Consider the following 55,871-nt stretch of genomic DNA (forward strand, 5'->3'; position numbering starts at 1 on the left):
ACACCGCCCCAGGCGCTGGTGATCATCTGCATGGGCGAGAAATCGAACAACGACACCAGAAACTCTTTAGCCGGTTGCGCGACTTTTCGCAGGCCGCTGAACATCGGTTCGAAGAACCTGACAACACCGCCCCACGCACTGTTGATCATCTGCATCGGCGAGAAATCGAACAGGTTTCGGAGGAACGCCATCACCGGCACACTCAAGGCCTTGAGCAGTTCCCAGATCGCCGAAAACAGCCCCGTCAGCGGCGCCCAGTTTTCCAGGATCATGCCGGCGGGCGTCCACGAGAACACCGATTTGAAGAAGTCGATTATCGGCGCAGTGACAGCTTTGACCTCGTCCCACATGCCCGAGAAGAATCCCGCGACCGGCGACCACAGCGCCGCCAGTGCATCCAGTGGTCGCCAGTCAAGAATCGAGCGCAACGTCGCCATCGCACTCGCACCGATGTTTTTCACGCCTTCCCACATGCCTTTGAAGAACGCGCTGATCGGCGTCCAGTTGGCATAGATCAAACCGGCCGCCACCGCGATGCCCATGGCGATGAGCATGATCGGATTGGTCTTGAGCACCATGCTCATGACATCGAACACTTGCGTGGCGCCGGTGACCGCGGTTTGCATCGCCGAGAAGGCGATGGCCCCCGCAGCCAGGCCTTCCACCAGTTGCGGGTTGTCGGCAAGCAGGCTGGCGACCTGAGTCAGCATTGGCTCAAGCCCGACGACCAACGCACCGACTGCCGGCACCAGCGCCGCGTCAACAGCAGCGGAAACCTTTTCCATCGACGCACTGAACACGTTCATGTTTTGTGCAGCGACTTTCGGTGCGGCAGGCAGATCCGCGGTTTTCGCCGTCTCGCTGACTTCAGTCAATTTGCCCTGAAACGCTGCCGCCGATTTGATCCCGTCCACGAACGGCGTGATCACGCTGCCGCCCTTGAACAGACCGCTGACATCCAGTTTGCCGAGGCCGGTCTGTTCGAGATTTTTCTTGAAGCTCTCGACCTTTACTCGCAGGGCGCCGAGTTTGGGCGACAGTTCATCGATGCCCGTGATCAGCACCGGTGTTTGCACTTTCTTTTCTTCGTCTGCCATCACTGCACCTGCTGCATCGCATTGATCCGTTGCGCGTGCTCCAGCGATTCGCGGAGCACATCCAGTGGCCTGGCCATCATCTGTTCGGGGTCAACCTTCCAGAACCAGGCCAGGTCATAGGCGACTGCGATCAGGTCGGTGATGGCTCCGACGCCGCACTCATGAAAAAACTCGCAACGGCCCAGCTCAGCGCGTTGAGGTCAGCCAGATCGAGCTGGTTGACCGACGACGGTGGAATACCGGCGCACACGGCGATGTATTTGGCCGCCACGTCCATGTCGAGGCTGACTTCTTCGCTCTTGTCGATCTTGTACGGCAGCGCCTTGATCGCTCGCACTTCCTGCACCGTCGGACGGCGCAGGACGAGTTCGGTCAGGGGCTCGCCGTGAGCTTCGATCGCAACCTGAAGCTTCACGGCGCCGCTCATTGCCAGGTCCCCTTGATGCCTTCGAATTTCAGTTCGATGGTGGCGTCATCGCCTTTGGATACCGGCTCTTCGACCAGATAGGCACCGGCCAGCACGTAGACTTTGCCGTTGCTGAATTCGCAGGTAACGGTGATGTCGGTGCCTTCGATCAGCTTCTTCAGCGGGAAGTCGGCGGTGTGCAGCGCGGTCACTTTGAACGACGGCGCGACGTCGGTTTCCTTGTAGAAACCCGGTACGACGGTTTCGCGTTTGACGGCCATCAGCGGGGCTTCGCAGCCGCCGTTGATAGTCAGTTGTGCACCGTCGACTTTGACGTAGCAGGTGCCTGCAATCACTTGACCCATGGTGTTACTCCCTTCAAATAAAAAAGCCCACCGGAGTGGGCTGAATGCTTACGGCCAAACGCGGCGATCAGGCCGCGTCGTCGTATTGCAGACGGAATTGGTTGAGCAGTGCGAACACGCGCAGACCGTTGATGTAATCCGGCGGGAACAGCACGTTCACGCGGCTCGGATCCTGTACGTCGCGCTCGACGATCAGGTGCTCGGCGAACAGCTCGGCGTTCTCCACGTGGCCTTCCAGTTCCAGCTTGGCGTACTGCGCAATCAGCTCGCCGCGAATGGTCGCCGGGGTGACGATCGGCTGGCCGGCGCCGAAACGGGTGCCGTCGGAAGCCAGTTTGTGCCGGCCGTACTTGCTGGTGATCACGCTTTGCAGACGACGCACGATGAACGCCGACTGATGCATGGTTTCGCTGTCCAGGTAGGAGTTGTCGGCCTGACCGTAAGCGTTCTTCTGGTAGGTGGTGATCGAACGCTGGATGCGCACGTAGCCGCCTTCGTAGTAGGCCGTGGCGATGCCGTAGTTGAGCAGCGACTGCCGCTCGGTCAGGGTGAATCGCTCGCTGGCCGGCGCCGGATCAACACCCGGCAGGCTGCCGCTTTGGGTCGGACGGCTGGCATCGGCGGAGATGAACACCGCGGTGCGCGCAGCCAGTGCGGCAGCCTGGACCCAGAAAGGTTGCGGTACGCCCGGCTCCAGCGCCTGGATGGTCATGTGCTGATCGTTACGTGCCTGGCCAGCAGCAACCAGGGTGCCGACGGTACCGCGCTTGGCGCTGTAGACGTGACCGAACAGTTGCTTGGCCCAGGACCAGCGACCGGTGCTGTCATCCATCACTGCTTGCCAGGTATTGAGGGTCGACAGATCCGACCACGGCAGTGCGATGAACTCGAAAGGTTCGTCGCCCAGTGCAGCCACAGCTGCGACCTGGTCCGGCACGCCGGCGCCGCCGGTCATGGCGGTGATCGCAGTGGTCAGGCCGGCCGGGGTTTCTTCGCCGTTGCTCTTGCCCAGGCGATTGAACTGCAGGCTGATATCGTTACCGCTGTCGCCGGTCCACTTGGCGTTCAGGGTGACCACACCTTCGGCAGCCGCAGCGCTGACCGGCAGATCGGCGGTGGCGTTGATTTTCTGTGCCAGTGCGGTAGCCGCTTGAGCAGCGGTGGCACCGTTGACCACGGTGGCCTGCACGCGCACACCAGCGACGTACAGGTTGAGCACGCCAGCCTGAGTCGCAGTGCCAGTCAGGGTCAGCACGCCTTTGGCGATCGCGCCTTCAGTGTTGTGCAGCGGCAGGCACCAGATCTCGCCGATCGGGTCGGCCTTGCGGAAGGTCTCGTACATCGAGGCGAGCATCGAGCCCTGACCACCGATGCTTTTCGCCAGCGCAACGCTGGAGACCAGCACCAGCTTGCCGACTTCAGTCGGGGCGACGTTGTCGTTGACCTGAGCGACGATCAGACGGCGCATGGCCGAAGTCGCACTATTGGCGGCCGAGTTGTCCATTTCGGCATAGAACAGCGGTACACGAATGTCCGCGGGGATGTTGCTGAATCCGATCGCCATTATTTGGCTCCCTGTGCTTTGACTTTTACAGTTTTGATAGTGATATCGCCGTCGGCCAGACGTCGGCGCCACCAGGCGCTGTCCAGCACTTCACGGCCTTCTTTGGGCAGCAGATCGCCCGCTTCCGGGTCAGGCACGGCACGGCCAGCGGCCGGCAGTACGGTGATGCGATTGCTCATGGGGTTACGTCTCCAGAGAAAGTCATTTCCACGCGCCCGTCAGGGCCCGGGTGTTTCAGATTGGGGTCGGCCGGGTCGATCGCATCGACCCGCACGGTGACCCCGATAAAGGACGACAAACCGTCCAGTTCACGTTCGTGCCAACTCTCCGCAGGCTGACTCGGCAGATTGCGGCCGAGCTGGAACTCGGTAAAAAAGCGCAGCCGATAGAAGGCCCGGCTGCTGTTGATCGAGACCATCTCGCCGCCGTCGTAGACGATGGCGCTGTAGTCATTGCCCGGTTTGAATCCCACCAGCGCGCGCCACAGTTCGACGCGCAGGTCGTGCAACAGATCCAGCGCTTTTGTGCTGTCGCTGGCGTCGAGCGCCAAGACGATTTCGAAGCGGTCGCGGATCGGTTGCGCGGTGAGGTTTTGTGCGGTGCTGGTGCTGGCGAGATCCGCCAGGGGCAGAACATGGGCCGAGGGTGTCGGCAGATCGGCGTTGCCTTGCAGCAACGCCAGATCGACACCCACCGCAATGTGGTTGGCAAGGCTTGGGCATTGCCCACGCAGCTGCGTGAGGATCGGGGTGATCTTCATGGTGGTGTTCCAGAGTTGAATGAAAAGCGGTCTGCAGAACACTGCAAAACCTGTGGGAGCTGGCTTGCCAGCGATGGCGGTGGATCAACCGGCATCTCTTTTGAACGGGCTGGCCTCTTCGCGGGCAAGCCCGCTCCCACAGGGATCTTCATCACAGTGACAAAGCGGGGAATCAGTCCTTGGCTTCAGCCTTGGGATCAAGGCCGCTGGCATCGATCACACAGCGATAGCTGTTCTCTCGATTGCCACTGGCGGTGACTTTTTCGATCGACCAGCGCCCACGCATGAAGTCCGGCCAGGTCTCATCGAGCAGCACCAGACCTTCGGCCGCCAGCAGTGGATTGCCGGGACAGGTGATCTTCACCTTGTACTTCTGCCGGAGCATCTTGCGCACTTCGCCCTCGCCGACGGCGATCGCATCGGCTTCAGTGGGTTGTTTCTGGCGCAGGGTCTTGAACGGCGCAAGCCCCGTTTCAACCCAGCGCAACACGCCGGCAGCACCATCCCAGAAACAGGTCTTGCAACCCTTGGTCTGCTCGCGGGCAGACTCCTCCAGCGTGGCGCTGACGAACGCGTGATCGCCGGGACGGTTGTTGCTGGTCACCGACAAGGTCACGTCCGCCAGCACCTGGCCCGACAACGATTTGGTCTGGCCGGGACGGGCCAGCACGTACACGTCGTTGTAGGGTTTGGTCACCGCGTTGTACTTTTTCGCCAGGCGCGTCAGAAAGCTCATGTCGGTTTCGTTGGACTGGTCGACGTGCTCGATTCTGATCATCGCCACCTCGGGCGCAACGCGCGGTGAAAAGCCATGGCTCGACACCAGTTTGCGAAACAGCGCACCCAAGGTGGTCGGGCCATGACTGGCCGTGCGACGTTGCTTGAAGCCCGTCTCATCATCCTTGCTGAACGGCGCCGCGGTGGCCACCAGCGTCAGGCGGAACGGGAACAGCGTCGGCGTCAGGCGCGTCACTTTGAACTGGCCCTTGTCGACCATTCCCGACTCCAGATAACCGACCTCAAGGCCGATTTTCCCGCCCAGATCCGGCAGCCCTTCGAGGCCTTCAAGGTCAATCGTCAACGTCAGTTGATCGGACTCGAAACCGGCTGCATCGATGTGTTCCCAACTGATCAGGCGTTGATTGAGCAGGGCCGAATGGGCCCCGTAAATGTGTATCGCCGGGGTAAAACCCAGTGCCATGCGTCCTCCTTAATCCCACGCCGTAACCGGTTTGATCGCGGCCGGTTTCGCGTCGAGTTCCGGCAGCGTGACCCAGACGCCTGCGGGCAGGATCGGGCCGTGTTCGGCCAGGGTCGGGTTGAGTGTCCACAGAGCTTCTTCGGCGGCGTCATCACTGCGCCCGGTTTCGCGGTAGAGCAGCAGATTCACTGAATCACCGGCCACGCTTCGTACCTTACGCATTGTTGAACTCCGTTAATCCGACCACCCACTTGATCACCATCGCGGTGCCGTCATCGATGACCTCGCTCTGGTTCTCGTCGATGCTGTTGATCCGCCACAGACCCCAGTTGCGCCCGATACCGTCAATCAACGGCAGCGGCACACGCTGTGCCTGAAGCGCGCGCAATTCATCGAGTCGATCCATGGCCACGGCATACATTGAGGTGCCGCTGATGGTCAGCGATTCCGCTTTCTGCCCGGTCTGACTGGACTTGGGTTTGCTGGTCAGGATCTGGATGTCGCTCCAGCCACCGTCGGACTTTCGCGCCAGCGTGCTGTAAGCAAAGTTGCGCGACAGGCCGAAGATGAAACTGCCTAGAGCCATTTGTTGTTTCATCAGGCGACTCCATCGGTCAGGGCTGCGTCACGGCGGGTGGCGAGCGGATTGTTGGTCAACAGCGGCAGGAACTGCCCGTGGAATTGCCCGCTCAGTTGTTGGCCGATGATCGTGCGAATCTGCTCGGCAGTATCTGGCGCCGGGCAGGTGACCTGGATCAGTGGGGAGAAGGTGACTTGCTGGTTTTGATTTTGGGTGGGAGCGTTGACCAGACTCTTTGCGACCTCTCCCGGCGCAGCGAGTTTATCGGCAGGCGGACTGGCAAGTTTTTCCCCCAGGTAGGATCCTGCGAGTCCACCTACGACACTCCCGATGGCCGTACCGACACCCGGAAGAATAAGCGAGCCGAGAAACGCGCCAATAGCTGTACCCGCCAGCTCACCTTTTGCGCTTCCCACCGCTTTGTCATCACCTTCACGCAAGCCTTTCAGGCCTGTGTATGCGGCATGGGCGACCATCAAAGGTGCAGCGACTTTACTCACCAAAGGCATAGCCCGAGACAGCATCGGCATGACATTCGCGCCTGCGCTGCGCACTGCGGGCAAGACCTTGGCAGCCGTGCTTTTGATGGCGGGCATGACTTTGAGCGCTGCACCGCGCAAGCGATTGCCCAGGCTTTGGCGCACAGCTGGCGTGCGGGGCTGAGCACTTTTCGCAGGTGGCTTGGCTCGTTTGCCTTGACCCGACCCGCGAGCTGATCGCTTCTTTTTTCGACCGCCACTGTCGTCATCGTCACCGTCGATCATATCGCCGATTTCGGACGGTAAACGCGCTGCAGCCAGTCGCAATAGCCTCGTGGAAATCGCATCGAACACTGAAGACACACCGGTCTTCAATGTGCCCGCTACGAACGGCGTGGCAGCCGCCCCAAGCAACGTCAGTGCAGCTGTGACGAACGGGAAGCTTTCGGCTGCGGCGCTCAGTCCATTGACCACCGCCGTGAGCGCGACGGCAAAGCCATCTGTCACCGGGGCCAATGAGTTGCCGACTGCCGTGGACAGCCTGTTGAGACTCGCATCCAGCGCATTCCAGCGCCCCTGCGATGTATTGCCATAAGCCCCAGCGGTTTCTGCCGCCGAGCCTGCATCCTCACCGCGTTTGGATGTTGCATACAGGGACTTGTCAGACACCAGCTTGAATGCAGTTTGAACATCCTCTGGCTTCTTCAACAACTCAAGGATTGCATCATTGTTGCCAAACAGCGTTTTTGTCAGCGAAGCCTGTTTCTCTTCCGGTTGTTTCTTGAGCTCTTCCAGAACCAACCTGATCGTTTGGGGTGCGTCGTCACTCATCCCACGCGCTAACGACTCGGGGTTCAGACCCATTTCGGCCCAGGCCGAGCGCTGCGCCGATGATGCGGACTCTCCCTTGCCCAGAACCGTCGTGAAACTCTTCAGCGCCGCTCCGGCATCTGCCTTGCTAGCGCCACTGTTGAGAAACGCCGCCGCAAGCGCAGCCACTTGCTCGGGTGTCATCCCTGCAGCTTTGGCGCCCTCACCGGCGCTTTGAACGACGCCACCGATGTCAGCGGTTTTGACGTTCAGCCCACTGTTGCCAAGGTAGCTGGTCGCGTCTGCCAGATCCTGGCTCTGCACCCGATCAAGCTTCAGAGCGGTGCGCCAGCCCGACAACATTTCGCCAGCAGCCTTGACATCGATCTTGAAGGCCGAGGCATTGATGGCGGCATCACGGGAGAAGTCCTGTAATGCCTCTTTTTTCTGCTCGCCCTCCAGACCATCACTGATGCCGGAACGCAGCGCCGCGAGTTGTACTTCCAACAAATCCGCGCCAGTAGCCCCACTGGGGGCAACCCGTTTATCACTGGCGATTTCCAGGTTGTTTTCCGAAAGTGCCTGAAGCGATTCGTTGCTCAGGTGCAACACCTGATTCAATTCAACCAGCGCGGTCTCGTTAGCCATCGCCGATTGCAGCTTTTTCGGTGGCGGACGCTGCTCGATTTCCGCCTTGAGTTTTGACTTCGGCTCACTGTTGGCGGCTGGCGGCGCCGCGACGACCTTGAACAACGATTGCTGGCTGACCAGCAATTCGCGCAGCTTGACCTGCTCCTGAGTCAGCAAACGAATATCCACGCTTGCCAACGCCAGTGTCAGGTTCAGATCCTGCAGCGATTTGCCGATGTTGTCGGGCAAGATTGCGCCCGTTGTGTCGCTGATCTCACCGGCGTATGCGAGCGCGTATTTGTTCTCTGCCATGCCGCTCTACTCCTGTTTCACGCCAAGGCGAGTGATCGCTATGTCGTAGCGGCGCAACGCCTTTTCGGCGTCCCATTCCAGAATCTCCGCTTCACTTACCGGGTAAATGAGCGGGACGATATCGAGGATTACTTCGATGTCGCGTTCCGAAAGTAGGCCGCCGGCTGGTTTAAAAAATCGTCGATGCGCACCTGCAATTGCGTCCAGTCAGGGACGGTCAGCTGGGCCAGATCGGGGATCATCAGGCCGGTGCAATGGGCAGTGATGAACTCGGCGCGTTCCTTGGCCGTTTTCAGTTTCTTCATCACTTTGGTGGCGCGCAGTGCGGGCATTTCCAGCGACAGCGAGGTCACGGTGCGGCCGGTGACGGCCAGCGGTTGCAGCAGCTGGATCTGGTCAGGATCATCGGACTTCTCCGCGTCCTCGACCTGCTCCAGAAAGTGCGACGCCGGACGGGTCGACATCTCGTGCACGTACTGGGCGATGCTCACGTAGTCCGGGCGTTTGAGCTGGTCGAGTTCCTTGACCGACAGGCCGGTGGCGAGCAGCGCCAGTTCGAAGAACTGATCGTCTTCATCATCGCCGGCGCGTTCCAGCGCTTCTTTCTGTGCGGCGTAGAACAGTGGCTTGAGCTGAATCTGCTCGATCTGCGCGCCGTCGTCACCGGTGATCGGCGACAGCAGGTCATGCTTGGGTGGCATCCACGACATGTATGAATTCCTTGGTGATTCTTGAGGGGGTGTTGCAGCACTTGGGAGACGGAGCCTTTGTGGCGAGGGGATTCATCCCCGATGGGCTGCGTAGCAGCCCGGGCATTGGTTAGGTGCGTATCCGCTAAATCGCCAACTCAATGTTGGGGCCGCTTCGCGACCCATCGGGGATGAATCCCCTCACCACAAAAGCACCCTTCCACAAGGTCAGGTACCTGGCTGGCTTACAGCGTTACGGCATCAGCACCGCACGACGCGCATCACCAAGGATGTCGACGCCGTTGAGCACGAATTTCTGGGTGCGCACGTCGATGTCGATCACCGGCACGCCGTTTTCCAGGCGGTTGTAGGTGCGGCAGGACAGCTCCAGATTGGTCTTGGGTTTTTCACCCATTTTCACTGCGGTTTCCTCAAGGGATTTCAGCTTGCCGCCGACGGTGTGGTAGGTGAACCAGGTGTTGCCGTCCTGATCCTGACCGGCTTCACGCACGTTCAGCAGGATGTCGTCGCCCAGCTTCACGCCCAGTGCGAGCATGACTTCGGCACCCAGACCTTGCAGGGTCAGCTTGGCGTTGAGCGCTTTGCCGCCCTTGGCCATTTCTTCGACGATGAAACGGCCGCCACGCATTTCTTCCACGTCGAATTCGATCTTCGGTGGCGTGAATTCCTCAACGGTCGCCGACAACGGCAGGCCTTGCAGGGTGGCCGCGATGGCCTGTCTTACGCGGTTGGTAAACATTAGAGAACGTCCTCCAGGAACTGCTCGATGATTTCATCGCGGGCGTTGAGTTGATAAACCATGTGTTCGTTCGGCGCGTAGCGGCCGTAGTCGATGACCACGTACCAGGTGCCGTTCTTGTACTTCTCGACGCTGTTGAGTTCCGGGTGCAGGTAAACGCTGCCGCCGGGAATGGTTTCGTCGGCGACCAGGGTCTGCAGCCAGTCGTTGATGCGCTTGACCTCCTGATCCATGAACGACTTGGTCAGGTTCTTGGCCATGGCTTTCTGGCCGGCCTTGACCAGCTTGCGGCTGATCGCATCTTCAAGACCGACGTAGCTGATGAACTTGCCGGTGATCGAACGGTTACCGAGCAGCGAGAAGCCACCGAGCACGGTGCGGGCGTAGTAGCTCACGCCGTAGCGGTTGAGCAGATCGCCTTCGGTGGAGGTATCGAGGATGTTGTACTCAACGACGCGGGACACGTCTTCGGCGTAGGTCACCTGGTTGCCCGGGCTCTCCCACTGCTTGACCTTGGCCAGCGCGGCAATCGCCAGGCTCGACGGCGCGAGGAAGACGCTTTTCTTCGCCGCTTTCGAGTACACCGCCGGCATGTTGTGCACCACCAGGCAGCGGTCGAAACCGAGATCGGCGCCGCCCAGTTCCTGGCTGTACGCCACTTGATCAGCGACCGAAGCGTCTTTGCCGTCCAGCACCACACGGGCCTTGATGCGTTTGCCGAACGAAGCGAACTCGCTGGCCACCGCTTTGGTGCCGGTGAAGCCCGGCGCGCCGATGATGGTCAGGTCTTCCGGGACACTGCCCAGTGCCGCCAGACCGAGCTTGCGGCCGGTGGTTGGATCGACACCGCCGATCACTGCGTTGACGGTGTCGGCCGGGGTCGCGCCCGCTTCGACGATTACCACGTACACCGGCACCTTGACCACTTTGAGGATCTGGTAAACCGCGTGATACAGCGTGCCCTCTTCAGCGCCGGTCGGATCGAGCAGCGCGTGGGTGGTGAAGCTGTTGATGCGAAACGGTGCGTTGCGCGGAATCAGCGGATCGGCTTTCGGCGCGGTGCCGACCAGACCGATAACGTTGTCACCCAGGCCACCCATGGCCTCGGGGGATTCAGTGGCATTGACGGTAATGCCGTTGTGCTCGAAGTTCAAAACCTCAGCCATGGTTAGTCAGCCTTCTTGGCAGCGGCCTTTTTGGCCTGGGTGGAGGGTATTTTCAGTTCCAGTCGACCGGCGCTGTGCAGGGCACTGGCCTCGACGTCGAGCAGATCCAGGTCTTGACCGACGCTCGACCAGTGCCCACCGCCGGTGGGGAATGGAACGAGCACGGTGTAGGTTTGGCGGGTTGCCATTTTTCGTTTCTCCATAAACGGGAAAGCCCCTCGTGGGGAGGGGCTTTGGCGGGTGTTGAAGGTTTCTCGAGGGATAAGAAAACGCCCGGAGGTTCGGGGCGATTATTGAAGTTGCTCAGACAGCCAATCAGGCGCTATCGGGCGATGCTCCTGAAATGGGAAAAAAGCTTCCTGCGGCCAGTTGCGTAACTGATGCCGGAAAAGCTGAAGTTCAGCGTATTGTTCGACGGTAAACGTAGTCGGTATTCCTGCCTCCAGCTCATCACGCTGACGCGACACAACTCCGTCTGTTCTTGACAATTGCCCGTCGCGCCAACTCCGCTCCAACTCAGCCGCTTGCTCAATGGAGATCGGCGGCCGCTCAATCAACGAGGGAGGAACCGTCTCAAAGTTGATTTTCATGAATTGAGACTGAGCACTGATAAGTTCAGCGTGTAATTCAAACGAGATTTCGACGGCATCGTCTGGAATTTCGCCCCCCAAATTTGAATCATAAAAAAGCTCAGTAGCCTTGCTGCAATAAATCATCTAACCCCCTAAGCTCCGAAAGCAAGCACTCGAACTGCAGATTGACTGGACGTATAGTTCGACTGTAAAACCACCTGGCCCAATCCATTCGCCATACCAGACACAAAAGGTGAGCCAGATGGCGAATAAATTGTGCTGTCCGTTTGTGAGACCGTGCAGCCAAAGTTCGCGTTAGGAAACGCAATGGGCAAATTGAACGGGATAGTCAGTGCAGCCTTTGAAAACTGGGCAGTCATCCATTGAATGATCAACCCGGAGGGGAGTTTCTGATAGCCGTTCGGAGACAGTAAGGCGGAAAACTCATTCGAGTACTTGAGTGAAGAAGCCCCCTCTTCAATGACATAGTTGTTGTCACCGCAGGTCACAACAACATTAGAAGCGCTCTGGACCGTAATACTGGTGAGTGTTTTCGCGAGCGCTACGATGGTGTCAGTCCCTTGACGATTGACGGTGACATCCCCTGTTCCGATGTTGAGGATGTAAAACTTCGACCCGACAGGACTGGCGCTTAGAGAAGGAAGAGTCAAAGCTCCCGGACCAGTTACTACAATCCTTCGTCCTGCCATAGCGGGTGTCAGTGAGGCCGGAAGAGTAACGATGTTTGTCTGGCCGCCGAAGTTTCCTAGAGCGCGCTGAACGAACTCAGTGGTAGCTAACGTCTTGCCATTATCAAACTGGGGTGCGGTTATCCAGTGCGCTCCAGACATGATCGGTGAATATTTCAGCGCTCCATCACCGCCCTCCATGGTCCACCCGAGCCCATTACTCAGACGCCGAAACGCCGAAACCGTCGATTGGGGCTGAGTAAAGGGCCCCACGGCACCGTTGATCGCGATCAACGTCTGTCCGGTTCTGGCCTTGAACGTTGCCCCATTCAATCCCGCCAAAACAGTAACGATCGATCCTTGAGGTACGGTGCCTGCGTCGGGAAGTGTGACTGTCGAACCTGATCCACCAGGAGCGATCAACCTGCCGACATCATTTGCCGTCAAATCAATGCTGCCCGGATAAGTTACCAAATCTGCATAACTACCCAGCGCCCGTTGAACAAATTCAGTGGTCGCCAACAATTTGCTGTTATCAAACTGCGCTTGGGTGGGGGCAGTCGGATTATCTAGAAGCGCAGGTGATTTCAGTGGTGCAAAACCAAAAGTAATGTTTTGGAAGTTAAGCGCGGTAATACCAAGCGCAATTTCTCCATCCGTGACCAACTGCCAGATTGTGTCGGCCAACGTCGCACCCTGCTCGACAGAAACCATCAGCCCGGAAGTAACTTTCAAATTGCTATCGGCATCTTTTGCGCGAACCCAAGCGGAGTTGGCAACTATGTAGATGCCATTATCTTTCGCCTGACTCTGGTTTTTCACCAATACCCTGTCACCAGCAACAACCGCAACACCATCAACGGATTGCGCGGAGTTCAAAACAATATTGCCCGTCGTCGCCACGCGCACAGACTGCTTGGCATCAAGCCTTGCTAGCTCATCCGCCACATACCCTGTCACCCACGCACGAGTGGCCTTGACCACCGTGTCATCAATCAGCAGCGTTACCAGCGATGCATTGCTGGTCTCGAAAATCGAGCGAATGTAGAACTCTTTGCCCGAGCCCGACGTCGCCAGCACCGGCTTGAACGACTCCGGATATTTGACGATGGCGTAGAGAATCCCGGTGTCCGTCCATAGCCCGGCTTCACGCACGTACCAACTGCCAACGTCCGGCGGAATGGTCACTTCGGCGAGCAGCCAGCTCGGGTTCTTTTCGTCCTGGAACAGCGCATTGAGCGGCCCGCGCCAGACTTCGCGCTTCAGCGCGGTGGCGGTCGCGGCCGGGTTGTAGACCGAGCCGCCGCCGTCGCCGACGGAAATCTGCGTCAGCTTGATCGGTGTGCCCGCAGCCTTGCACGCCGTTTCGTAGGCAATCCCTGCGTTGGTGAGCAGGGTGTAATAGTCAGCCATTCAGGCCCCCTGAGGATAAATAGTGGATGTTTCGACGGTGTACATCGCGGCGGCCATGAACGCCTCGCCAGAGGTTTCGAGGCCTTCGATGAACACCGGATAGATCGTCGTCAGCTCTCCGCAGAAAGTCGCAGCGGCGATGCAATGACTGCCGAACGCGCTCAAGCCAACCGTTACCGAAAGAATGTCCCGCTCGCTCTTGGCATCCGCCAGCCGCCGGTCGAGACGGGCGTCGATTTCTGCGCTGTAGGGTTGGTCGCTGAAGGCGCGCACGCTGAAGCTGTAAGGCACGCCGGGCGGCGTCTGTTCGTACCAGGCGCGGACTTCGGGGCGCAGCTGCAAACCCTTGGCCGCGTTCTCCAGCGCCTTGCGAGTACCGGCCTGGCGCGCGGTGGGCCAGGCCAGTTCGACGGTCAGGCGTTTCTCCGCTTCCGGTGCGCTGGTGCTCCATTCAGCGACGCCGCGATCCGCTGCCAGATACGGCAGGAACGCCACCGGTGTTTCGCTCGGGTTCATCAGTTCGGGGAACGGCGGCGCGATGCGATCAAGCAGCGCACCGAAGCCCAGATCCAGTCCACGTTCGAGTGCCGAGCTGTTGGCCGGCAACAAGGTCGGGCGTTGTGTCGGCTCACTCATAACGTCAGTACCTCGACCTCGACTGCCGTGCAGTACGGTGCCTGAAACGCAGTGGTCACGATCGGCTCCAGCGGTTCAAGAATCTGCAGTTGCACGGCGCCAGCGCTGTGCAGCGTGTAGTCGATCCAGCTCGGATCGACCCGCCCTTCCAGGCGATGGCAACTGTCGGCGTAGGCCTGCAATTGTTGCTGCGCGGCGACTTTGGTCAGGCCCGAATCGGGGCCGGAATTGATCTTCGCCACGACACGGATTTTGTAGCGTTGAATGTCCGCAGCCTTGACCGTGACCAGGTCGGTTTCCGGTCGCACATCAGGGCGGGCGAAGTGCTGACGCACGCCATCCAGCAGGTCTTCCGACGGTGTCCCGTCACCCTCCCGAGCGAGCACTGTGACCTGCACTTCGCCCGGCGCCGTGCGCCGACTATTGCCGTCCTTGACCTGTGCCGCCAAGCCGTCCGGGTTGAAGGTGTAGGTGACATTCACCACACCAGCATCGGTGGATTCGACCTTCACCGTTGGCCGTTCACCGAGGGTGAATACCTCGCGGCGATACTGCATTCGCGAGCCCGCTGCCGGGGCGTGCGGCGCCAGGTAATAACGCAACCGGGCGTCGTCGTCGCTTTCATAAATCGGTGGTATTGGCGGGAAGGCTGCCGGGTCACCCGCATCGAGCAACTGCCTTTCAAGGCCCATGTCTGCCAGCCGTGCGTCGAGGTTGCTGCCGGTCGCCCACCACGCCAGCATCTGCTTGATGCGGGCGTTGTATTTGCGCTCGTGGGTTTGCAGGCGCACGCAGAAAGCCTCAAGCGCCAGGGTCAGCAATTCGCTTTCGTTATCGAGGCTGGTCTTGAGTTTCGCTGCGCTGTCCGGCGCTCGGGCGCCGACGTATTCGACGACGAAGGTCTTGAACTCGGCGAGCAAGTCTTCGAAGGCGTCGACGGTGATCAGCGCCGGTTCGGCCAATTGGTTCTGGCCGGGGATCAACATGCTCATGTCACGACCTCGAATGTCTGTTGACGGTTTTTCCAGGTACCGGCGAAACGCAGCAGCAGACCGGCGCCCTGACGGCTGGCGACGATCACGCTCGGCTGAAAATCGCTGATCCCGTTCTGCGCGTTGTAGAACGCCTGAGCCGCGTGGCTCTGGGCTAGAAGCAGAACGTCGTCACCGATGTTCTGCCCCAGCAGCGTGGGGATCAGCGAGCCATAAAGGGGCCTTTTTTGCCGAGTGCCTAGCGGCGTGGTCAGGGCTCGTGTCGCGCGCTGCACAAACTGCAGCCAGTCGTCGACCGTGGCCCCGGAGTCTCTATCGATTCCGATCATGGGAAGCTCTTGATTCAGGGGCTGATGACGCGGCCCTGGTGATCCACCAACGGGCCGCTGAAGTGCACGCCCGAGGCGTCGATGCTCAGGCCGACGCCGCCCAGTTGCAGGCTGATCATCTGTGGCGTCATCGTCAGTTGCGCCGGGCCGATGCTCAGTTCAAGTGATTCGCGAGAGCCACTGAATGCGGCCGGGCCGTTCTGCCAGTGCAGGGTGTGAGAGGCGTCGTCGTAGCCGCTTTCGCTACCGTCCTGATGTACGCGGCGAGTCAACGTCGGCACATTGGAAACGGCTGGAAACCGGTCACTGTTCAAGCCGAACAACGCCACGCTTTGCGCCCCGCTTTCACCGCTGCCGTAATTGAACAGCAGACACTGCTCGCCCACGCTCGGAATCCGCGATTCACTCTGCGCCCCGGCGCTCGGGTTGAAGAACTTGATGGCTGGCGTCAGCAGTCCCCCGTGACTGACCTGGCAGGTGTTGCTCGCCGCATCGACTGTCTGACAGATGCCGATGCGACAGAAACTCTCGGCACGGCGGTGCAGGTCGTCGATCTCCGCTTCCATCTCCGCCAGCCGCTCGATGATCGGGCCCAATTGCATGCGCAGTAATGCGTCGAACATCGGTCAGGCCTCCAGCGCGGTGTATTGGTCCGGGTCGTCGATGTTGCTGACTTCCCAGGTACGGGCGAATTTCGGCGTACCGAGCGGGTCGTCGAGAAGGGTCGGGCCGAGGTAGAGGGTCTGGGTGAAAGTCAGGGTCCAAGCCTTGTATTGCTGATCGGCGCGTGTGAGCACTGACGGCAGACCATCAATGTTCATCGGCAGATCACATTGAGCGCCGGGCAGGTCCCAACGGTTGTCGGTGATCAGGTTTTTCAGTACGGCGATCAGATCGCAGGCGGCAAATGCGCTCGCAGAAAGTGCCGGAATGACTTGCAGCGACACCGTCATGACGTGGGCGATACGCCCGTCAGCGGCACGTGCGCCCGGTGCATTACGGTCGAAGTCGATCAATGCCCAGGCCTGAGCGCCGGGTGCCGTGAAGTCGTCGTGATTGCCAACTTGCAAATTAAGGCCGGCGCTGTTGCGCAGGGTCGTCGCCATCGCCGTGAACAGCTGCGAAGGCTGCTGGATCGGTGCGGGCATGCATGACCTCCTTTTCAATTGTCCACGCGCAGCCCCGCCGCATCAGTTGCAGCGAGGCAGGAAAGTGTTGAATTACTGGGAATCGCGCGGCGGGGGAACTTCGCAGACGCCGATGCGCTTGGCGGCCCAGCGTTCATACAGACCGATGGCGACGTCGGCACCGGCCATGGCGGTCAGGCAACCGAAGGCACCGGCGGCCCAGATCGAAAGCCCGGCTGCATACAGCAGCATGATCGCCGAGACGCCGCAGATCATGCAGGCGCCGGAGCGCAGGGCCAGACGCCGCAGCAATGACCAGCCGCGGGCGCCCTCCTTGTCGGCACGCCACATTTCGCCGGACACCCCTCCCACTACAGCGAGGAGGATGACCAGCCAGATCGGCATGTCCGCCAACGCTTGTTGCTCGTTTGTCATGTCACGCCTCCTGGTTCTAGTTGATGAGTGTTGTGTGTTGGGTTCAAGCGATGTCTCTTCAGGTAGGCATTCCAAAAAGCCCGGCGTTGAGGCCGGGCTTTTCAGTAATGCGCTCCAGATTTTGATAACGATGGATTTGAATCAGAAGGGGGCGACTGGCCACACGATAGTTGCGGGATAATCCGGCTGTTTATCGACGTCGCTGACGGCGATGCAATATTGTTTGTACGCCAGCAGCAGGGCTTGCTCTGTTGGAGTGGCAATGCCGGTGTCAACTTTGTAATTCAGCGAGTTGAGCAGCAGCCAGCCCGCAGCGAAATTCAGCAACTGCCATTTCTGCTCTTCAGCTTCATTGCGAAGGTCTTGCTCGGAGGGCGGCGTGAACGTCCAGACGCCATCGAATGTTGCGCCCCAGCCGACGCGAATCTGCGTATTACCTGTTACATCAACCCAAAACGAAGTTGGCGAAGCAGGTGCTTCCGGGCTGACTTCACTTTCCTTGAGCTGGGTAACTTTGCTGTACTCAACCAGTGCATAGAGATTCATTTAGTCTTCCTTTGTGTAGTGTTAGCGATGAACGTCGTGATGAAACCTGGCAGGCATTCCAAAAAGCCCGGCACTGAACACCGGGCTTTTCAGTAATGCGCTCCTTCGCCTTCCTTCAAATCCTGTATTCGAGAAGGAAGCTGACTTTTCGGCGCTACTGGCGCGGTACGAGTCCATTCAAATTGTTTTTCCGACCGCGGTCCCTGCCCGCCGGATAACTGCTCTTGGTGCTTTACGCTGCACACCCGGGTCAGTTGCCAACCCTCTGAACCGTTGAGGCCGGTTCATCGCTGCCTGTTCTTGTGGAACTAAAGAGCTGTTGTTGCCAGCCGCTTTGTTGAGCGGCTTGGTGGCAAGAATATGCATGGATGCATATACAGTCAATGCATAAATGCATTTATCTATGCGCAGCAAATGCACGAACGCATGCAGAGCGCATAAATCAAGGCGTCGAGGGTTTTGTTCAGGCGAAAAAAAACCCGCCATGAGGCGGGTTTCCTATGACCGGTGAAATCTATCGGGCGTACATGCCCCACCAGAAGACGTGACCGAGGATGACGATCTGCTCTTCCTGCATGTCCTGGAAGCTGTAGTCCTCGTCCGGATGCTCATCACGGTTGAAGCTGCGCAGACGGATGCCGGTCGGCAGGCGATAGAGCTGCTTCACGCGCAACTGACCGTTGTGATTGATCGCGTACAGGTCGCCATCAATGATGTCGCCGATCCCGCACTTGCCGGCGTTCACCCCGACCGTGGCGCCATCACGCAGCACTGGCATCATGCTGTTACCGCGCACCGTCACGCATTTGGCCTGGTCGAACTGCACACCGTTGTGGCGCAGGCTGCGCTTGCCGAAGCGCAGGCTAGAGCGTTCGCTCTCTTCGATGACGAATCTTCCTGATCCAGCAGCCAATTCAACCTCACGAAGAAAGGGCACCGACACCTCGTCGTCATCGACAGGGGTATCGTCGTCCCACAGGCTTATGTCCTTGAGTTCCGCATGCACGTCATCGCGCGCGCCGCCGGTCGCAATCGCGACGTCTGCGCGGCCGCGCAATTGATCAGTGCTCACATTGAAATATTCGGCGATCTTCGAAATGTGTTTATCCGAAGGATCGACGATCTTCCCGCTGAGAATCCGCGAGAGCGTTGATTGAGGCACGCCGGTGCGACGGTGGAGCTCCGTGGGGGAGATCCCGTGCTGGTCGAGCAGTGCTCTTAAGACGGAGGATACGTTGCGTTTTTGCATAACGCGCATAGTGCTTGAAGTTTTTTCCGAAGACAAATGCTGATTTGCATAAATAGTGCATAAATCACAATTAAACGCAGAAAGTGTCAGCCGGCCGTCATGCCTGCGTCGAGCCGACCGCCCATGGTAACCTTGCGCCCATCGCGGAAAAGCCCGGCGGTTGCCCTCGCTTTTGCCCTACATCATTTAACGAGTTACCTGACAATCCGATGAATAAAGCCGTCTCCGACCTGTCCTCCCACACCCCGATGATGCAGCAATACTGGCGCCTGAAGAATCAGCACCTGGATCAGCTGATGTTCTATCGCATGGGCGACTTCTACGAGATCTTCTATGAAGACGCGAAGAAGGCGGCCAAGTTGCTCGACATCACCCTGACCGCGCGCGGCCAATCGGCGGGGCAGGCGATTCCGATGTGCGGGATTCCTTACCACGCGGCGGAAGGTTACCTGGCTAAACTGGTCAAGCTCGGCGAGTCGGTGGTGATCTGCGAGCAGGTCGGCGATCCGGCCACCAGCAAGGGTCCGGTCGAACGTCAGGTGGTGCGCATCATCACCCCGGGCACGGTCAGCGACGAAGCGCTGCTCGATGAACGCCGCGACAACTTGATTGCCGCAGTACTCGGCGACGAGCGTCTGTTCGGTCTGGCGGTGCTGGACATCACCAGCGGCAACTTCACTGTGCTCGAGATCAAGGGCTGGGAAAACCTGCTGGCGGAGCTGGAGCGAGTCAACCCGGTGGAACTGCTGATCCCGGACGACTGGCCGAAAGACCTGCCAGCGGAAAAACGCCGTGGTGTGCGTCGTCGCGCGCCGTGGGATTTCGAGCGTGATTCGGCGCTGAAGAGTCTCTGCCAGCAGTTTTCCACACAAGACCTGAAAGGCTTCGGTTGCGAAACCCTGACCCTGGCCATCGGCGCCGCCGGTTGCCTGCTGGCATACGCCAAGGAAACCCAGCGCACCGCCCTGCCCCATCTGCGCAGCCTGCGCCATGAGCGCCTGGACGACACCGTGGTGCTCGACGGCGCGAGTCGCCGCAACCTTGAGCTCGATACCAACCTGGCTGGCGGTCGCGACAACACCCTGCAATCGGTGGTCGATCGTTGCCAGACCGCGATGGGCAGCCGCTTGCTAACCCGTTGGCTGAACCGTCCGCTGCGCGATCTGACTGTGCTGCTGGCGCGCCAGACGTCGATTACTTGCCTGCTCGACGGCTACCGCTTCGAAAAACTCCAGCCGCAGCTCAAGGAAATCGGTGACATCGAGCGGATTCTGGCGCGGATCGGCCTGCGCAATGCGCGTCCCCGTGATCTCGCTCGCCTGCGCGATGCTCTCGGAGCCCTGCCGCAACTGCAAGTGGCGATGACCGACCTCGAAGCACCGCACCTGCAACGCCTGGCGACTACCACCAGCACCTACCCGGAACTGGCGGCGCTGCTGGAAAAAGCCATCATCGACAACCCGCCAGCGGTGATCCGCGACGGCGGCGTGCTGAAAACCGGTTACGACAGCGAACTCGACGAGCTGCAGTCGCTGAGCGAAAACGCCGGCCAGTTTCTCATCGATCTGGAAGCCCGGGAAAAAGCCCGCACCGGTCTGGCCAACCTGAAAGTTGGCTATAACCGCATTCATGGCTACTTCATCGAACTGCCGAGCAAGCAAGCGGAATCGGCTCCGGCAGACTACATCCGTCGCCAGACGCTCAAGGGCGCCGAGCGTTTCATCACGCCCGAGCTGAAAGAATTTGAAGACAAGGCACTGTCGGCCAAGAGCCGTGCCCTTGCCCGCGAAAAAATGCTCTACGAGGCGCTGCTGGAAGATCTGATCAGCCAACTACCTCCGCTGCAGGACACGGCCGGCGCGCTGGCCGAACTGGACGTGCTGAGCAACCTTGCCGAGCGTGCGCTGAACCTTGACCTGAACTGCCCGCGCTTCGTCAGCGAGCCGTGCATGCGCATCACCCAGGGTCGTCACCCGGTGGTCGAGCAGGTGCTGACCACGCCGTTCGTGGCCAACGACCTGAGCCTGGATGACAACACCCGGATGCTGGTAATCACCGGCCCGAACATGGGCGGTAAATCCACCTACATGCGCCAGACCGCGTTGATCGTACTGTTGGCGCATATCGGCAGCTTCGTGCCGGCGGCCAGTTGCGAACTGTCGCTGGTGGACCGGATCTTCACCCGGATCGGTTCCAGCGATGACCTGGCCGGTGGCCGTTCGACCTTCATGGTCGAGATGAGCGAAACCGCCAACATCCTGCACAATGCCACCGAACGCAGCCTGGTGCTGATGGACGAAGTCGGTCGCGGCACCAGCACCTTCGACGGTCTGTCCCTGGCATGGGCCGCCGCCGAGCGTCTGGCGCATCTGCGTGCCTATACTCTATTTGCCACGCACTATTTCGAACTGACCGTGTTGCCGGAAGCCGAGCCTTTGGTGGCTAACGTGCACCTCAACGCCACTGAGCACAACGAGCGCATCGTGTTCCTGCACCATGTGTTGCCGGGGCCTGCCAGCCAGAGCTACGGCCTGGCGGTGGCGCAACTGGCCGGCGTGCCGAGTGAAGTGATCGTGCGGGCCCGGGAGCACCTGAGCCGACTGGAAGACACCGCTTTGCCGCATGAAGCGCCCAAGCCTGCCGTCAAAGGCAAGCCGACCACCCCGCAGCAGAGTGACATGTTCGCCAGCCTGCCGCACCCGGTGCTCGATGAGCTGGCCAAAGTGGATCTCGATGACCTGACCCCGCGTCGAGCGCTCGAATTGTTATATGCACTTAAGAACCGGATCTAAGCAGCAAAGAACCGGATATAACGCAAACGGCTTCAAGCTGTTAGAATCTCGCGCGGTTTGGGATGCTGCTGGCTAATAGCCTGGCTGGCAGACATCGCTCCCGAACCTGGCGACCCCAACCGTGAAGGGGCTACGCTGCCGCCGCCTGAGGAGAAAATTAGAAATGACCTTCGTCGTCACCGACAACTGCATCAAGTGCAAGTACACCGACTGCGTAGAAGTCTGTCCGGTGGACTGCTTTTACGAAGGCCCGAACTTCCTGGTGATTCACCCGGACGAGTGCATCGACTGTGCCCTGTGCGAACCGGAATGCCCGGCCGTCGCGATTTTCTCCGAGGACGAAGTTCCGGAGGATATGCAGGAGTTCATTCAACTGAACGTTGAATTGGCCGAAATCTGGCCGAACATCACCGAGAAGAAAGAATCGCTGCCGGATGCCGAAGAGTGGGATGGCGTCAAAGGCAAGATCAAAGATCTCGAACGCTGATCTGTCGCGCGTTACCAAAAGGCCCCTTGGGGCCTTTTTGCTTTTTCGGGTTTTACTTTTCCACAGGCAAAAAAAAGGGGCGGTTTGACCCGCCCACATTTTTTCCCTATTCCCTGTATTCCTTTTCATCGTCCTGATGAATCGCGTCCTGCGATGTCCGTTCCCCTCATCCTTGAAGGGCGTGTCTGTCCGTCGACACAGTGCTGATACTAAAGAGTTCCCTGCCCAGAGCAATCGGCCCCGGAGGGTGAAAGTCGCTGTAATAAGCACTTCATATTAAAAAATAAGCATATAAATCAATTGGTTAAACACGACTCTCGGCAGAAGTCGACGTCTACCGTCCTGCAAAAATGGGGAACGCTTACGAAAGAGTAAGCCAAGGCTTACACCGCGAGACTACAAACGATGGAAATGCTGACCATTTGTCCGGCAATGAACGTTGTGGCGAGGGAGCTTGCTCCCGCTTGAGTGCGCAGCGCTCATGATTTTTTGGGGTTGCTGCGCAACCCGGCGGGAGCAAGCTCCCTCGCCACAGAAAGTCTTCAGCCGATATCCGAGCAATAAAAAAGCCCCGAACCAGTCGGGGCTTCTTGCGGCAGGCGTGTGAGACGCTTACTGAAACAGCGACTCGCTCGACAGTCCATTCTTCTCGAGGATTTCGCGAAGGCGCTTGAGGCCCTCCACCTGGATCTGCCGCACCCGTTCCCGGGTCAGGCCGATCTCCAGGCCTACGTCCTCCAGCGTGCTGCTCTCATGGCCGCGCAAGCCGAAGCGGCGTACGACCACTTCGCGCTGCTTGTCGGTCAGTTCCGAGAGCCATTGATCAATGCTCTGCGACAGGTCGTCATCCTGCAGCAATTCGCATGGATCGGTCGGACGGTCATCCGTCAGGGTGTCCAGCAGGGTTTTATCCGAATCCGGACCCAGCGAGACATCGACCGAAGAAACCCGCTCGTTCAGGCCGAGCATGCGCTTGACCTCGCCCACCGGTTTTTCCAGCAGGTTGGCGATTTCTTCAGGTGAAGGTTCGTGATCGAGCTTTTGCGTCAGCTCCCGTGCCGCCCGCAGGTACACGTTGAGCTCCTTGACCACATGGATCGGCAACCGGATGGTCCGGGTCTGATTCATGATCGCGCGCTCGATGGTCTGACGAATCCACCAGGTCGCGTAGGTCGAGAAGCGGAAGCCGCGCTCGGGATCGAACTTTTCCACTGCGCGGATCAGGCCGAGGTTACCCTCTTCGATCAGATCCAGCAGCGACAGCCCCCGATTGACGTAACGCCGGGCGATCTTCACGACCAGCCGCAGGTTACTTTCAATCATGCGCTTGCGCCCGGCAGGGTCGCCACTTTGCGACAGACGCGCAAAATGAACTTCTTCCTCCGGGGAGAGCAGTGGTGAAAAGCCGATTTCGTTGAGATACAGCTGCGTGGCATCGAGTGCCCGAGTGTAGTCGATGTACTTGTGTTGTTTAAGTGAAGCGGATTGTCTGGATTTGGAACGAACGGAAGGTGGAGCAGCCCCTTCATCATTCGACATCGAAGATTCCGAATCGATGCCGGCCTCCATAAGGAGAACCTCATCGTCGATGTCAAACTCCGGCACTTCTTTACTGAGAGCCATTGTTATAGTCCTTTGGTGAGTTCGACCCCAAGCTCAAGCGACGCCTTTATCCTTGGCAGCGCTGGAGCCTGTCCCCTCTACGCGACGGAACAGGCTGGCCTCAAATCAACGTTTGGGCAGGAACTGCAGCGGATCTACAGGTTTACCTTGGCGGCGAATCTCAAAATGCAGTTTCACCCGGTCTGTACCCGTTGACCCCATTTCGGCAATTGTCTGTCCGACCTTGACCTGCTGCCCCTCCCGTACCAACAGCCTGCGGTTATGTCCGTAGGCACTGACGTAGGTTTCGCTGTGTTTGATGATGACTAATTCGCCGTAGCCCCTTAAGCCACTCCCGGCGTAAACCACCGTCCCATCAGACGCAGCTAAAACAGGCTGTCCCAAATCTCCGGCGATATCAATTCCTTTATTCAAACTACCGTTTGAAGAGAATTTTCCAATCAGAATGCCATTAGATGGCCATCCCCAGCCGGTCGGGGCCGGGCCGGGTGGAGGCATCGGAGCCGGAGCCGATTTGTTCGCGACGGACGGTGCGGCCCCCGCAGCAGCGGCCCCGGAGCCGGTAACGGTGGTGGTCGTCGTGCCATTCGCCTGGCGCCGGATTACCGTAGTTTTACTCGACGATGATGGCGCGGAACCGCCGTTGCTCACCACCGCTGTCGGCGTTGAACCGGTACGACCGTCAAAGCGAATTGTCTGACCCGGGTGGATCGTATACGGCGTAGGAATATTGTTGCGGGCCGCGAGGGCTTTGTAGTCCCAGCCGTAGCGAAAAGCGATGGAAAACAGCGTATCGCCCGGGCGGACTACATACTGTCCGGTCGTGACGGCCGGACGTTGGGCCGCCGCGCTGTTGCGATCGACCACCCGCACGTTGCTCGACTTGGTGCTGGAGCAACCGACCAGCAGGGTGCTCAATACAAGGCCAGTCACCAGGCGCTGAAAGCTCGTGTTACCCATACGCTGCGCAATGACTGTGAGACTCACCCGCCGCTCCCTTTGTGGTGGCTGAAATATGTGGAATGCCGAATCGCGGCAAGTAGTGTCGCAAGTATAACGGGCCGAACAGGCTTTACCGTTAAAGATGCGAAAACGCTTCACGCACACGTTTGCCCTTGGACAATTCGTAGCGTTTAAACCATCGCTGCCGATGTAAGACACAGGCCAGCGCGAGGAATTCAGCGTCCGCAAACAAATGCTCAGGCCAGCGGGCCATTGAGCAATGGCACGAAGCGCACAGCTCCCAATACGTGACGGGAAAAGCCGTGTTCTTCACGCACGATCAGCATCAGTTGCTGCACTTCCCCCGAGCCGACCGGAATCACCATTCGCCCGCCAGGTGCCAGTTGATCGAGCAAGGCCTGCGGCACGTCGGTCGCGACTGCGGTGACGATGATGCCGTTGTACGGCGCCAGCGCCGGCCAGCCTTCCCAGCCATCGCCCCAGCGGAACACCACGTTGCGCAAGTTAAGCTCGACGAGGCGTTCCTTGGCCCGATCCTGCAGGACCTTGATGCGTTCGACCGAAAATACCCGCTCAACCAGTTGCGACAGCACGGCTGTCTGATATCCCGAACCGGTGCCGATCTCCAGCACCTTGTCCAGCGGCCCCGCCTCCAGCAGCAGCTCGCTCATGCGCGCCACCATATAAGGCTGGGAGATGGTCTGGTTGTGGCCGATCGGCAGTGCGGTGTCTTCGTAGGCGCGGTGCGCCAGTGCTTCATCGACAAACAGATGACGCGGCGTACGGCGGATCACTTCCAGCACCTTGGCGTTTGACAGGCCTTCCTCATATAGACGCTGGATCAGACGTTCACGGGTGCGCTGCGACGTCATGCCGATGCCACTGCGCAGTCTGTCTTCGTGTTCACGAGCCATCAGCGCAGTTCCTCCAGCCAGCCGTCGAGACTTCTGAAGGCATCATTGAAAGTGCGATCGAGCTGCAATGGCGTGATCGACACATACCCCTGCATCACCGCATGAAAGTCAGTGCCCGGGCCGCCGTCTTCGGCATCGCCGGCCGCAGCAATCCAGTAGCCCGACTTGCCACGCGGGTCGACCACCTTCATTGGCGCCGCAGCCCGGGCGCGGTGGCCCAGACGGGTCAGTTGAATGCCACGAATATGATCGATCGGCAGATTGGGAATGTTCACGTTCAGCACCGTACGCGGCGGCAGGTCCAGCCCGGCGTGGGCTTCGACCAGTTTGCGCGCGAAATGTGCGGCTGTCGCCAGATTGTCCACCTGTCGCGAACACAGCGAGAACGCAAACGAAGGGCGCTCGAGAAAGCGTCCTTCGAGGGCTGCCGCCACAGTGCCGGAATACAGCACGTCATCGCCCAGATTGGCACCGAGATTGATCCCGGAAACCACCATGTCCGGCTCGCGCTCCAGCAGGCCGTTGAGGCCCAGGTGCACGCAGTCGGTCGGCGTACCGTTGAGGCTGATGAAACCGTTGGCCAGGTATTGCGGGTGCAACGGACGGTCGAGCGTCAGCGAACTGCTGGCGCCGCTTTTGTCCTGCTCCGGGGCGATAACCACGCATTCGGTGTAATCCGCCAGCGCAGCATAAAGCGCGGCGAGACCGGGTGCGGTTACCCCATCGTCGTTAGAAATCAGAATACGCATGGGCTGTCCGTCTGCCCCACCGGCACCAGATCAACGAGTTCGCGCACCAATACGGTGGCGAAGCATCCGGCCGGGAGGACGAATTCCAGTTGCAGAATGTCAGGCTGGGGATAATGCCACGACAACCCGCCAATGGGCAGCCGCAGGATGCGACGTTCGTGGCTCATTCCGGCATTGATCAACCAATCGCGCAGATCCGCCTCACGCTCGGCAATCCCCTGCTCCAGATCATGGACAGCGCCAGCGGCGGGTGAGTCACCTTCGCCCCACTGCGGACCGGTCGGGTGCAGATCGAGAATCGCCAGGCGCGGGTCACTGCATTCGGCAACACCCGCCGGGAAGAAACTGCGGCTGTCGGTGAACGCCAGCAGATCGCCGACCTGCGCCTGCTGCCAGGTGCCGTCGGCAACCCGCGCCGCCAGCACTTGATTAAACAGAAAACTGCGCGCCGTCGACAGCAGCCGCGAACGCACATTGCGCTGCTCGGGCAATGCCTTGCGTGCCGCCCAGGCACGCGCATCAACGACGTTGCCGCCGTCATGGCCGAAACGCTGGGCGCCAAAATAATTGGGAATGCCTTGCTTGGCGATCAGCTGCAGACGCTGTTCGATCGCGTCCCTGTCGCCGGCAAACTGGGTGAGGCGCAAAGTGAAGCCGTTGGCCGAATGCGCGCCGCGTTGCAGCTTGCGCTTGTGCCGCGTGGTCTTGAGGATCTTCAGCGTGTCGTTTTCCGCCGCCGACAGATCCGGGTCGGCCTTGCCCGGCAGTTGCACGCTGAACCACTGACGGGTCAACGCTTGACGATCCTTGAGCCCGGCATAACTGACGGTGCGCAACGACACGCCGGCAGCCTTGGCAATTCGGCGCGCGGCTTCTTCGGTGTTCAGGCCACGTTTTTCGACCCAGATCCACAGGTGTTCGCCATCGCCGCTGAAAGGGATGTCGAGCACTTCATCGACCTGGAAATCTTCGGCGATGGCTTTCAGAACCGCAGTGCCGAGTGGTTCGCCATAGGCCCGCGGGCCAAGCAATTGCAGTTCGTTCATGCGCGCAGCAACAAGGCAACGGAATGCACGGCGATGCCTTCTTCGCGACCGACAAAGCCGAGCTTTTCGGTGGTGGTAGCTTTCACGTTCACTTGATCCAGTTCAACTTGCAGATCGGCGGCGATCAACGCGCGCATGGTTTCGATATGCGGGGCCATTTTCGGCGCCTGAGCGACGATGGTGTTGTCGACGTTGCCGACTTTCCAGCCCTTGGCGTGGATCAGCGCGACCACATGACGCAGCAGCACACGGCTGTCGGCGCCCTTGAATTGCGGATCGGTGTCCGGAAAGTGCTTGCCGATATCGCCCAGCGCGGCCGCGCCGAGCAAGGCATCGCTCAAGGCATGCAGCAGGACGTCACCGTCGGAATGAGCGAGCAGCCCGAAGCCGTGTGCAATGCGCACGCCGCCCAGAGTAATGAAATCGCCTTCAGCGAAACGGTGAACATCGTAGCCGTGGCCAATACGCATAAAAAAACGCCCCGATTTTTGTCAGGGCGTGATTCTACCTGCATTAACCGCGCAGGGCGCGTGCGTGATGCTGCAAGTGGTCGTCAATGAAGCTTGAGATGAAGAAATAGCTGTGGTCGTAGCCCGGTTGCAGGCGCAGCGTCAGCGGATGACCCGCTTGTTTTGCAGCTTGTTGCAGGGCTTCGGGTTTGAGCTGCGTGGCGAGGAAGTCATCGCGATCCCCCTGATCGACCAGCAACGGCAGTTTCTCGTCGGCTTCAGCAATCAGCGCGCAGGCATCCCATTCTTTCCACTTGGAACGGTCTTCGCCCAGATAGCGCGAGAATGCTTTCTGCCCCCATGGACAATCCATCGGGTTGTTGATCGGCGAAAACGCCGACACCGACTGATAACGCCCCGGGTTGCGCAGCGCGCAGACCAGTGCACCGTGACCGCCCATGGAGTGGCCGCTGATGCTGCGTTTGTCCGACGCCGGGAAATGCGCTTCAACCAATGCAGGCAATTCCTGCACGACATAGTCATGCATCCGATAGTGCCGCGACCATGGTTCCTGCGTGGCATTCAGGTAGAACCCGGCACCGAGACCGAAATCCCAGGCGCCATCTGGATCACCCGGCACGTCCGGGCCACGCGGACTGGTGTCCGGCGCGACAATGATCAGACCGAGCTCGGCAGCCATGCGCATCGCCCCGGCCTTTTGCATGAAGTTCTCATCAGTGCAGGTCAGACCGGACAGCCAGTACAGCACCGGCAGCTTGCCGCCCTGCTCCGCCTGTGGCGGCAAGTACACGGCAAATACCATGTCGCAGCCGAGCACGTCGGAACGGTGGCGATAGCGCTTGTGCCAGCCGCCGAAACTTTTCTGACAGGAGATGTTTTCCAGACTCATGTAAAGACTCCTACGCGGCCCCGGCTATAAACCTTCAAGGTCTGTAGCCGTGGCGTCGCGATTGATCAGAAATGAATGACGGTGCGGATGCTCTTGCCTTCGTGCATCAGGTCGAAGGCCTTGTTGATGTCTTCCAGACCCATGGTGTGGGTAATGAAAGTATCCAGCGGAATCTCGCCGCTCTGCGCCATGTCGACATAGCTTGGCAGCTCGGTACGGCCACGCACGCCGCCAAATGCCGAACCACGCCAGACGCGACCGGTCACCAGTTGGAACGGACGGGTTGAAATTTCCTGACCGGCACCGGCGACACCGATGATCACCGATTCGCCCCAGCCCTTGTGGCAGCATTCCAGCGCCGCGCGCATCAGTTGCACGTTGCCGATGCACTCGAAGGAGAAGTCGACGCCGCCGTCGGTCATGTCGACGATCACTTCCTGGATCGGACGATCGAAGTCTTTCGGATTGACGCAATCGGTGGCGCCCAACTGCTTGGCGATCTCGAACTTGGCCGGGTTGATGTCGATGGCGATGATCCGCGCGGCCTTGGCCTTCACTGCACCGATGACGGCCGACAGACCGATGCCGCCCAGACCGAAGATCGCCACAGTGTCACCCGGCTTGACCTTGGCGGTGTTGATCACCGCGCCGATACCGGTGGTTACGCCGCAACCGAGCAGGCAGACCTTTTCCAGCGGCGCATCCTTGGCGATTTTCGCCACGGAGATTTCCGGCAGTACGGTGTACTCGGAGAACGTCGAAGTACCCATGTAGTGGAAAATCGTTTGGCCCTTGTAGGAAAAGCGCGAAGTACCGTCCGGCATCAGACCTTTGCCTTGAGTGGCACGAATCGCCTGACACAGGTTGGTCTTGCCCGACTTGCAGAATTTGCACTGGCCGCATTCCGGGGTGTACAGCGGAATCACGTGGTCGCCGACGGCGACTGAGGTTACGCCCTCGCCAATGGCTTCAACGATCGCGCCACCTTCGTGGCCGAGGATCGACGGGAAGATACCTTCCGGATCCGCGCCGGACAGGGTGTAGGCGTCAGTGTGGCAAACCCCGGAAGCCACCACGCGCAGCAACACTTCACCGGCCTTGGGCATGGCCACATCGACTTCTACGATTTCCAGCGGCTTCTTGGCCTCGAAGGCAACGGCGGCGCGCGACTTGATCATGCTGACTCTCCAGTGAATCCATTGAATAAAAAAAACCAGACCGGCAGTGTAGTTCAGCACCATCTGATTAATAATCCGGACAAATGCAAAATATTATTGCTGTACAGGGATAATCAGATGTCCGAAAACCGCTGGGAAGGTATCGACGAGTTCGTCGCCGTCGCCGAATGCAGCCAATTCACCGCTGCGGCCGAACGCCTTGGGGTTTCTTCCTCACACATCAGTCGACAAATCGTACGGCTGGAGGATCGGTTGCAGACACGTCTACTCTACCGCAGCACCCGTCGCGTAACCCTGACCGAAGCCGGACAGACTTTTCTGCAGCATTGCCAGCGCCTGCAGGACGGTCGCGAAGAAGCCCTGCGCGCGGTCGGCGACCTGACCAGCGAACCGAAAGGCATGCTACGCATGACCTGCGCCGTAGCCTATGGCGAACGGTTCATCGTACCGCTGGTGACGCGCTTCATGGGGCTGTACCCGCAGCTGCGGATCGATATCGAGCTGAGCAACCGTCAACTCGATCTGGTGCATGAGGGACTGGATCTGGCGATCCGGCTGGGCCGATTGCAGGATTCTCGATTGGTCGCCACCCGCCTGGCGCCGCGTCGGATGTATCTGTGCGCGTCTCCGTCCTACGTGGAACGGTATGGCCGCCCACACAGCCTGTCGGAACTAAGTCGGCACAATTGTCTGATCGGCAGTTCGGATCTGTGGCAACTGGAACAGAACGGCCGGGAATTTTCCCAGCGCGTGCAGGGAAACTGGCGCTGCAACAGTGGGCAGGCGGTGCTGGATGCGGCGCTGCAAGGGGTCGGTTTATGTCAGTTGCCGGACTATTACGTGCTGGAGCATTTGCACAGCGGGGCGCTGATTTCGCTACTGGAGGCGCATCAGCCACCGAATACGGCGGTGTGGGCGTTATATCCGCAGCAGCGACATCTGTCGCCGAAGGTGCGCAAGCTGGTGGATTTCTTGAAGGAAGGGTTGGCCGAGCGGCCGGAGTATCGAATTTAAAAGCAAAAGATCGCAGCCTGCGGCAGCTCCTACAGGGAGTTCGCGTTTTCCCTATAGGAGCTGCCGCAGGCTACGATCTTTTGATCTTTCAGCGGCGGTTAGCCCAACGCTGGCGCAACCACTCCAGGTCTTCCGGCCGGGTGACCTTGAGGTTGTCCGCTCGCCCTTCGATCAGGCGCGGCGCCAGACCGGCCCACTCCATCGCCGAGGCTTCATCGGTAATCACCGCATCCGCCACCAGACTGTCAGCCAGCGCTCGATGCAAGGCTCCGAGGCGGAACATCTGCGGCGTATAGGCTTGCCAGATCACGCTGCGATCCACGGTTTCGAGCACACGACCGTGCTTGTCGACCCGCTTCAGGGTATCGCGCGCCGGCACGGCCAACAGACCGCCGACGGCATCATCCGCCAGTTCAGCCAGCAACTTGTCGAGATCGTCGCGACTCAGGTTGGGTCGTGCCGCATCGTGCACCAGCACCCAGTCATCATCATCCGCACCCTGCGCATGCAGATGCAGCAAGGCGTTGAGCACCGACCCGGAACGCTCCGCGCCGCCCTCGACCCGTTGAATCCGCAAGTCGCTGGCGCAAGCCAGGTTTGGCCAATAAGGATCATCAACCGCCAGACTGACCACCAGCCCCTTGAGGCTCGGGTGATCAAGGAAACAGCCGAGGCTGTGTTCGAGAATTGTGCGCCCGCCCAGTTGCAGGTATTGCTTGGGACGGTCCGCGGCCATTCGGGCACCGACACCCGCGGCAGGAATCACGGCCCAGAAGGCCGGCAGGGAATCGATCATTGCGCGAGCTGGTAAAGGGTTTCACCGTCCTTGACCATGCCCAGCTCATGGCGAGCACGCTCTTCAACGGTCTCCATGCCTTTCTTCAATTCGCTGACTTCAGCGTCCATCACCCGATTGCGCTCCAGCAGGCCTTCGTTCTCGGCGTGCTGATCAGCAATCTGCTGCTTCAGCTCGGCGACCTGCGCCAGACTGCCATTGCCCACCCACAGGCGGTACTGCAGACCGGCCAGCAGCAAGAGCAAAACGAGAAACAACCAGTAAGGACTGCGCATCGAATATCAGGTATCCAGTGAAAAAAGACAGCCACGCGAAAACTTTGAAACGTCTGATAGCACGAAGCCTGGAAGATCCAGGCTTGTGCATATAAGGCATCAGATTAGTGGCAAATCCATCGCTGTCACGACTTTTCCGACACAATCCGGTGTCTTTTTAACATCTACAGCTTAACCGCGGAACTCGGAGCGACCGTTGTACTTGGCTTTGCCATTCAACTGCTCTTCGATACGCAGCAGTTGGTTGTACTTGGAAACGCGGTCGGAACGGCACAGCGAACCGGTCTTGATCTGGCCAGCCGAAGTGCCCACGGCCAGGTCGGCGATGGTCGAATCTTCGGTTTCGCCCGAACGGTGCGAGATCACCGCGGTGTAACCGGCAGCCTTGGCCATCTGGATGGCTTCCAGGGTTTCGGTCAGGGTGCCGATCTGGTTGAACTTGATCAGGATCGAGTTGGCGATCTTTTTATCGATGCCTTCTTTCAGGATCTTGGTGTTGGTCACGAACAGGTCGTCACCAACCAGCTGGGTCTTCTCGCCGATCTTGTCGGTGAGGATCTTCCAGCCAGCCCAGTCGGACTCGTCCAGACCGTCTTCGATCGAGATGATCGGATAACGTTCGGTCAGGCCTTTCAGATAATCGGCGAAACCTTCAGCGGTGAACACCTGGCCTTCGCCGGACAGGTTGTACTTGCCGTCTTCGTAGAATTCGCTGGCCGCGCAGTCCAGCGCCAGGGTCACGTCGGTGCCCAGCTTGTAACCGGCGTTGGCCACGGCTTCGGAGATCACTTTCAGCGCGTCTTCGTTGGACGCCAGGTTCGGTGCGAAACCGCCTTCGTCGCCAACGGCGGTGCTCAGGCCACGGGCCTTCAGCACAGCTTTGAGGTGATGGAAAATCTCGGTGCCCATGCGCAGACCTTCCGAGAACGTCTTGGCGCCAACCGGCTGCACCATGAATTCCTGGATGTCGACGTTGTTATCGGCGTGCTCGCCACCGTTGATGATGTTCATCATCGGAACCGGCATCGAGTACACACCCGGGGTGCCGTTCAGGTTGGCGATGTGTGCGTACAGTGGCAGATCCTGGTCCTGTGCAGCCGCCTTGGCCGCAGCCAGGGATACGGCAAGGATGGCGTTGGCGCCCAGGGTTGCCTTGTTTTCGGTACCGTCGAGCTTGATCATCGCGTGGTCGAGGGCTTTCTGGTCGCTTGGGTCGGTGCCCAGCAGCAGATCGCGGATCGGACCGTTGATGTTGGCTACCGCCTTGAGCACACCTTTGCCCAGGTAACGGCTCTTGTCGCCATCACGCAGCTCGAGCGCTTCACGCGAGCCAGTGGATGCACCGGAAGGCGCGCAGGCGCTGCCGATGATGCCGTTGTCGAGAAGCACGTCCGCTTCCACGGTGGGATTGCCACGGGAGTCGAGAACTTCACGACCTTTGATGTCGACGATTTTTGCCATTGTTGTAAACACTCCAAAGTTGACGAAAACGACGCAGCTAGAGGAAATCTTTTGACCGTCGGCAAGTGGTGTGCAGCGGGCAGCTTGCAGACGACAACGCACATGCCCGAGGGCATGTGCGACAAATCGTGCGGTACTTTACCGGAGAATTGAGCTTTACGCGGTTTCTACCGTCGGAAAACTCTTCACCAGTTCGTCCAAAGCTTTGAGCTGGGCCAGAAATGGCTCCAGTTTGTCCAGACGCAAGGCGCAAGGGCCGTCGCATTTGGCGTTGTCCGGATCCGGATGCGCTTCGAGGAACAGACCAGCCAGCGACTGGCTCATGCCCGCCTTGGCCAGATCGGTAACCTGTGCGCGGCGCCCGCCGGCGGAGTCGGAACGACCGCCAGGCATTTGCAGCGAGTGGGTCACATCGAAGAATACCGGGTACTCGAACTGCTTCATGATGCCGAAGCCGAGCATGTCGACCACGAGGTTGTTGTAGCCGAAGCTCGAACCACGCTCGCAGAGGATCAATTGATCGTTACCCGCTTCCACGCACTTGTTCAGGATGTGTTTCATTTCCTGAGGCGCGAGGAACTGGGCTTTCTTGATGTTGATCACAGCGTTGGTCTTGGCCATCGCGACGACCAGATCGGTCTGGCGCGACAGGAAGGCCGGCAGCTGGATGATGTCGCAGACTTCAGCGACGACCGCGGCCTGATCCGGCTCGTGGACGTCGGTGATGATCGGCACGCCGAAGGCTTGTTTGATGTCCTGGAAGATGCGCATGCCTTCTTCCAGGCCAGGGCCGCGATACGAAGTCACAGAAGACCGGTTGGCCTTGTCGAAGCTGGCCTTGAACACGTAAGGGATACCGAGTTTCTCGGTGACCTTCACGTACTCTTCACAAACCTGCATGGCCATGTCACGGCTTTCCAGCACGTTCATGCCGCCGAACAGCACCATGGGCTTGTCGTTGGCGATTTCGATGTTGCCAACGCGGATGATCTTCTGTGCCATCGGGTTACGCCTTCTTCTGGTGTTGAGCCAACGCAGCTTTTACGAAACCGCTGAACAGCGGGTGACCGTCACGTGGCGTCGAGGTGAACTCCGGGTGGAACTGGCAAGCGACGAACCATGGATGATCCGGCGCTTCGACCACTTCAACCAGTGCGGCATCAGCGGAGCGACCGGAGATTTTCAGGCCGGCTTCGATGATTTGTGGCAGCAGGTTGTTGTTCACTTCGTAGCGGTGACGGTGACGTTCAACGATCACGTCCTTGCCGTAGCAATCGTGCACCTTGGAGCCGGCTTCGAGCAGGCATTCCTGAGCGCCGAGGCGCATGGTGCCGCCCAGATCGGACGCTTCGGTACGCACTTCAACGGCGCCGGTGGCGTCTTCCCACTCGGTGATCAGACCCACGACCGGATGGCCGCTGGCGCGATCGAACTCGGTGGAGTTGGCGTCTTTCCAGCCCAGCACGTTACGGGCGAACTCGATGACCGCCACTTGCATGCCCAAGCAGATGCCCAGGTATGGAACCTTGTTTTCACGAGCGTACTGAACGGCAGTGATCTTGCCTTCGACGCCGCGCAGACCGAAGCCGCCCGGAACGAGGATCGCGTCGACACCTTCGAGCAGCGCAGTGCCCTGGTTCTCGATGTCTTCGGAATCGATGTAACGCAGGTTGACCTTGGTACGGTTGGTGATGCCGGCGTGACTCATCGCTTCGATCAGCGACTTGTAGGCATCCAGCAGCTCCATGTACTTGCCGACCATCGCGATGGTGACTTCGTGCTCTGGGTTGAGCTTGGCATCGACGACCTTTTCCCACTCGGACAGGTCGGCGCCATTGCATTGCAGGCCGAAACGCTCGACGACGAAATCGTCCAGACCCTGGGCATGCAGCACGGCCGGGATCTTGTAGATGGTGTCGACGTCTTCCAGGGAGATCACCGCACGCTCTTCAACGTTGGTGAACAGCGCGATCTTGCGACGCGACGAAACATCCACCGGATGGTCGGAGCGGCAGATCAGCACGTCTGGCTGCAGGCCGATCGAACGCAGCTCTTTGACCGAGTGCTGGGTTGGCTTGGTCTTGGTTTCGCCGGCAGTGGCGATGTACGGAACCAGGGTCAGGTGCATCAGCATCGCGCGCTTGGAGCCGACTTCCACACGCAACTGACGGATGGCTTCGAGGAACGGTTGCGATTCGATGTCGCCAACGGTACCGCCGATTTCCACCAGGGCCACGTCGGCATCGCCGGCACCCTTGATGATGCGACGCTTGATCTCGTCAGTGATATGCGGAATCACCTGGATGGTTGCACCCAGGTAGTCACCACGGCGCTCTTTGCGCAGCACGTGCTCGTAGACACGGCCAGTGGTGAAGTTGTTGTTCTGGGTCATGGTCGTGCGGATGAACCGCTCGTAGTGGCCCAGATCCAGGTCGGTCTCGGCGCCGTCGTGGGTGACGAACACTTCACCGTGCTGGAACGGGCTCATGGTGCCCGGATCGACGTTGATGTACGGATCCAGCTTGAGCATGGTGACCTTAAGTCCCCGCGCCTCCAGGATGGCTGCCAATGAAGCCGAGGCAATGCCTTTCCCCAATGAAGAAACAACACCGCCCGTGACGAATATGTAGCGCGTCATGAAAAACCCTAGAAGTCTGCGTTAAAGCGGTACGAGCCGCCGGGGAAAGCGAAGGAAGGCCGAAGCCCCCGATCACCTGCATTAATCACAGTGCACCTTTCAAAAAAACCGCCGCGTTGGGACAGACCGGCAGATGAAACACCGGTACGTTGCTCGCTACACATTTTTTGGAATCGCCCAGCAAAGACTGCTTGGTAATCGGCAACTCCTGCAATTCAGGCGAATCCACAGAAGTTGTATCAAGAAGGGAGCGTAGTCTACCGGAATGCCCCTTTCATCTCAAACCTTGATCTTCGTCTGTTGGCTGCCAATGCAATTTCCAGCCGTCCTGCCCCTGCCCGTCAAGCCCCGGCAGGTTCGCCACCGCGAGCAATTCTGCGCCGCGAAACAGCAGCGGCAATCTGCCACGGACGAAGCCCGGCACCCCGCGCTCATTGAGCAGGCGCTTGAGATCGCGATGGCCGCGCTCCGCCAGATGCATTACCTCGCCGCCCTGCCGATAGCCAATCCGCAATGGCCCGACGGGAGTCTGCCCGCTGAACATGACACGCCCGTTATTCGCCAAGCGCAGCGCTGTCGACGGGTCAGGCCACTCACCACTGCCCGTCGGCGCTCGCAGCCAGTCGCCGCTCAACCACCAGAGCCGGCCGGCGCTGCGATGCAGTTCGCCATCGGCCAGACGCCAGACCGGGGATGCATCGTTGGCAGCACCGCACAGGTCGTCCCAACCCGACCAATGGTCAGTGTCGGGCAGCCGAGTCAGCGGTTGGAGCCAGTGGCTGAGTGCGTTGCGCTGACGAGCGGCGGACAAATTCGCCAGCGGCGCCAGCTCCAGCGATGGCAAGCCCAGCCATGGAAACTCGCTCGGCGTGGAGGCTTGCGCCAGATCGAGCTGCGCCAGCTCATCGAGCAAGCTTTGCGCCTCACGCAGGTGCGCCGCGCTGCGGACCATGCTCGCCTGCGCCTGCGGCCAGCGCGCGGTTAGCAACGGCAGCACCTGATGACGCAGGTAATTGCGCGAGAAATGCCGATCCTGGTTCGACGGGTCTTCAATCCAGTGCAACTGATGCGCGCGTGCGTAAGCCTCAAGCTCGGAGCGCGTGATATCGAGCATTGGCCGCAGCAGCGTGCCCTGCCCCAGCGGTCGCTGCGCCGGCATCGCCGAAAGTCCGCGAACACCGGCACCGCGCATCAAGCGAAACAGCAGGGTTTCGGCCTGATCATCACGGTGTTGCCCGGTCAGCAGCACCTCATCCGCCTCGGTCAGCGAGGTGAACGCCGCATACCGCGCCTCCCGCGCTGCCCGCTCCAGACTGGCGCCGGGTTGTACTGACACCCGAATCACTTGCAAAGAAACGCCCAGCGCATCACAGACCGACTGACAATGTTCCGGCCACACATCGGCCGCAGCCTGAAGGCCGTGATGGATATGGATGGCGCTGAGCGCCGGCAGGGAATGGTGTCTGGCGAGATGGGCCAGCAGATGCAGCAGGACAGTGGAATCGAGACCACCGGAGAAGGCGATACGCCAGTGAGCGGCGTTGCGCCAAGGCTCAAGACTCAACATAAGCCGCGACGGCAAATCACTCTTCGAAGGATTCATAGAGAGGGTCGCTTCTTAAAAACCCTGTAGGAGCAGCCGCAGGCTGCGATCTTTTGACCTTGATAGAGCAAAATCAAAAGATCGCAGCCTGCGGCAGCTCCTACAGGGGTGCTCGCAGTCGACTTAGAGACCGTAGCTCATCAGACGATCGTAACGACGCTTGAGCAGCGCTTCGTTGTCGAACTTCTTCAGCATCGCCAGTTGCGAGCTCAGCTCGGCACGGATCGACGCAGCAGCAGCGGCCGGATCACGGTGGGCGCCACCCAGTGGCTCGCCGATTACCTTGTCGACGATACCCAGGCCTTTCAGGCGCTCGGCAGTGATGCCCATCGCCTCTGCGGCGTCCGGCGCTTTTTCGGCGGTTTTCCACAGAATCGAAGCGCAACCTTCCGGCGAGATCACCGCGTAGGTCGAATATTGCAGCATGTTCAGCTGATCGCAGACACCGATCGCCAGTGCACCGCCGGAACCACCTTCACCGATAACGGTGGCGATGATCGGGGTCTTCAGGCGCGACATCACGCGCAGGTTCCAGGCGATAGCCTCGCTCTGGTTACGCTCTTCAGCGTCAATGCCCGGGTAAGCACCCGGGGTGTCGATGAAGGTCAGGATCGGCATCTTGAAGCGCTCGGCCATCTCCATCAGACGGCAGGCCTTGCGGTAGCCTTCCGGACGCGGCATGCCGAAGTTGCGGCGTACCTTCTCGCGCACTTCACGGCCCTTCTGGTGGCCGATGATCATCACCGGCTGGTCTTCCAGGCGTGCCACGCCGCCCACAATGGCCGCGTCGTCGGAGAAGTGACGGTCACCGTGCAGTTCGTCGAACTCGGTGAAGATGTGCTCGATGTAGTCGAGGGTGTACGGGCGTTTCGGGTGACGCGCCAGGCGTGCGATCTGCCAGCTGGTCAGCTTGCCGAAGATGTCTTCGGTCAGCGTGCGGCTCTTGTCCTGCAGGCGGGAGATCTCATCGCCGATATTCAGCGAATTGTCATTACCGACCAAGCGCAACTCTTCGATCTTGGCTTGCAGGTCGGCGATCGGCTGTTCGAAATCTAGAAAATTCGGGTTCATAGGCGTCCGTCTTGGGTCGTGTCCCAAATGAGCTTGGGCCGGCCGGTTGTCTATTCGCGCCCTACCTTAAGGGAGAGGCGCGCTGAGGTCGAGATTAAAAATTCAGGTTGCGGGCAAGCGCAATGATGGCACTTGCCGGTCAACGGTATTGGAGGAAGACGTTGTCTCGCCCGAACTGGTCACGCAGGGCTTGAATCAACGCATCCGCCGGGTCGATTCGCCAGGTCTCGCCGAACTGCAGCAAGGTCTTCGCATCGGGACTGGTGTACTCCATGGTGATCGGGCACGCCCCGCGGTGACGCTTGAGCAGCTCACCCAACCAGCGTAGCTGATCGCCTTTCAAGTCCTGAGTGTGCAGCTTCAGGCGCAGGCTTTCGGCCAGATTGGTCCGCGCATCTTCCATGCTCATCACCCGCTTGACCCGCAGGCGCAGGCCGCCGGAGAAATCATCGTTGCTGACTTCGCCTTCAACCACCACCATCGCGTCGGTCTGCAACAGCGACTGCGCGGAGTGGAACGCATCGGCGAACAGCGATGCCTCGATCCGCCCCGAGCGGTCGTCGAGGGTGATGAAGCCCATCTTGTCGCCCTTCTTGTTCTTCATCACCCGCAGCGCAATGATCATCCCGGCCACGGTTTGCGTGTCGCGGGCCGGTTTCAGGTCGATGATGCGCTGCCGGGCGAAACGGCGAATCTCGCCCTCGTACTCGTCGATCGGGTGCCCGGTCAGGTACAGGCCCAAGGTGTCTTTCTCACCCTTGAGACGTTCCTTGAGGGTCAGCTCCTTGGCCTTGCGATGCGTCGCGTAAACGTCGGCATCTTCTTCAACAAACAGCCCGCCAAACAGGTCGGCGTGGCCACTGTCGTGGGTACGGGCGGTCTGTTCGGCGGCCTTGATCGCCTCCTCCATCGCCGCCAGAAGCACCGCACGGTTGCGGTCGATGTTGGCCTGATAAGCCTTTTGCTCATCGTGGAAGTACGGGCCGAGGCGATCCAGCGCGCCGCTGCGGATCAGACCGTCCAGCGTGCGCTTGTTGATGCGTTTGAGGTCGACCCGGGCGCAGAAGTCGAAAAGATCCTTGAACGGACCGTCCTGACGCGCCTCGGTGATCGCTTCCACCGGACCTTCGCCGACACCTTTGATCGCGCCGAGGCCATAGACGATGCGGCCGTCGTCGTTCACCGTGAACTTGAACTCCGAAGTGTTCACGTCCGGCGCGTCGAGGCGCAGCTTCATCGTGCGCACTTCCTCGATCAAGGTCACGACCTTGTCGGTGTTGTGCATATCCGCCGAGAGTACCGCGGCCATGAACGGCGCCGGGTAGTGCGCTTTCAGCCAGGCAGTCTGGTACGACACCAGGCCGTAGGCGGCGGAGTGGGATTTGTTGAAGCCATAACCGGCGAATTTCTCCACCAGGTCGAAAATGTTACCGGCGAGGTCGGCGTCGATGTTGTTGGTCGCGCAACCTTCAATGAAGCCGCCACGCTGCTTGGCCATTTCCTCGGGTTTTTTCTTACCCATGGCTCGCCGCAGCATGTCCGCACCACCGAGGGTGTAACCGGCCATGACCTGGGCAATCTGCATCACCTGCTCCTGATACAGGATGATGCCGTAAGTCGGCGCCAGTACCGGCTTGAGGCCTTCGTACTGGTAGTCCGAGTGCGGGTACGCCAGTTCGGCTCGACCGTGCTTACGGTTGATGAAGTCGTCCACCATGCCGGACTGCAGCGGGCCCGGACGGAACAGGGCTACCAGTGCGATCAAGTCTTCCAGGCAGTCGGGCTTGAGCTTTTTGATCAGCTCTTTCATGCCGCGCGATTCAAGCTGGAACACCGCCGTGGTTTCGGCTTTCTGCAGCAAGCTGTAAGTCGGTTTGTCGTCGAGCGGGATAAACGCGATGTCCAGCGGCTCTTCGCCGACCTTGGCACGGTCGCGGTTAATGGTTTTCAGCGCCCAGTCGATGATCGTCAGGGTCCGCAGGCCGAGGAAGTCGAACTTCACCAGACCGGCGGCCTCCACGTCGTCCTTGTCGAACTGGGTTACCAGACCGTCACCGGCCTCGTCGCAATAGATCGGCGAGAAGTCGGTCAGCTTGGTCGGCGCGATTACCACACCACCGGCGTGCTTGCCGACGTTACGCACCACGCCCTCAAGCTTGCGCGCCATCTCCCAGATTTCCGCCGCCTCCTCATCGACCTTGATGAAGTCACGCAGGATCTCTTCCTGCTCGTAGGCTTTTTCCAGGGTCATGCCGACTTCGAACGGAATCATCTTCGACAGACGATCCGCCAGACCGTAGGACTTGCCCTGCACCCGCGCCACGTCGCGCACCACAGCCTTGGCAGCCATGGAACCGAAGGTGATGATCTGGCTCACCGCGTTGCGACCGTATTTCTCGGCCACGTAGTCGATCACCCGGTCACGACCGTCCATGCAGAAGTCGACGTCGAAGTCGGGCATCGATACCCGCTCCGGGTTAAGGAAACGTTCGAACAGCAGGTCGTATTCCAGCGGATCAAGGTCAGTGATCTTCTGCACGTAAGCCACCAGCGAGCCGGCACCCGACCCACGGCCAGGACCTACCGGCACCCCGTTGTTCTTGGCCCACTGGATAAAGTCCATCACGATCAGGAAGTAACCGGGGAAGCCCATCTGGATGATGATATCCAGCTCGAAATTCAAGCGATCGACGTAGACCTGACGCTTGGCTTCGTAGTCTTCGGTGGTGTCCTTGGGCAGCAGCACCGCGAGGCGTTCTTCGAGACCTTCAAAGGACACCTTGCGGAAATATTCGTCGATGGTCATGCCATCGGGAATCGGGAAGTTGGGCAGGAAGTGCGTGCCCAGCTTCACTTCAATGTTGCAGCGCTTGGCGATCTCGACGGTGTTTTCGATGGCGTCAGGAATGTCGCTGAACAGCTCGGCCATTTCCTCGGCGCTTTTGAGGTATTGCTGATCGCTGTAATTCTTCGAACGCCGCGGATCGTCGAGGGCGCGGCCCTCACCGATGCACACGCGGGTTTCGTGGGCAGCGAAGTCTTCCTGCTTGATGAAGCGCACATCGTTGGTCGCCACCAGCGGCGCGCCGAGCTTGTCGGCCAGAGCCACGGCACCGTGCAGTTGCTCTTCGTCGTTGGGGCGATTGGTGCGCTGGATCTCCAGATAGAAACGATCCGGGAACACCGCCATCCATTCGCGCGCCAGCGTCTCGGCTTCGTCCGGGTTGCCACTGATCATGGCCATGCCGATCTCGCCTTCTTTGGCGGCGGACAGCATGATCAGGCCTTCGTTGGCCTCGGCGACCCATTCGCGCTCGATGATGATCATGCCGTTACGCTGGCCTTCGATGAAGCCGCGCGAGATCAGCTCGGTGAGATTGCGATAGCCCTTGGCGTTCATCACCAACAGGCTGATCCGGCTCAATGGCCCGTCCGGATCATTGTTCGACAGCCACAGGTCGGCACCGCAGATCGGCTTGATGCCGGCGCCCATGGCGTTTTTATAGAATTTGACCAGGGAACACATGTTGTTCTGATCGGTGACCGCCACGGCGGGCATGTTCATGCCGGTCAGCGCCTTGACCAGTGGCTTGATCCGCACCAGCCCGTCGACCAGGGAGTATTCAGTGTGCAGGCGTAGATGAACGAATGAAGCCGGCATAGTGATCCTGTCCAGTTACATAGAGACAACAAGGCCCGGATTGTACCGGGCCTCGAACAAAACATCAGCCTTGCGCCTAAACCTGCGTCAGGCCTTCAAGCGCCTCGTAAGCCTGACGCACTGGGGCGAAGGAGCGCCGGTGAATCGGTGTCGGGCCAAGCCGCACCAACGCTTCCAGATGAACGGGCGTCGGATAGCCTTTATGGCCGCCGATGCCGTACCCCGGGTAGATCAATTCGAATGCAGCCATTTCACGGTCGCGGCTGACTTTGGCCAGAATCGACGCGGCAGCGATGGCCGGCACCTTGCCGTCGCCCTGCACCACCGCTTCGGCGCGCATCGGCAGTTTCGGGCAGCGGTTACCGTCGATCATCGCCAGTTTCGGCTGAATATGCAGCCCGGCCACCGCGCGCTGCATGGCAAGCATGGTCGCGTGCAAAATGTTCAGCTCGTCGATTTCCTCGACTTCGGCGCGGGCGATGCACCAGCTCAGGGATTTCTCGATGATCTCGTCGTAGAGCTTCTCGCGCCTGGCTTCGGTGAGCTTCTTCGAATCGTTGAGGCCGAGGATCGGCCGGTTCGGATCGAGGATCACCGCCGCCGTGACCACCGCGCCGCACAACGGGCCGCGACCGACTTCGTCGACACCGGCCACCAGCTCTTCGACTTCGGCAACCAGGGTGAAATCCAGGCCCATCTGCATCGTCTTGCTCATTGTTTCTGACCGATCAGGTTGAGGACGGCATCCGCCGCCTGATTGGAAGCATCCAGCCGCAAGGTACGGTGGATCTCGTCAAAGCCACGGGTCTGTTCTTCGCCGCCTTCGATCAGCGGCGCCAGGGTCTGCGCCAATGCCTCGACTGTCGCATCATCCTGCAACAGTTCCGGCACTAACAGACGCTGGGCCAACAGGTTTGGCAGCGACACGTACGGGCTCTTGACCATGCGCTTGAGAATCCAGAAGGTCAGCGGCGCCAGGCGATACGCAACGACCATTGGCCGCTTGTACAGCAACGCTTCAAGCGTCGCCGTGCCGGAGGCGATCAGCACCGCGTTACACGCCGCCAAGGCCAGATGCGACTTGCCGTCGAGCAAGGTTACCGGCAAGTCGCGGCCAACCAGCAACTCTTCGAGCTGAGCGCGGCGCTCGGCATTCGCGCACGGTATGACGAAACGCAGCCCCGGGCGCATGGCCCGCAGACGCTCGGCCGTATCCAGGAACAGCGCACCGAGACGGCCGACTTCACCACCGCGACTGCCGGGCATCAACGCCACCAGCGGCCCGTCGGGCAAGCCGAGTTCGGCACGCGCTGCGGCGCGATCGGCTTGCAGCGGAATGGTATCGGCCAGCGTATGACCGACGAACCGCACCGGCACGCCTTTCTCTTCGTAGAATTTTGCTTCGAACGGCAACAGGGTGAGCATCAGATCGCAACCTTCGCGAATCTTCAGCACACGCTTCTGGCGCCACGCCCACACCGAAGGGCTGACGTAATGCACGGTTTTGATCCCGGCCTGACGCAGCTTGAGTTCGATGTTGAGGTTGAAATCGGGAGCGTCGATGCCGATGAACACGTCAGGTTTCTCGGCAATCAACGTGGCGATCAGGTCCTTGCGGCGCTTGAGCAACTCGCGCAGCCGTCCGAGGACTTCCACCAGCCCCATGACCGACAGACGTTCCATGGGGAAATAAGACGTCAGGCCCTCGGCCTGCATCAACGGGCCGCCGACACCGATGAACTCGACTGCCGGATGTTGAGCCTTGAGGGCGCGCATCAGACCGGCGCCCAAAATATCACCGGAAGCCTCTCCCGCCACCAGCGCAATACGCAGACTGGCCATGATCAGCGGGTGATGCCGCGAGTCGACGACTGGATCGAGTCACGAAACAGCGCAACTTCCGGGAACTGCACAGCAGGCTCGGCCAATTCGGCCAACGCTTGCTCCACGGTCAGGCCCTGGCGATACACGGTTTTGTAAGCGCGACGCAGAGCATGAATCGCGTCTTCACTGAAACCACGACGGCGCATGCCTTCGAAGTTCATGCTGCGCGCTTCGGCCGGGTTGCCGAACACGGTGACGAACGCCGGAACGTCCTTGCCGATGGCGGTGCCCATGCCGGAAAAGCTGTGGGCGCCAATGTGGCAATACTGATGCACCAGGGTGAAACCGGAGAGGATCGCCCAATCGTCAACGTGCACATGCCCGGCCAACGCGGTGTTGTTGACCAGAATGCAGTGGTTGCCGATCACGCTGTCATGCCCGATGTGGGCGTAGGCCATGATCAGGTTGTGATCGCCCAGCGTGGTTTCCGAACGGTCCTGCACGGTGCCACGGTGAATCGTCACACCTTCGCGAATGACGTTGTGGTCACCGATCACCAGACGGGTTTCCTCACCCTTGTACTTCAGGTCAGGGGTGTCTTCACCGACCGATGAAAACTGGTAGATGCGATTGTGCTTGCCGATGCGGGTCGGGCCTTTGAGGACCACATGCGGTCCGATCACAGTACCCTCGCCGATTTCCACACCTGCGCCGATGATCGACCACGGGCCGACCTCGACGCCGTCAGCCACAATGGCCGACGGATCGATGATTGCGCGAGGGTCAATCAAACTCATAGCTTGCGTTCCGCGCAGATGATTTCAGCCGAGCAGACTGGCTTGCCATCGACCGAAGCCTGGCATTCGAATTTCCAGATCTGACGCTTGCAGCTGATGAACTTGGCTTCCAGGATCAACTGATCACCCGGAAGCACTGGCTGACGGAAACGCAGCTTGTCGGAACCGACGAAGTAGTAAAGGGTGCCATCGGCCGGTTTCACGTCGAGCATTTTGAAACCGAGGATCCCGGCAGCCTGGGCCATTGCTTCGATAATCAGTACGCCCGGCATGATCGGGTGCGCCGGGAAGTGGCCGTTGAAGAATGGCTCATTGATGCTGACATTCTTGTAGGCGCGAATGCGCTTGCCTTCAGTGTCCAGTTCCACCACCCGGTCCACCAGCAGGAACGGGTAACGGTGAGGCAGGTATTCGCGAATCTCGTTGATGTCCATCATTTCGGGGGGAAGCCTATGTAAAGATTGGGAGCGCGACTGACGCGCACTCCTCTAGCAAATCAAGGAGGCAGTCTAGAGGCTGTGCACACTTGATATGGAAATGGTATCAGCCATCAGATGAAGCATTGCTGCCGGGGGTCACTTCCCCGACGCGCTTTTCCAGCTGCTTCAAACGTCGCGCGAGGTCATCGAGCTGACGGATGCGGGCCGCGCTTTTGCGCCATTCGGCCGCCGGTTGCATGGCTGTGCCGGAAGAATAGGCACCCGGCTCGGTAATCGAGTGGGTCACCATGGTCATCCCGGTCAGGAAAACGTTGTCGCAAATATCGATGTGCCCAACCAGGCCGACGCCACCAGCGAGCATGCAATGCTTGCCGATTTTGGTACTGCCGGAGATACCGACACACGCCGCCATCGCAGTGTGATCACCGACCTGGACGTTGTGTGCGATCTGGATCTGGTTGTCGAGTTTCACGCCGTTGCCGATCACGGTATCTGCCAGCGCGCCACGGTCGATGGCGGTATTCACGCCGATCTCGACATCGTCGCCGATGGTCACGCCGCCGATCTGGGCGATTTTCTGCCAGACACCTTTCTCGTTGGCAAAACCGAAACCTTCACCGCCGAGCACGGCACCGGACTGGATCACCACCCGCTTGCCGATGCGCACGTCGTGGTACAGCGTCACCCGAGGAGCCAGCCAGCCGCCCTCGCCGATTTCACTGCGGGCACCGATGACGCAATGTGCGCCCAGGGTGACTTGCGCGCCGATGCGCGCACCGGCCTCGATCACCACGAACGGGCCGATGCTGGCGCTTGGATCAACCTCCGCATCCGGCGCAATCACCGCTGTGGGATGAACACCCGCAGCGGCTTTCGGTTTGGGATCGAACAGGTGAGAGATACGGGCGTAAGCCAGGTAAGGATCCGGCACCACCAGGGCGTTGCCGGCAAAACCTTCGGCATCGGCTTCCTTGAGCAACAGCGCAGCCGCCTGGGAACTTGCCAGGTATTTGCGATATTGAGGATTTGCCAGAAAGCTCAACTGAGCTGGGCCAGCCTCCTGCAAGGTGGCTAGCCCAGTAATTTGCGTCTCGGGGTCGCCACGCAGGGTGGCGCCGAGGAACTCGGCCAACTGGCCGAGCTTGATAGTCACGGTCATGGGTTACTTCAGCTGATTCATGCGCTCGATAACCTGGCGCGTGATGTCGTACTGAGGTTTGACATCGATCACTGCGCCACGCTCGAACACTAGGTCAAAACCACCTTTCTTGATGACTTCTTCCACTGCGCTATCCAGTTTCGGCTTCAGCTGCTTGAGCATTTCGCGGTCGGCAACTGCCTTGGCTTCGTTCAGCTCCTTGGACTGGAACTGGAAGTCACGGGCCTTTTGCTTGAATTCAAGCTCCAGACGCTCACGCTCGCCCTGCTGCATCTTGTCGCCACCGGCCATCAGACGGTCCTGAATGCCCTTGGCGCTGCTTTCCAGCGTCTTGAGCTTGGTCAGTTGCGGACCGAACTTCTTCTCGGCATCCACGGCGTATTTCTTGGCCGCATCGGATTCCAGCAATGCCATCTGATAGTTCAGAACGGCGATTTTCATGTCGGCGAACGCCGGGCCTGCCACCAGTACGGAGGCCAGGAGAACCAATTGAGTCAACTTACGCACGATGCACTCCTACAAAATCCATTGTCGTTATCTTGGGTCAGACGCTTAGAACGTCTGGCCGAGGGAGAATTGGAACACTTGAGTTTCAGCGTTATCCGGCTTCTTGACCGGCATCGCCAGAGCAAAACTCAGAGGACCCAGTGCGGTGACCCAGGTCACACCCACACCAACAGAACTGGCCATGTTGCTCAGGCTGATGTCGTTACACTTGGTGTTGGACGTCGAGCCATTTGCGTTGGTGGTGTCCTTGCACTGCGAATCGAAAACGTTACCCACGTCCCAGAATACCGAGGTACGCAAGGAGCGTTGATCCTTGACGAACGGCAGCGGGAACAGAACCTCGGCACCACCCTGGATCAGGACGTTACCACCGAACGGCAGCGGATCCTGGTCCGGGTCAACCGAAGTACCCGGGTTGGTACCACGACTCGGAGTACTGCGAGGACCCAGCGTGCTGTCCTTGAAACCGCGAACCGAGTTGAAACCACCAGCATAGTAGTTTTCATAGAACGGCAAGCCGTCGGTCGAACCATAGCCGTCGCCATAACCCAGCTCGGTGTGCAGACGCAGGGTGTAGTTCTCGGTGATCGGCTGGAACAACTGACCACGGTAGTCGAGTTTGTAGAACGACAGGTCGCTGCCTGGAATCGTGGTTTCCAGCGTCAGGCTCTGGGAACGGCCACGGGTCGGCAATACACCCTTGTTCAGGGTCGACTCGGACCAACCGGCCGATGCCTTGAAGTTCAGGTACTGATCGCCTTCCTTGTTAACGAAGTCGAAGATCTCGTCAACGGTGTACTGACCGGTCTTGATCTTGTCCTGCTGTGCGGACAGGCCGAAGGTCAGACGCGAAGTCTCGCTGATCGGATAGCCAACGTTGACGCCGGCACCCAGGCTGTCTACCGCATAGCTGGCTACGTCGATGTTGAGATCTTTGTAGTCGGTGGTGCGATAGAACGCGTTGTAACCCAAGCTCACGCCATCGGCGGTCCAGTAGGGGTCAACGTAGCCGAAGTTGTAACGGCTCTGGTATTCACTGCGGGTCAGGCCCACGCTCACACGGTTACCGGTACCCAGGAAGTTGTTCTGGGTGATCGAACCACCGAGGATCAGACCGGCGCTCTGGGCGAAACCGACGCTGGCGGTGATCGAACCGGAAGCCTGCTCCTCAACGGCGTAGTTCACGTCAACCTGGTCGTCGACACCCGGAACAGCCGGCGTCTCGACGTTCACTTCTTTAAAGAAGCCCAGACGTTCAAGACGGGTCTTGGACTGGTCGATCAGGTAGGTCGAAGCCCAGCCACCCTCCATCTGGCGCATTTCACGACGCAGCACTTCGTCCTCGGACTTGGTGTTGCCACGGAAGTTGATGCGGTTGACGTAGGCGCGCTTGCCTGGATCGACGGCGAACAGGATGTCCACAGTATGATCGTCGTCATGCGGCTGAGGTATGCCATTGACGTTGGCGAAGGTGTAACCCTCGTTACCCAGACGGCGAGTGATCAGTTCGGAGGTGGTGGTCATCAGCTTGCGCGAGAACACCTGGCCTTTCTGCACCAGCAACAGCGACTTGACCTGGTCCTCAGGCACTTTCAGGTCACCGCTGAGCTTGACGTCACGAACGGTGTACTTCTCGCCTTCGGTGATGTTGACGGTGATGTAGACGTGCTTCTTGTCCGGGGTGATGGACACCTGGGTCGAAGCGATATCCATGTTGATGTAGCCACGATCCAGATAGTAGGAACGCAGGCGCTCCAGGTCACCGGAGAGTTTTTCACGGGCGTACTTGTCGTCGTTCTTGAAGAACGACAGCCAGTTGGTGGTTTTCAGCTCGAACAGGTCGATCAGATCGTCATCAGGGAAGACCGTGTTACCCACCACGTTGATGTGCTGGATGGCCGCCACGGTGCCTTCGTTGATTTTCACTTTCAGCGCAACACGGTTACGCGGCTGCGAAACCACTTCGGTATCGACAGTCGCCGAGTAACGGCCCTGGGCAACGTACTGACGTTGCAACTCGTTACGGACACCTTCGAGGGTGGCGCGCTGGAAGATCTCGCCTTCGGACAGACCGGATTGCTTCAGGCCTTTCATCAGGTCTTCGGTAGAGATCGCCTTGTTGCCTTCGATCTCGATACTCGCGACCGACGGACGTTCGACGACCGTGATCACCAGAACGTTGCCTTCGCGGCCCAGCTGGATATCTTGAAAGAAACCGGTTTTGAACAACGCACGAGTGGATTCCACCAGGCGACGATCATCCGCCTGCTCGCCGACGTTCAACGGCAAGGCACCAAAGACGCTACCCGCGGAGACCCGCTGGAGGCCATTGACGCGAATATCAGAGATAGTGAAGGACTCGGCGTGAACTTCGGCGATCATCAATACGGTGAGAACCGCAGTTAGCAGCAGACGTTTCATGAAGTCCTTTCTTATTCCAACTGGCAATAAACAAACTGCCGCAAAATGCGGCAGATTCGCAATTCAGCGAAGCTTTACAGTCGACCCAGATCATTGACCAGAGCAAGCAACATCACTCCGACCACCAAACTGATACCGATCTGCACCCCCCAACCTTGCACCCGATCCGACAAGGGGCGACCACGCACCCACTCAATCAGATAAAACAACAAATGCCCCCCATCCAGTACAGGAATGGGCAGCAAATTCAGAACCCCCAGGCTAATACTCAGATAAGCAAGGAAATTCAGGAAATCAGCAACGCCCGACTGGGCAGAAGCGCCCGCCACTTTAGCAATGGTTATCGGCCCACTCAAGTTTTTTACCGAGAGCTCGCCAAACAGCATTTTCTTCAGTGAGTCCAGCGTCAGGATGCTCATGGTCCAGGTACGCCGGGCACCCTCGCCAATCGCGGCCAACGGGCCATAACTGACCTCGCGGATCATTTCCGGCGGCCAGTCCACAGCTTTCACGCCAGCACCCAGATAACCGCTCGGCGCCTTGCTTTCGCCACGCGCAGCCAGGGTCACCGGGACGTTGATTTGAGCACCGTCGCGCTCGACGCGCAGCAAGATTTTGGTATCAGGACGCGTACGAACGGTATCGACCACTTGCTGCCAGTCACCCAGCGCCTGGCCATCGAGCGCCAACAGGCGGTCGCCGGTTTTCAGACCAGCGGCTTGCGCCGGACCTTTTGGATCGAGCTCGGCCAGCACCGGCGGCAAGGCCGGGCGCCATGGGCGAATACCCAGTGAGCGAATCGGATCAGGCTCATCGGCGCCTTTGAGCCAATGATCCAGCGCCAGCTCACGGGGCGTGTCCGCGGTAGAGCCCTGCTCGCGCACGAGCAATTGCAGGGAACCGCTTTCCCCAAGACGACGGACCAACTGCAAATTGACGGCCGCCCAGCCGGAAGTCGGCTCGCCATCGATGGCGACGATTTCCTGACCGGCACTCAAACCGGCCTTGGCCGCGATGCTGCCGGACTCGACGGCACCGATGACCGGACGGATCTGCTCACTGCCGAGCATCGCCAGCACCCAGAAAAACACCAGGGCCAGCAGGAAGTTGGCGATCGGTCCCGCCGCGACAATGGCGATGCGCTGGCGAACCGATTTGCGATTGAAGGATTGATGAAGCTGATCGGCCGGTACTTCGCCCTCACGCTCATCGAGCATTTTGACGTAGCCACCCAGCGGAATCGCGGCGACGACAAACTCGGTACCCTGCTTGTCGTGCCAGCGCAGCAAGGGCATGCCGAAGCCCACGGAGAAACGCAAAACCTTGACGCCACAGCGACGCGCGACCCAGAAGTGGCCGAATTCGTGAAAGGTGACCAGCACACCCAAAGCGATCAGGGTGCCGGCAATCATATAGAGCGCGCTCATCTACTTTCTCCGCAATCCTGTTCAGTGCCGCGTGAAGCCATGGTTCTGCAACGGCTATCGGCCGTGACGATCAAGCCATTGTTCGGCCAGAATCCGCGCTTTCGCGTCTGCGGTAAACACCGCATCCAGATCCTCAAGCGCAACCACTGGCTCAAGGTTCAGCACGTCCTCGATGATACTCGCGATTTCCAGATAGCCAACGCGTCCGTCGAGAAACGCCGCGACTGCCACTTCGTTGGCCGCATTGAGCATGGCCGGCGCACTGTTGCCAGCCTCCGCCGCCTGCCGCGCCAGGCGCAGACAAGGGAAGCGCTGTTCGTCCGGTGCCTCGAAATCCAGGCGCGCAACGGCAAACAGATCCAACGGTGCCACACCCGAGTCGATCCGCTCAGGCCAGGCCAATGCGTTGGCAATCGGCGTGCGCATGTCAGGGTTGCCCAACTGCGCCAATACCGAGCCATCCACATAGTCGACCAGCGAGTGAATCACACTCTGCGGATGAATCACCACCTCCACCTGCGATGGCTTGGCATCGAACAGCCAGCAGGCCTCGATCAACTCCAACCCCTTGTTCATCATGCTGGCCGAGTCCACCGAGATCTTGCGACCCATCGACCAGTTCGGGTGCGCACACGCCTGATCAGGCGAAACATGCGCCAGCTCGCTCATCGGCGTCTGACGGAAAGGACCGCCCGAAGCCGTCAGCAAAATCCGTCGCACGCCGACCGCACCCAGCCCGCGGGCAAAATCCTGCGGCATGCACTGGAAGATCGCGTTGTGCTCGCTGTCGATCGGCAGCAACACCGAACCGCTCTTGTGCACGGCCTGCATGAACAGCGCGCCGGACATCACCAGCGCTTCTTTGTTGGCCAGAAGGATTTTCTTCCCGGCCTCTACCGCTGCCAGGGTCGGGCGCAGGCCCGCGGCACCGACGATGGCGGCCATCACGGCATCGACTTCGGGCGCGGAGGCGACCTGGCACAGCCCCTCCTCCCCGACCAATACGCGAGTGGACAGGCCGGCAGCCCGCAGGTCGTCCTGCAAACCGCGCGCCGCCGCCACTTCCGGCACCACCGCAAACTGCGGCACATGACGGATGCACAAGGCCAGCAACTCGGTCAGGCGCGTGAAACCACTCAGGGCGAAAACCTGATAACGCTCGGGATGTCGAGCGATGACGTCAAGGGTGCTCAGACCGATCGAGCCGGTGGCCCCCAGAACGGTAATCTGTTGCGGGCGGCTCACGGTGCAGCCATCCACAGCAATACGGCAAAAATCGGGATCGCAGCCGTCAGGCTGTCGATGCGATCAAGCACACCGCCATGACCGGGCAGCAGGTTGCTGCTGTCCTTGATGCCGGACTGACGCTTGAACATGCTTTCGGTGAGGTCGCCCACCACCGAAATGAATACGATCAATGCAGCGCCGACCAGCCCCTTGAGCAGCTCAGCCACCGTCCAGTCGCGAACCAGGCCGACGATCGCGGTGATCACCAGACTCAGCGCCAGGCCACCATAAACGCCTTCCCAACTTTTACCCGGGCTGACTTGTGGCGCCAGCTTGCGCTTGCCGAAAGCACGGCCGGAGAAGTAAGCACCGATGTCGGCCCCCCAAACCAGCACCATCACCGCCATGATCAGCCAGTTACCCAGTGGGTACTGCTTGATCTGCACCAGCCCTTGCCAGGCTGGCAGCAGGATCAGCAAGCCGATCACCAGTTTGGTGGCCGCCGTGGACCAGTGCTCGCTCGAGCGCGGGTACGTCAGCACCAGATACGTCGCCACTGCCCACCACAACACCGAAGCGCCCAACACCCAAGGGGCGAGGCCCGGCAGGACGTACATGACGAACAGCATCAGCGCGACGACAGCGGCAAAGCCGACACGGAACGACTGCGCGGTAAATCCGGCCAGACGCGCCCATTCCCAGGCGCCCAGGCTTACGACCAGACCGATGAACAGCGCAAAACCGGAGCCTTCGAGCAGGAAAAACCCGCACAAAGCAATCGGCAGCAGGATCAGCGCAGTGATGATTCGTTGTTTAAGCATTAAACCCGGGCTCCAGCTTCGACCTGTTCGCTCGTTTTACCGAAGCGACGCTGGCGCGAAGCGAAATCGGCCAGCGCGGTGCGCATGGCTTCGTGTTTGAAGTCCGGCCAGAACAGGTCGGAGAAGTACAACTCGGCGTACGCCAGTTGCCACAGCAGGAAGTTGCTGATGCGGTGCTCGCCACCGGTGCGGATGCACAGGTCCGGCAACGGCAGGTCGCCGGTGGCCAGACAGGTCTGCAGCAGATCCGGAGTGATGTCTTCCGGACGCAGATGCCCGGCCTGGACTTCACGCGCCAGACGCTGCGCCGCCTGGGCAATATCCCACTGACCGCCGTAGTTGGCGGCGATCTGCAGGATGAAGCGGTTGGCACCGGCGGTCATGGCTTCCGCTTCACGCATCGCGGCCTGAAGCTCAGGATGGAAACGCGAGCGATCGCCAATAATGCGCAAGCTGATGTTGTTGTCGTTGAGACGCTTGGCCTCACGACGCAGCGCCTTGAAGAACAGATCCATCAAGGCACTGACTTCATCGGCCGGGCGTTGCCAGTTTTCACTGGAAAAGGCGAACAAGGTGAGCACTTCGACCTTGGCCTCGGCGCACACCTCGATTACCGCCCGCACGGCATCCACGCCGGCCTTATGCCCGGCGACACCCGGCATAAAGCGTTTTTTCGCCCAGCGATTATTGCCATCCATGATGATCGCGACATGGCGCGGCACCGCGGACGGCGCAGACTGCTTGGTCTTGTCCATTTAAAACTCGACCCTTATACGGCCATCAGGTCTTTTTCTTTCTCGTCCGTGGCCTTGGTGATCTGGGCCTCGAAGTCTTTGGTCAGCTTGTCGATATCAGCGGTGGCACGACGCTCTTCGTCTTCGCTGATTTCCTTATCCTTGACCAGTTTCTTCAGATCGCCCAGCGCATCACGACGGATATTGCGCACAGCAACACGCGCATCTTCGGCTGCTGCACGCGCCTGCTTGGTGAAGCCTTTACGGGTTTCTTCGGTCAGGGCCGGCATGGAGATCAGCAGCAGTTCACCCAGGTTGGTCGGGTTCAGGTTCAGACCGGCGCTCTGGATCGCTTTGTCGACGGCCGCCAGCATGTTGCGCTCGAAAGCGACGACTTGCAGGGTGCGGGAGTCTTTTACCGTGATGTTGGCCACTTGAGTGATGGAAGTGTCTGCGCCGTAGTACGGCACCATCACGCTGCCCAGGATGCTTGGGTGAGCCTTGCCAGTACGAATCTGACCGAATGCATGGGCCAGAGAGTCCAGGGATTTCTGCATGCGCTCTTGAGCGTCTTTCTTGATTTCGTTGATCATTGTTGACCTTCCTCGATCAGAGTGCCTTCAGCGCCGCCATGCACGATGTTCAGCAGGGCGCCAGGCTTGTTCATGTTGAATACGCGCAGCGGCATCTTGTGGTCGCGGCACAGGCAAATTGCTGTCAGATCCATTACACCCAGCTTGCGATCCAGAACTTCATCATAAGTCAGATGATCGAACTTCTCGGCATGCGGGTCTTTGAACGGGTCAGCGGTATAGACGCCATCGACCTTGGTCGCCTTCAGAACGACGTCGGCGTCGATCTCGATGGCACGCAGGCAGGCTGCCGAATCCGTGGTAAAGAACGGATTGCCGGTACCGGCGGCGAAAATCACCACGTCCTTGGAGTTCAGGTGGCGCATGGCTTTGCGGCGATCATAGTGATCGGTCACGCCAACCATGGAAATGGCCGACATCACGATGGCCGAGATATTGGCACGCTCCAGCGCATCACGCATGGCCAGGGCGTTCATCACAGTGGCCAGCATGCCCATGTGGTCACCTGTCACCCGATCCATGCCAGCCTTGCTCAAGGCCTCGCCACGGAACAGGTTGCCACCGCCGATCACCAGACCGACCTGTACGCCGATGCCGACCAGTTGGCCGACTTCCAGCGCCATCCGATCCAGCACTTTCGGATCGATCCCGAACTCTTCCGAGCCCATCAGGGCCTCGCCGCTAAGCTTGAGTAGAATGCGTTTATAGCGAGCCTGATAACCACTGCCCTGCTGAGCCATTGCCAATCTCTCCTGCGGCGTATTTAAAAAATTCTGTGCAAGCTGTTTTACAGCTGCCGTTCACTCTAGCTTGGCGCTGCTTCAGCGCCATCGGAACCTGGCTTTGTAAGTCAGTTCCCAGTGGAAACCAATTAAAAATTGGTAACCCCATCTGAAAAGAGGCTGCGCGCGTGAGCGGGCAGCCTCTTTCGGGCGACAGTTGAAAAACCGTCTTATTGCTTGGCGGCAGCCAGCTGGGCAGCAACTTCTTCAGCGAAGTTGTCGACCGGCTTCTCGATGCCTTCGCCTACTTTGAAGTAGGTGAAGGAAACGATTTCTGCGCCGCCTTTCTTGGCCAGCTCGCCAACCTTGATTTCAGGGTTCTTGACGAACGCCTGCTCAACCAGGCTTGCTTCTGCCAGGAACTTGCTGATACGGCCTTTGACCATGTTCTCAACAATGTTTTCTGGCTTGCCTTTGATCTTCTCTTCGTTCAGCTGCAGGAACACAGCTTTTTCACGCTCGATCGCTTCAGCCGAAACCTGCGAAGGCAGCAGGAACTCAGGGTTGCTGGCAGCTACGTGCATCGCGATGTCTTTGGCCAGCTCGACGTCACCGCCTTTCAGAGCCACAACAACACCGATCTTGTTGCCGTGCAGGTAGGAACCTACAACGTCACCTTCGATACGGGTCAGACGACGGATGTTGACGTTCTCGCCTACTTTGGCAACCAGAGCTTCGCGAGCAGCTTCTTGCGAAGCGATC

Annotated in this window: 58 protein-coding genes (2 of these 58 only partly in view); 3 read left to right on the forward strand and 55 right to left on the reverse strand. The window is 59.6% G+C overall.

Going from position 1 to position 55,871, the window contains the following annotated elements:
• The 25 genes from JN524_RS12600 to JN524_RS12720 all read right to left on the reverse strand — a co-directional run.
• Nucleotides 1-1,097, reverse strand: the 5' portion of a protein-coding gene (locus JN524_RS12600; RefSeq protein ID WP_202369542.1) for a phage tail protein. It extends 802 nt beyond the left edge of the window; the window shows 1,097 of its 1,899 coding nt (coding positions 1-1,097); it begins with the start codon at nucleotides 1,095-1,097; its stop codon lies off the left edge, out of view.
• 130 nt (nucleotides 1,098-1,227) lie between these two features.
• A complete protein-coding gene (locus JN524_RS12605; RefSeq protein ID WP_003222226.1) occupies nucleotides 1,228-1,524 on the reverse strand; it encodes a phage tail assembly protein in 297 nt (98 codons plus the stop codon).
• A complete protein-coding gene (locus JN524_RS12610; RefSeq protein WP_007964335.1) occupies nucleotides 1,521-1,868 on the reverse strand; it encodes a phage tail tube protein in 348 nt (115 codons plus the stop codon). Before JN524_RS12610 ends, JN524_RS12605 begins: the two co-directional genes overlap by 4 nt.
• Nucleotides 1,869-1,935: 67 nt before the next feature.
• Nucleotides 1,936-3,432: a phage tail sheath subtilisin-like domain-containing protein gene (locus JN524_RS12615; RefSeq protein ID WP_202369543.1), complete on the reverse strand. Its 1,497-nt coding sequence runs from the start codon at nucleotides 3,430-3,432 to the stop codon at nucleotides 1,936-1,938.
• Nucleotides 3,432-3,611: a DUF2635 domain-containing protein gene (locus JN524_RS12620; protein ID WP_095138390.1), complete on the reverse strand. Its 180-nt coding sequence runs from the start codon at nucleotides 3,609-3,611 to the stop codon at nucleotides 3,432-3,434. The genes JN524_RS12615 and JN524_RS12620 overlap by 1 nt, the downstream gene beginning before the upstream one ends.
• Nucleotides 3,608-4,192: a phage tail terminator protein gene (locus JN524_RS12625; protein ID WP_202369544.1), complete on the reverse strand. Its 585-nt coding sequence runs from the start codon at nucleotides 4,190-4,192 to the stop codon at nucleotides 3,608-3,610. The genes JN524_RS12620 and JN524_RS12625 overlap by 4 nt, the downstream gene beginning before the upstream one ends.
• A 172-nt stretch (nucleotides 4,193-4,364) precedes the next feature.
• Nucleotides 4,365-5,393: a phage late control D family protein gene (locus JN524_RS12630; RefSeq protein WP_202369545.1), complete on the reverse strand. Its 1,029-nt coding sequence runs from the start codon at nucleotides 5,391-5,393 to the stop codon at nucleotides 4,365-4,367.
• 9 nt (nucleotides 5,394-5,402) lie between these two features.
• Nucleotides 5,403-5,615 carry a tail protein X gene (locus JN524_RS12635; RefSeq protein ID WP_202369546.1) on the reverse strand — a complete coding sequence of 71 codons (213 nt, stop codon included), beginning with the start codon at nucleotides 5,613-5,615 and terminating at the stop codon, nucleotides 5,403-5,405.
• Entirely contained in the window at nucleotides 5,608-5,991 is a 384-nt protein-coding gene (locus JN524_RS12640) for a phage tail protein (protein WP_047601251.1), read from the reverse strand. The genes JN524_RS12635 and JN524_RS12640 overlap by 8 nt, the downstream gene beginning before the upstream one ends.
• Complete coding sequence (locus JN524_RS12645) at nucleotides 5,991-8,204, reverse strand: phage tail tape measure protein (protein WP_202369547.1); 2,214 nt, start codon at nucleotides 8,202-8,204, stop codon at nucleotides 5,991-5,993. Before JN524_RS12645 ends, JN524_RS12640 begins: the two co-directional genes overlap by 1 nt.
• 128 nt (nucleotides 8,205-8,332) lie before the next feature.
• The gene (locus JN524_RS12650; RefSeq protein ID WP_108589826.1) at nucleotides 8,333-8,914 is read right to left on the reverse strand and encodes a phage tail assembly protein; all 582 of its coding nucleotides are present in this window, start codon (nucleotides 8,912-8,914) and stop codon (nucleotides 8,333-8,335) included.
• Nucleotides 8,915-9,146: 232 nt separating this feature from the next.
• Entirely contained in the window at nucleotides 9,147-9,653 is a 507-nt protein-coding gene (locus tag JN524_RS12655) for a phage major tail tube protein (RefSeq protein WP_016985055.1), read from the reverse strand.
• Entirely contained in the window at nucleotides 9,653-10,819 is a 1,167-nt protein-coding gene (locus tag JN524_RS12660) for a phage tail protein (protein WP_202369548.1), read from the reverse strand. Before JN524_RS12660 ends, JN524_RS12655 begins: the two co-directional genes overlap by 1 nt.
• Before the next feature lie 2 nt (nucleotides 10,820-10,821).
• A complete protein-coding gene (locus JN524_RS12665) occupies nucleotides 10,822-11,007 on the reverse strand; it encodes a hypothetical protein (protein WP_202369549.1) in 186 nt (61 codons plus the stop codon).
• Between the two features lie 102 nt (nucleotides 11,008-11,109).
• The gene (locus JN524_RS12670; protein ID WP_202369550.1) at nucleotides 11,110-11,535 is read right to left on the reverse strand and encodes a phage tail protein; all 426 of its coding nucleotides are present in this window, start codon (nucleotides 11,533-11,535) and stop codon (nucleotides 11,110-11,112) included.
• 8 nt (nucleotides 11,536-11,543) lie between these two features.
• On the reverse strand, nucleotides 11,544-13,493 hold the full coding sequence (locus JN524_RS12675) for a phage tail protein (RefSeq protein WP_202369551.1): 1,950 nt from the start codon (nucleotides 13,491-13,493) through the stop codon (nucleotides 11,544-11,546).
• Nucleotides 13,494-14,129, reverse strand: a complete 636-nt coding sequence (locus tag JN524_RS12680) for a phage tail protein I (RefSeq protein WP_202369552.1) — start codon at nucleotides 14,127-14,129, stop codon at nucleotides 13,494-13,496.
• Nucleotides 14,126-15,121 carry a baseplate J/gp47 family protein gene (locus JN524_RS12685; protein WP_202369553.1) on the reverse strand — a complete coding sequence of 332 codons (996 nt, stop codon included), beginning with the start codon at nucleotides 15,119-15,121 and terminating at the stop codon, nucleotides 14,126-14,128. Before JN524_RS12685 ends, JN524_RS12680 begins: the two co-directional genes overlap by 4 nt.
• On the reverse strand, nucleotides 15,118-15,450 hold the full coding sequence (locus JN524_RS12690; protein WP_202369554.1) for a phage baseplate protein: 333 nt from the start codon (nucleotides 15,448-15,450) through the stop codon (nucleotides 15,118-15,120). The genes JN524_RS12685 and JN524_RS12690 overlap by 4 nt, the downstream gene beginning before the upstream one ends.
• A 14-nt stretch (nucleotides 15,451-15,464) precedes the next feature.
• Nucleotides 15,465-16,073 (reverse strand): phage baseplate assembly protein V, encoded by a 609-nt coding sequence (locus JN524_RS12695; RefSeq protein ID WP_202369555.1) that lies wholly within the window; start codon nucleotides 16,071-16,073, stop codon nucleotides 15,465-15,467.
• 3 nt (nucleotides 16,074-16,076) lie between these two features.
• Complete coding sequence (locus tag JN524_RS12700; RefSeq protein WP_202369556.1) at nucleotides 16,077-16,598, reverse strand: hypothetical protein; 522 nt, start codon at nucleotides 16,596-16,598, stop codon at nucleotides 16,077-16,079.
• Nucleotides 16,599-16,670: 72 nt separating this feature from the next.
• Nucleotides 16,671-17,012 carry a phage holin family protein gene (locus JN524_RS12705; RefSeq protein ID WP_202369557.1) on the reverse strand — a complete coding sequence of 114 codons (342 nt, stop codon included), beginning with the start codon at nucleotides 17,010-17,012 and terminating at the stop codon, nucleotides 16,671-16,673.
• A gap of 141 nt (nucleotides 17,013-17,153) precedes the next feature.
• Entirely contained in the window at nucleotides 17,154-17,558 is a 405-nt protein-coding gene (locus JN524_RS12710) for a tail fiber assembly protein (protein WP_202369558.1), read from the reverse strand.
• A gap of 177 nt (nucleotides 17,559-17,735) precedes the next feature.
• Complete coding sequence (locus JN524_RS12715; protein WP_202369559.1) at nucleotides 17,736-18,044, reverse strand: hypothetical protein; 309 nt, start codon at nucleotides 18,042-18,044, stop codon at nucleotides 17,736-17,738.
• Nucleotides 18,045-18,072: 28 nt separating this feature from the next.
• The gene (locus tag JN524_RS12720) at nucleotides 18,073-18,816 is read right to left on the reverse strand and encodes a LexA family transcriptional regulator (RefSeq protein WP_202369560.1); all 744 of its coding nucleotides are present in this window, start codon (nucleotides 18,814-18,816) and stop codon (nucleotides 18,073-18,075) included.
• A 200-nt stretch (nucleotides 18,817-19,016) separates the two neighbouring features.
• Here JN524_RS12720 and mutS point away from each other — a divergent pair, with 200 nt between their 5' ends.
• Together mutS and fdxA are read left to right on the forward strand one after the other, a co-directional pair.
• The gene (gene mutS, locus JN524_RS12725) at nucleotides 19,017-21,599 is read left to right on the forward strand and encodes a DNA mismatch repair protein MutS (RefSeq protein ID WP_202369561.1); all 2,583 of its coding nucleotides are present in this window, start codon (nucleotides 19,017-19,019) and stop codon (nucleotides 21,597-21,599) included.
• A 163-nt stretch (nucleotides 21,600-21,762) separates the two neighbouring features.
• Nucleotides 21,763-22,086, forward strand: a complete 324-nt coding sequence (gene fdxA, locus JN524_RS12730) for a ferredoxin FdxA (RefSeq protein WP_003222178.1) — start codon at nucleotides 21,763-21,765, stop codon at nucleotides 22,084-22,086.
• Nucleotides 22,087-22,698: 612 nt separating this feature from the next.
• Here fdxA and rpoS read toward each other — a convergent pair.
• From rpoS to JN524_RS12770, 8 genes are all read right to left on the reverse strand, one after another.
• Entirely contained in the window at nucleotides 22,699-23,709 is a 1,011-nt protein-coding gene (gene rpoS, locus JN524_RS12735; RefSeq protein WP_007964304.1) for an RNA polymerase sigma factor RpoS, read from the reverse strand.
• Between the two features lie 105 nt (nucleotides 23,710-23,814).
• A complete protein-coding gene (locus tag JN524_RS12740) occupies nucleotides 23,815-24,696 on the reverse strand; it encodes a peptidoglycan DD-metalloendopeptidase family protein (protein WP_202369562.1) in 882 nt (293 codons plus the stop codon).
• Nucleotides 24,697-24,908: 212 nt separating this feature from the next.
• On the reverse strand, nucleotides 24,909-25,544 hold the full coding sequence (locus JN524_RS12745; RefSeq protein WP_169841266.1) for a protein-L-isoaspartate(D-aspartate) O-methyltransferase: 636 nt from the start codon (nucleotides 25,542-25,544) through the stop codon (nucleotides 24,909-24,911).
• Between the two features lie 41 nt (nucleotides 25,545-25,585).
• Nucleotides 25,586-26,335: a 5'/3'-nucleotidase SurE gene (gene surE, locus JN524_RS12750; RefSeq protein ID WP_202369563.1), complete on the reverse strand. Its 750-nt coding sequence runs from the start codon at nucleotides 26,333-26,335 to the stop codon at nucleotides 25,586-25,588.
• On the reverse strand, nucleotides 26,323-27,381 hold the full coding sequence (gene truD, locus JN524_RS12755; RefSeq protein ID WP_202369564.1) for a tRNA pseudouridine(13) synthase TruD: 1,059 nt from the start codon (nucleotides 27,379-27,381) through the stop codon (nucleotides 26,323-26,325). Before truD ends, surE begins: the two co-directional genes overlap by 13 nt.
• Nucleotides 27,378-27,851, reverse strand: a complete 474-nt coding sequence (ispF, locus tag JN524_RS12760; RefSeq protein ID WP_202369565.1) for a 2-C-methyl-D-erythritol 2,4-cyclodiphosphate synthase — start codon at nucleotides 27,849-27,851, stop codon at nucleotides 27,378-27,380. The genes truD and ispF overlap by 4 nt, the downstream gene beginning before the upstream one ends.
• Nucleotides 27,852-27,894: 43 nt before the next feature.
• A complete protein-coding gene (fghA, locus tag JN524_RS12765) occupies nucleotides 27,895-28,740 on the reverse strand; it encodes an S-formylglutathione hydrolase (RefSeq protein WP_103367846.1) in 846 nt (281 codons plus the stop codon).
• A 65-nt stretch (nucleotides 28,741-28,805) separates the two neighbouring features.
• Entirely contained in the window at nucleotides 28,806-29,918 is a 1,113-nt protein-coding gene (locus JN524_RS12770; RefSeq protein ID WP_027611042.1) for an S-(hydroxymethyl)glutathione dehydrogenase/class III alcohol dehydrogenase, read from the reverse strand.
• Nucleotides 29,919-30,035: 117 nt separating this feature from the next.
• On the opposite strand from JN524_RS12770, the gene JN524_RS12775 reads away from it, so the two are divergent.
• Nucleotides 30,036-30,932 (forward strand): LysR substrate-binding domain-containing protein, encoded by an 897-nt coding sequence (locus tag JN524_RS12775; protein WP_202369566.1) that lies wholly within the window; start codon nucleotides 30,036-30,038, stop codon nucleotides 30,930-30,932.
• An 88-nt stretch (nucleotides 30,933-31,020) separates the two neighbouring features.
• Here the strand turns inward: JN524_RS12775 and ispD are convergent, their stop codons facing one another.
• The 22 genes from ispD to tsf all read right to left on the reverse strand — a co-directional run.
• Nucleotides 31,021-31,728: a 2-C-methyl-D-erythritol 4-phosphate cytidylyltransferase gene (gene ispD, locus JN524_RS12780; protein WP_202369567.1), complete on the reverse strand. Its 708-nt coding sequence runs from the start codon at nucleotides 31,726-31,728 to the stop codon at nucleotides 31,021-31,023.
• Nucleotides 31,725-32,003 carry a cell division protein FtsB gene (gene ftsB, locus JN524_RS12785; RefSeq protein WP_007964293.1) on the reverse strand — a complete coding sequence of 93 codons (279 nt, stop codon included), beginning with the start codon at nucleotides 32,001-32,003 and terminating at the stop codon, nucleotides 31,725-31,727. The genes ispD and ftsB overlap by 4 nt, the downstream gene beginning before the upstream one ends.
• A gap of 171 nt (nucleotides 32,004-32,174) precedes the next feature.
• Nucleotides 32,175-33,464, reverse strand: a complete 1,290-nt coding sequence (gene eno / locus JN524_RS12790; protein WP_003222156.1) for a phosphopyruvate hydratase — start codon at nucleotides 33,462-33,464, stop codon at nucleotides 32,175-32,177.
• A 156-nt stretch (nucleotides 33,465-33,620) separates the two neighbouring features.
• The gene (kdsA, locus tag JN524_RS12795; protein WP_098967470.1) at nucleotides 33,621-34,466 is read right to left on the reverse strand and encodes a 3-deoxy-8-phosphooctulonate synthase; all 846 of its coding nucleotides are present in this window, start codon (nucleotides 34,464-34,466) and stop codon (nucleotides 33,621-33,623) included.
• A 4-nt stretch (nucleotides 34,467-34,470) separates the two neighbouring features.
• Nucleotides 34,471-36,102 (reverse strand): CTP synthase, encoded by a 1,632-nt coding sequence (locus JN524_RS12800; RefSeq protein WP_003222153.1) that lies wholly within the window; start codon nucleotides 36,100-36,102, stop codon nucleotides 34,471-34,473.
• 274 nt (nucleotides 36,103-36,376) lie between these two features.
• Nucleotides 36,377-37,705, reverse strand: coding sequence for a tRNA lysidine(34) synthetase TilS (gene tilS, locus JN524_RS12805; RefSeq protein WP_202369568.1), 1,329 nt, complete (start codon nucleotides 37,703-37,705; stop codon nucleotides 36,377-36,379).
• 123 nt (nucleotides 37,706-37,828) lie between these two features.
• Nucleotides 37,829-38,776 carry an acetyl-CoA carboxylase carboxyltransferase subunit alpha gene (locus tag JN524_RS12810; protein ID WP_064586192.1) on the reverse strand — a complete coding sequence of 316 codons (948 nt, stop codon included), beginning with the start codon at nucleotides 38,774-38,776 and terminating at the stop codon, nucleotides 37,829-37,831.
• A 139-nt stretch (nucleotides 38,777-38,915) separates the two neighbouring features.
• Complete coding sequence (dnaE, locus tag JN524_RS12815) at nucleotides 38,916-42,437, reverse strand: DNA polymerase III subunit alpha (RefSeq protein ID WP_202369569.1); 3,522 nt, start codon at nucleotides 42,435-42,437, stop codon at nucleotides 38,916-38,918.
• 76 nt (nucleotides 42,438-42,513) lie between these two features.
• Entirely contained in the window at nucleotides 42,514-43,140 is a 627-nt protein-coding gene (rnhB, locus tag JN524_RS12820; RefSeq protein WP_202369620.1) for a ribonuclease HII, read from the reverse strand.
• A gap of 8 nt (nucleotides 43,141-43,148) precedes the next feature.
• On the reverse strand, nucleotides 43,149-44,279 hold the full coding sequence (gene lpxB, locus JN524_RS12825; RefSeq protein ID WP_237403037.1) for a lipid-A-disaccharide synthase: 1,131 nt from the start codon (nucleotides 44,277-44,279) through the stop codon (nucleotides 43,149-43,151).
• Between the two features lie 2 nt (nucleotides 44,280-44,281).
• Nucleotides 44,282-45,058, reverse strand: a complete 777-nt coding sequence (gene lpxA, locus JN524_RS12830; protein WP_202369570.1) for an acyl-ACP--UDP-N-acetylglucosamine O-acyltransferase — start codon at nucleotides 45,056-45,058, stop codon at nucleotides 44,282-44,284.
• Nucleotides 45,055-45,495, reverse strand: coding sequence for a 3-hydroxyacyl-ACP dehydratase FabZ (gene fabZ / locus JN524_RS12835; protein WP_003222142.1), 441 nt, complete (start codon nucleotides 45,493-45,495; stop codon nucleotides 45,055-45,057). The genes lpxA and fabZ overlap by 4 nt, the downstream gene beginning before the upstream one ends.
• Before the next feature lie 106 nt (nucleotides 45,496-45,601).
• Nucleotides 45,602-46,657, reverse strand: a complete 1,056-nt coding sequence (gene lpxD, locus JN524_RS12840) for a UDP-3-O-(3-hydroxymyristoyl)glucosamine N-acyltransferase (RefSeq protein ID WP_202369571.1) — start codon at nucleotides 46,655-46,657, stop codon at nucleotides 45,602-45,604.
• A 3-nt stretch (nucleotides 46,658-46,660) separates the two neighbouring features.
• A complete protein-coding gene (locus tag JN524_RS12845; RefSeq protein WP_003222140.1) occupies nucleotides 46,661-47,164 on the reverse strand; it encodes an OmpH family outer membrane protein in 504 nt (167 codons plus the stop codon).
• 45 nt (nucleotides 47,165-47,209) lie between these two features.
• Nucleotides 47,210-49,585 carry an outer membrane protein assembly factor BamA gene (gene bamA / locus JN524_RS12850; RefSeq protein WP_202369572.1) on the reverse strand — a complete coding sequence of 792 codons (2,376 nt, stop codon included), beginning with the start codon at nucleotides 49,583-49,585 and terminating at the stop codon, nucleotides 47,210-47,212.
• A gap of 74 nt (nucleotides 49,586-49,659) precedes the next feature.
• Complete coding sequence (rseP, locus tag JN524_RS12855; RefSeq protein ID WP_202369573.1) at nucleotides 49,660-51,012, reverse strand: sigma E protease regulator RseP; 1,353 nt, start codon at nucleotides 51,010-51,012, stop codon at nucleotides 49,660-49,662.
• A 54-nt stretch (nucleotides 51,013-51,066) separates the two neighbouring features.
• Nucleotides 51,067-52,257: a 1-deoxy-D-xylulose-5-phosphate reductoisomerase gene (ispC, locus tag JN524_RS12860; RefSeq protein WP_202369574.1), complete on the reverse strand. Its 1,191-nt coding sequence runs from the start codon at nucleotides 52,255-52,257 to the stop codon at nucleotides 51,067-51,069.
• Complete coding sequence (locus tag JN524_RS12865) at nucleotides 52,254-53,060, reverse strand: phosphatidate cytidylyltransferase (RefSeq protein WP_108181818.1); 807 nt, start codon at nucleotides 53,058-53,060, stop codon at nucleotides 52,254-52,256. Before JN524_RS12865 ends, ispC begins: the two co-directional genes overlap by 4 nt.
• On the reverse strand, nucleotides 53,060-53,815 hold the full coding sequence (gene uppS, locus JN524_RS12870) for a polyprenyl diphosphate synthase (RefSeq protein ID WP_003222128.1): 756 nt from the start codon (nucleotides 53,813-53,815) through the stop codon (nucleotides 53,060-53,062). The genes JN524_RS12865 and uppS overlap by 1 nt, the downstream gene beginning before the upstream one ends.
• 14 nt (nucleotides 53,816-53,829) lie before the next feature.
• Nucleotides 53,830-54,387, reverse strand: a complete 558-nt coding sequence (gene frr / locus JN524_RS12875; RefSeq protein ID WP_003222127.1) for a ribosome recycling factor — start codon at nucleotides 54,385-54,387, stop codon at nucleotides 53,830-53,832.
• Nucleotides 54,384-55,127 (reverse strand): UMP kinase, encoded by a 744-nt coding sequence (pyrH, locus tag JN524_RS12880; RefSeq protein ID WP_003222124.1) that lies wholly within the window; start codon nucleotides 55,125-55,127, stop codon nucleotides 54,384-54,386. The genes frr and pyrH overlap by 4 nt, the downstream gene beginning before the upstream one ends.
• Nucleotides 55,128-55,339: 212 nt before the next feature.
• Nucleotides 55,340-55,871 carry the 3' portion of a translation elongation factor Ts gene (gene tsf, locus JN524_RS12885; RefSeq protein WP_003222121.1) on the reverse strand. The gene runs 332 nt beyond the window's last position, so the window shows 532 of its 864 coding nt (coding positions 333-864); its start codon lies beyond the right edge, outside the window — the gene reads right to left on this strand; its stop codon occupies nucleotides 55,340-55,342.

The organism is Pseudomonas sp. MWU318, from assembly GCF_016756945.1.
GTDB classification, from domain to species: domain Bacteria; phylum Pseudomonadota; class Gammaproteobacteria; order Pseudomonadales; family Pseudomonadaceae; genus Aquipseudomonas; species Aquipseudomonas putida_A.

What these genes read in the sequence shown, in the direction of transcription:
- JN524_RS12620 (WP_095138390.1), bottom strand. Translation starts at nt 3,611, where the DNA reads ATGAGCAATCGCATCACCGTACTGCCGGCCGCTGGCCGTGCCGTGCCT.
- JN524_RS12705 (WP_202369557.1), bottom strand. Translation starts at nt 17,012, where the DNA reads ATGACAAACGAGCAACAAGCGTTGGCGGACATGCCGATCTGGCTGGTC.
- rseP (WP_202369573.1), bottom strand. Translation starts at nt 51,012, where the DNA reads ATGAGCGCGCTCTATATGATTGCCGGCACCCTGATCGCTTTGGGTGTG.
- rpoS (WP_007964304.1), bottom strand. Translation starts at nt 23,709, where the DNA reads ATGGCTCTCAGTAAAGAAGTGCCGGAGTTTGACATCGACGATGAGGTT.
- eno (WP_003222156.1), bottom strand. Translation starts at nt 33,464, where the DNA reads ATGGCAAAAATCGTCGACATCAAAGGTCGTGAAGTTCTCGACTCCCGT.
- JN524_RS12645 (WP_202369547.1), bottom strand. Translation starts at nt 8,204, where the DNA reads ATGGCAGAGAACAAATACGCGCTCGCATACGCCGGTGAGATCAGCGAC.
- JN524_RS12810 (WP_064586192.1), bottom strand. Translation starts at nt 38,776, where the DNA reads ATGAACCCGAATTTTCTAGATTTCGAACAGCCGATCGCCGACCTGCAA.
- JN524_RS12695 (WP_202369555.1), bottom strand. Translation starts at nt 16,073, where the DNA reads ATGTTCGACGCATTACTGCGCATGCAATTGGGCCCGATCATCGAGCGG.
- JN524_RS12800 (WP_003222153.1), bottom strand. Translation starts at nt 36,102, where the DNA reads ATGACGCGCTACATATTCGTCACGGGCGGTGTTGTTTCTTCATTGGGG.
- JN524_RS12610 (WP_007964335.1), bottom strand. Translation starts at nt 1,868, where the DNA reads ATGGGTCAAGTGATTGCAGGCACCTGCTACGTCAAAGTCGACGGTGCA.
- frr (WP_003222127.1), bottom strand. Translation starts at nt 54,387, where the DNA reads ATGATCAACGAAATCAAGAAAGACGCTCAAGAGCGCATGCAGAAATCC.
- JN524_RS12715 (WP_202369559.1), bottom strand. Translation starts at nt 18,044, where the DNA reads ATGGCGGGTTTTTTTTCGCCTGAACAAAACCCTCGACGCCTTGATTTA.
- JN524_RS12625 (WP_202369544.1), bottom strand. Translation starts at nt 4,192, where the DNA reads ATGAAGATCACCCCGATCCTCACGCAGCTGCGTGGGCAATGCCCAAGC.
- uppS (WP_003222128.1), bottom strand. Translation starts at nt 53,815, where the DNA reads ATGGACAAGACCAAGCAGTCTGCGCCGTCCGCGGTGCCGCGCCATGTC.
- JN524_RS12685 (WP_202369553.1), bottom strand. Translation starts at nt 15,121, where the DNA reads ATGAGCATGTTGATCCCCGGCCAGAACCAATTGGCCGAACCGGCGCTG.
- JN524_RS12615 (WP_202369543.1), bottom strand. Translation starts at nt 3,432, where the DNA reads ATGGCGATCGGATTCAGCAACATCCCCGCGGACATTCGTGTACCGCTG.
- JN524_RS12720 (WP_202369560.1), bottom strand. Translation starts at nt 18,816, where the DNA reads ATGCGCGTTATGCAAAAACGCAACGTATCCTCCGTCTTAAGAGCACTG.
- rnhB (WP_202369620.1), bottom strand. Translation starts at nt 43,140, where the DNA reads ATGCAGATGGGCCTGGATTTCACCCTGGTTGCCGAAGTCGAAGAGCTG.
- fdxA (WP_003222178.1), top strand. Translation starts at nt 21,763, where the DNA reads ATGACCTTCGTCGTCACCGACAACTGCATCAAGTGCAAGTACACCGAC.
- JN524_RS12680 (WP_202369552.1), bottom strand. Translation starts at nt 14,129, where the DNA reads ATGAGTGAGCCGACACAACGCCCGACCTTGTTGCCGGCCAACAGCTCG.
- JN524_RS12635 (WP_202369546.1), bottom strand. Translation starts at nt 5,615, where the DNA reads ATGCGTAAGGTACGAAGCGTGGCCGGTGATTCAGTGAATCTGCTGCTC.
- lpxD (WP_202369571.1), bottom strand. Translation starts at nt 46,657, where the DNA reads ATGACCGTGACTATCAAGCTCGGCCAGTTGGCCGAGTTCCTCGGCGCC.
- lpxB (WP_237403037.1), bottom strand. Translation starts at nt 44,279, where the DNA reads ATGGCCAGTCTGCGTATTGCGCTGGTGGCGGGAGAGGCTTCCGGTGAT.
- JN524_RS12630 (WP_202369545.1), bottom strand. Translation starts at nt 5,393, where the DNA reads ATGGCACTGGGTTTTACCCCGGCGATACACATTTACGGGGCCCATTCG.
- truD (WP_202369564.1), bottom strand. Translation starts at nt 27,381, where the DNA reads ATGAACGAACTGCAATTGCTTGGCCCGCGGGCCTATGGCGAACCACTC.
- JN524_RS12660 (WP_202369548.1), bottom strand. Translation starts at nt 10,819, where the DNA reads ATGGCTGAGGTTTTGAACTTCGAGCACAACGGCATTACCGTCAATGCC.
- JN524_RS12675 (WP_202369551.1), bottom strand. Translation starts at nt 13,493, where the DNA reads ATGGCTGACTATTACACCCTGCTCACCAACGCAGGGATTGCCTACGAA.
- ftsB (WP_007964293.1), bottom strand. Translation starts at nt 32,003, where the DNA reads ATGCGCAGTCCTTACTGGTTGTTTCTCGTTTTGCTCTTGCTGCTGGCC.
- JN524_RS12665 (WP_202369549.1), bottom strand. Translation starts at nt 11,007, where the DNA reads ATGGCAACCCGCCAAACCTACACCGTGCTCGTTCCATTCCCCACCGGC.
- JN524_RS12670 (WP_202369550.1), bottom strand. Translation starts at nt 11,535, where the DNA reads ATGATTTATTGCAGCAAGGCTACTGAGCTTTTTTATGATTCAAATTTG.
- pyrH (WP_003222124.1), bottom strand. Translation starts at nt 55,127, where the DNA reads ATGGCTCAGCAGGGCAGTGGTTATCAGGCTCGCTATAAACGCATTCTA.
- JN524_RS12710 (WP_202369558.1), bottom strand. Translation starts at nt 17,558, where the DNA reads ATGAATCTCTATGCACTGGTTGAGTACAGCAAAGTTACCCAGCTCAAG.
- JN524_RS12650 (WP_108589826.1), bottom strand. Translation starts at nt 8,914, where the DNA reads ATGTCGTGGATGCCACCCAAGCATGACCTGCTGTCGCCGATCACCGGT.
- kdsA (WP_098967470.1), bottom strand. Translation starts at nt 34,466, where the DNA reads ATGGCACAGAAGATCATCCGCGTTGGCAACATCGAAATCGCCAACGAC.
- JN524_RS12770 (WP_027611042.1), bottom strand. Translation starts at nt 29,918, where the DNA reads ATGATCAAGTCGCGCGCCGCCGTTGCCTTCGAGGCCAAGAAGCCGCTG.
- ispD (WP_202369567.1), bottom strand. Translation starts at nt 31,728, where the DNA reads ATGATCGATTCCCTGCCGGCCTTCTGGGCCGTGATTCCTGCCGCGGGT.
- JN524_RS12700 (WP_202369556.1), bottom strand. Translation starts at nt 16,598, where the DNA reads ATGCCCGCACCGATCCAGCAGCCTTCGCAGCTGTTCACGGCGATGGCG.
- ispF (WP_202369565.1), bottom strand. Translation starts at nt 27,851, where the DNA reads ATGCGTATTGGCCACGGCTACGATGTTCACCGTTTCGCTGAAGGCGAT.
- JN524_RS12775 (WP_202369566.1), top strand. Translation starts at nt 30,036, where the DNA reads ATGTCCGAAAACCGCTGGGAAGGTATCGACGAGTTCGTCGCCGTCGCC.
- fabZ (WP_003222142.1), bottom strand. Translation starts at nt 45,495, where the DNA reads ATGATGGACATCAACGAGATTCGCGAATACCTGCCTCACCGTTACCCG.
- mutS (WP_202369561.1), top strand. Translation starts at nt 19,017, where the DNA reads ATGAATAAAGCCGTCTCCGACCTGTCCTCCCACACCCCGATGATGCAG.
- JN524_RS12605 (WP_003222226.1), bottom strand. Translation starts at nt 1,524, where the DNA reads ATGAGCGGCGCCGTGAAGCTTCAGGTTGCGATCGAAGCTCACGGCGAG.
- tilS (WP_202369568.1), bottom strand. Translation starts at nt 37,705, where the DNA reads ATGAATCCTTCGAAGAGTGATTTGCCGTCGCGGCTTATGTTGAGTCTT.
- JN524_RS12865 (WP_108181818.1), bottom strand. Translation starts at nt 53,060, where the DNA reads ATGCTTAAACAACGAATCATCACTGCGCTGATCCTGCTGCCGATTGCT.
- lpxA (WP_202369570.1), bottom strand. Translation starts at nt 45,058, where the DNA reads ATGAGTTTGATTGACCCTCGCGCAATCATCGATCCGTCGGCCATTGTG.
- JN524_RS12690 (WP_202369554.1), bottom strand. Translation starts at nt 15,450, where the DNA reads ATGATCGGAATCGATAGAGACTCCGGGGCCACGGTCGACGACTGGCTG.
- fghA (WP_103367846.1), bottom strand. Translation starts at nt 28,740, where the DNA reads ATGAGTCTGGAAAACATCTCCTGTCAGAAAAGTTTCGGCGGCTGGCAC.
- bamA (WP_202369572.1), bottom strand. Translation starts at nt 49,585, where the DNA reads ATGAAACGTCTGCTGCTAACTGCGGTTCTCACCGTATTGATGATCGCC.
- JN524_RS12655 (WP_016985055.1), bottom strand. Translation starts at nt 9,653, where the DNA reads ATGTTTACCAACCGCGTAAGACAGGCCATCGCGGCCACCCTGCAAGGC.
- JN524_RS12640 (WP_047601251.1), bottom strand. Translation starts at nt 5,991, where the DNA reads ATGAAACAACAAATGGCTCTAGGCAGTTTCATCTTCGGCCTGTCGCGC.
- dnaE (WP_202369569.1), bottom strand. Translation starts at nt 42,437, where the DNA reads ATGCCGGCTTCATTCGTTCATCTACGCCTGCACACTGAATACTCCCTG.
- JN524_RS12745 (WP_169841266.1), bottom strand. Translation starts at nt 25,544, where the DNA reads ATGACGTCGCAGCGCACCCGTGAACGTCTGATCCAGCGTCTATATGAG.
- surE (WP_202369563.1), bottom strand. Translation starts at nt 26,335, where the DNA reads ATGCGTATTCTGATTTCTAACGACGATGGGGTAACCGCACCCGGTCTC.